Origin of the sequence: Chitinophaga sp. GbtcB8 (assembly GCF_019091455.1) — a bacterium.
Lineage (GTDB): Bacteria > Bacteroidota > Bacteroidia > Chitinophagales > Chitinophagaceae > Chitinophaga.
Genome location: NZ_JAGXJN010000003.1, coordinates 231900 through 289570, shown reverse-complemented (window position 1 = coordinate 289570; position 57671 = coordinate 231900). Strand labels below are relative to the sequence as shown.

The 57671-nt window shown below is 48.2% G+C and carries 48 protein-coding genes (2 of these 48 cut by a window edge); 21 read left to right on the top strand and 27 right to left on the bottom strand.

Features of this window, described 5'->3' with window-relative positions:
• On the top strand, positions 1–835 hold the 3' portion of the coding sequence (locus tag KVT36_RS06410; protein ID WP_254639866.1) for an NRAMP family divalent metal transporter. It extends 344 nt beyond the left edge of the window; the window shows 835 of its 1179 coding nt (coding positions 345–1179); its start codon lies off the left edge, out of view; it ends in the stop codon at positions 833–835.
• A gap of 134 nt (positions 836–969) precedes the next feature.
• The gene (locus tag KVT36_RS06405; protein WP_217602669.1) at positions 970–1848 is read left to right on the top strand and encodes a DMT family transporter; all 879 of its coding nucleotides are present in this window, start codon (positions 970–972) and stop codon (positions 1846–1848) included.
• Here the strand turns inward: KVT36_RS06405 and KVT36_RS06400 are convergent.
• Positions 1845–3974, bottom strand: coding sequence for a thiamine pyrophosphate-dependent enzyme (locus KVT36_RS06400; RefSeq protein ID WP_254639865.1), 2130 nt, complete (start codon positions 3972–3974; stop codon positions 1845–1847). The genes KVT36_RS06405 and KVT36_RS06400 overlap by 4 nt on opposite strands.
• A 79-nt stretch (positions 3975–4053) precedes the next feature.
• Between KVT36_RS06400 and KVT36_RS06395 the strand changes: the two genes are divergently transcribed.
• On the top strand, positions 4054–4488 hold the full coding sequence (locus tag KVT36_RS06395; RefSeq protein ID WP_217602668.1) for a MarR family winged helix-turn-helix transcriptional regulator: 435 nt from the start codon (positions 4054–4056) through the stop codon (positions 4486–4488).
• A gap of 100 nt (positions 4489–4588) precedes the next feature.
• Here KVT36_RS06395 and KVT36_RS06390 read toward each other — a convergent pair whose 3' ends face one another.
• The 4 genes from KVT36_RS06390 to KVT36_RS06375 form a co-directional block, all read right to left on the bottom strand.
• Entirely contained in the window at positions 4589–5200 is a 612-nt protein-coding gene (locus KVT36_RS06390; RefSeq protein ID WP_089918243.1) for a fumarylacetoacetate hydrolase family protein, read from the bottom strand.
• A gap of 46 nt (positions 5201–5246) precedes the next feature.
• Positions 5247–5828 (bottom strand): aminoacyl-tRNA hydrolase, encoded by a 582-nt coding sequence (gene pth, locus KVT36_RS06385; protein ID WP_217602667.1) that lies wholly within the window; start codon positions 5826–5828, stop codon positions 5247–5249.
• Positions 5829–5988: 160 nt separating this feature from the next.
• Positions 5989–6579, bottom strand: coding sequence for a 50S ribosomal protein L25 (locus tag KVT36_RS06380; protein WP_217602666.1), 591 nt, complete (start codon positions 6577–6579; stop codon positions 5989–5991).
• A gap of 32 nt (positions 6580–6611) precedes the next feature.
• Positions 6612–7574, bottom strand: a complete 963-nt coding sequence (locus KVT36_RS06375) for a ribose-phosphate pyrophosphokinase (RefSeq protein ID WP_217602665.1) — start codon at positions 7572–7574, stop codon at positions 6612–6614.
• Positions 7575–7779: 205 nt separating this feature from the next.
• Between KVT36_RS06375 and radC the strand changes: the two genes are divergently transcribed.
• Both radC and KVT36_RS06365 read left to right on the top strand, forming a co-directional pair.
• Entirely contained in the window at positions 7780–8487 is a 708-nt protein-coding gene (radC, locus tag KVT36_RS06370; protein ID WP_217602664.1) for a DNA repair protein RadC, read from the top strand.
• Between the two features lie 98 nt (positions 8488–8585).
• Positions 8586–9566 carry a Gfo/Idh/MocA family protein gene (locus tag KVT36_RS06365; RefSeq protein WP_217602663.1) on the top strand — a complete coding sequence of 327 codons (981 nt, stop codon included), beginning with the start codon at positions 8586–8588 and terminating at the stop codon, positions 9564–9566.
• Between the two features lie 41 nt (positions 9567–9607).
• Here KVT36_RS06365 and KVT36_RS06360 read toward each other — a convergent pair whose 3' ends face one another.
• The 4 genes from KVT36_RS06360 to KVT36_RS06345 form a co-directional block, all read right to left on the bottom strand.
• Positions 9608–10282: a 2-C-methyl-D-erythritol 4-phosphate cytidylyltransferase gene (locus KVT36_RS06360; RefSeq protein ID WP_217602662.1), complete on the bottom strand. Its 675-nt coding sequence runs from the start codon at positions 10280–10282 to the stop codon at positions 9608–9610.
• A gap of 100 nt (positions 10283–10382) precedes the next feature.
• Positions 10383–11432, bottom strand: coding sequence for a tRNA preQ1(34) S-adenosylmethionine ribosyltransferase-isomerase QueA (gene queA / locus KVT36_RS06355; protein WP_217602661.1), 1050 nt, complete (start codon positions 11430–11432; stop codon positions 10383–10385).
• A 90-nt stretch (positions 11433–11522) separates the two neighbouring features.
• On the bottom strand, positions 11523–13268 hold the full coding sequence (locus KVT36_RS06350; RefSeq protein ID WP_217602660.1) for an ABC transporter ATP-binding protein: 1746 nt from the start codon (positions 13266–13268) through the stop codon (positions 11523–11525).
• Positions 13269–13336: 68 nt separating this feature from the next.
• Positions 13337–14107 (bottom strand): AMP nucleosidase, encoded by a 771-nt coding sequence (locus KVT36_RS06345; RefSeq protein ID WP_217602659.1) that lies wholly within the window; start codon positions 14105–14107, stop codon positions 13337–13339.
• A 59-nt stretch (positions 14108–14166) separates the two neighbouring features.
• On the opposite strand from KVT36_RS06345, the gene KVT36_RS06340 reads away from it, so the two are divergent.
• Positions 14167–14613, top strand: a complete 447-nt coding sequence (locus KVT36_RS06340; RefSeq protein ID WP_217602658.1) for a type I restriction enzyme HsdR N-terminal domain-containing protein — start codon at positions 14167–14169, stop codon at positions 14611–14613.
• Positions 14614–14710: 97 nt separating this feature from the next.
• Here KVT36_RS06340 and KVT36_RS06335 read toward each other — a convergent pair whose 3' ends face one another.
• The 4 genes from KVT36_RS06335 to KVT36_RS06320 form a co-directional block, all read right to left on the bottom strand.
• Positions 14711–16129, bottom strand: a complete 1419-nt coding sequence (locus tag KVT36_RS06335; protein WP_089918225.1) for a Glu/Leu/Phe/Val dehydrogenase — start codon at positions 16127–16129, stop codon at positions 14711–14713.
• A gap of 30 nt (positions 16130–16159) precedes the next feature.
• Positions 16160–16402 carry a CcmD family protein gene (locus tag KVT36_RS06330; RefSeq protein WP_089918224.1) on the bottom strand — a complete coding sequence of 81 codons (243 nt, stop codon included), beginning with the start codon at positions 16400–16402 and terminating at the stop codon, positions 16160–16162.
• Positions 16399–17061: a cytochrome c biogenesis protein gene (gene ccsA / locus KVT36_RS06325; protein ID WP_217602657.1), complete on the bottom strand. Its 663-nt coding sequence runs from the start codon at positions 17059–17061 to the stop codon at positions 16399–16401. The genes KVT36_RS06330 and ccsA overlap by 4 nt, the downstream gene beginning before the upstream one ends.
• 85 nt (positions 17062–17146) lie before the next feature.
• Positions 17147–17806 carry a heme exporter protein CcmB gene (locus KVT36_RS06320; protein ID WP_217602656.1) on the bottom strand — a complete coding sequence of 220 codons (660 nt, stop codon included), beginning with the start codon at positions 17804–17806 and terminating at the stop codon, positions 17147–17149.
• Positions 17807–17899: 93 nt separating this feature from the next.
• Between KVT36_RS06320 and accC the strand changes: the two genes are divergently transcribed.
• Complete coding sequence (gene accC / locus KVT36_RS06315; protein ID WP_217602655.1) at positions 17900–19384, top strand: acetyl-CoA carboxylase biotin carboxylase subunit; 1485 nt, start codon at positions 17900–17902, stop codon at positions 19382–19384.
• A 59-nt stretch (positions 19385–19443) separates the two neighbouring features.
• Positions 19444–19935 (top strand): GtrA family protein, encoded by a 492-nt coding sequence (locus tag KVT36_RS06310; protein WP_217602654.1) that lies wholly within the window; start codon positions 19444–19446, stop codon positions 19933–19935.
• A gap of 58 nt (positions 19936–19993) precedes the next feature.
• On the opposite strand, the gene KVT36_RS06305 is transcribed toward KVT36_RS06310, so the two are convergent.
• Positions 19994–20575 (bottom strand): thymidine kinase, encoded by a 582-nt coding sequence (locus tag KVT36_RS06305; protein WP_217602653.1) that lies wholly within the window; start codon positions 20573–20575, stop codon positions 19994–19996.
• Between the two features lie 94 nt (positions 20576–20669).
• Here KVT36_RS06305 and KVT36_RS06300 point away from each other — a divergent pair, with 94 nt between their 5' ends.
• Positions 20670–21602, top strand: a complete 933-nt coding sequence (locus KVT36_RS06300; RefSeq protein WP_217602652.1) for a hypothetical protein — start codon at positions 20670–20672, stop codon at positions 21600–21602.
• Here KVT36_RS06300 and KVT36_RS06295 read toward each other — a convergent pair.
• Positions 21572–22876: a 3-deoxy-D-manno-octulosonic acid transferase gene (locus KVT36_RS06295; RefSeq protein ID WP_217602651.1), complete on the bottom strand. Its 1305-nt coding sequence runs from the start codon at positions 22874–22876 to the stop codon at positions 21572–21574. The genes KVT36_RS06300 and KVT36_RS06295 overlap by 31 nt on opposite strands.
• Positions 22877–23052: 176 nt before the next feature.
• On the opposite strand from KVT36_RS06295, the gene KVT36_RS06290 reads away from it, so the two are divergent.
• From KVT36_RS06290 to rfbD, 6 genes are all read left to right on the top strand, one after another.
• Complete coding sequence (locus tag KVT36_RS06290; RefSeq protein ID WP_217602650.1) at positions 23053–24180, top strand: DegT/DnrJ/EryC1/StrS aminotransferase family protein; 1128 nt, start codon at positions 23053–23055, stop codon at positions 24178–24180.
• A gap of 6 nt (positions 24181–24186) precedes the next feature.
• Complete coding sequence (locus KVT36_RS06285) at positions 24187–25500, top strand: UDP-glucose/GDP-mannose dehydrogenase family protein (RefSeq protein WP_217602649.1); 1314 nt, start codon at positions 24187–24189, stop codon at positions 25498–25500.
• A 22-nt stretch (positions 25501–25522) separates the two neighbouring features.
• Entirely contained in the window at positions 25523–26467 is a 945-nt protein-coding gene (locus tag KVT36_RS06280) for a UDP-glucuronic acid decarboxylase family protein (RefSeq protein WP_217602648.1), read from the top strand.
• A 113-nt stretch (positions 26468–26580) separates the two neighbouring features.
• On the top strand, positions 26581–27636 hold the full coding sequence (gene rfbB, locus KVT36_RS06275; RefSeq protein WP_217602647.1) for a dTDP-glucose 4,6-dehydratase: 1056 nt from the start codon (positions 26581–26583) through the stop codon (positions 27634–27636).
• Positions 27637–27647: 11 nt separating this feature from the next.
• Entirely contained in the window at positions 27648–28208 is a 561-nt protein-coding gene (gene rfbC / locus KVT36_RS06270; protein WP_217602646.1) for a dTDP-4-dehydrorhamnose 3,5-epimerase, read from the top strand.
• Between the two features lie 5 nt (positions 28209–28213).
• Positions 28214–29080, top strand: a complete 867-nt coding sequence (rfbD, locus tag KVT36_RS06265; RefSeq protein ID WP_217602645.1) for a dTDP-4-dehydrorhamnose reductase — start codon at positions 28214–28216, stop codon at positions 29078–29080.
• A gap of 68 nt (positions 29081–29148) precedes the next feature.
• Here the strand turns inward: rfbD and hscA are convergent, their stop codons facing one another.
• Entirely contained in the window at positions 29149–31011 is a 1863-nt protein-coding gene (gene hscA / locus KVT36_RS06260) for a Fe-S protein assembly chaperone HscA (RefSeq protein ID WP_217602644.1), read from the bottom strand.
• Positions 31012–31256: 245 nt separating this feature from the next.
• Here hscA and tyrS point away from each other — a divergent pair, with 245 nt between their 5' ends.
• A complete protein-coding gene (gene tyrS, locus KVT36_RS06255) occupies positions 31257–32540 on the top strand; it encodes a tyrosine--tRNA ligase (protein ID WP_217602643.1) in 1284 nt (427 codons plus the stop codon).
• Positions 32541–32597: 57 nt separating this feature from the next.
• Here tyrS and KVT36_RS06250 read toward each other — a convergent pair whose 3' ends face one another.
• Both KVT36_RS06250 and KVT36_RS06245 read right to left on the bottom strand, forming a co-directional pair.
• Positions 32598–33893 carry an amidohydrolase family protein gene (locus KVT36_RS06250; RefSeq protein ID WP_217602642.1) on the bottom strand — a complete coding sequence of 432 codons (1296 nt, stop codon included), beginning with the start codon at positions 33891–33893 and terminating at the stop codon, positions 32598–32600.
• A gap of 79 nt (positions 33894–33972) precedes the next feature.
• The gene (locus KVT36_RS06245; RefSeq protein ID WP_254639863.1) at positions 33973–37044 is read right to left on the bottom strand and encodes an amidohydrolase family protein; all 3072 of its coding nucleotides are present in this window, start codon (positions 37042–37044) and stop codon (positions 33973–33975) included.
• Positions 37045–37246: 202 nt separating this feature from the next.
• Here KVT36_RS06245 and KVT36_RS06240 point away from each other — a divergent pair, with 202 nt between their 5' ends.
• From KVT36_RS06240 to uxuA, 3 genes are all read left to right on the top strand, one after another.
• On the top strand, positions 37247–37684 hold the full coding sequence (locus tag KVT36_RS06240; protein WP_217602641.1) for a hypothetical protein: 438 nt from the start codon (positions 37247–37249) through the stop codon (positions 37682–37684).
• Positions 37681–38991 (top strand): glycerate kinase, encoded by a 1311-nt coding sequence (locus KVT36_RS06235; RefSeq protein ID WP_217602640.1) that lies wholly within the window; start codon positions 37681–37683, stop codon positions 38989–38991. The genes KVT36_RS06240 and KVT36_RS06235 overlap by 4 nt, the downstream gene beginning before the upstream one ends.
• A gap of 63 nt (positions 38992–39054) precedes the next feature.
• Positions 39055–40224, top strand: coding sequence for a mannonate dehydratase (gene uxuA / locus KVT36_RS06230; RefSeq protein WP_217602639.1), 1170 nt, complete (start codon positions 39055–39057; stop codon positions 40222–40224).
• Positions 40225–40517: 293 nt separating this feature from the next.
• Here the strand turns inward: uxuA and KVT36_RS06225 are convergent, their stop codons facing one another.
• The gene (locus KVT36_RS06225) at positions 40518–41219 is read right to left on the bottom strand and encodes an SDR family oxidoreductase (protein WP_254639862.1); all 702 of its coding nucleotides are present in this window, start codon (positions 41217–41219) and stop codon (positions 40518–40520) included.
• A gap of 100 nt (positions 41220–41319) precedes the next feature.
• Positions 41320–42147 (bottom strand): GyrI-like domain-containing protein, encoded by an 828-nt coding sequence (locus KVT36_RS06220; protein WP_217602637.1) that lies wholly within the window; start codon positions 42145–42147, stop codon positions 41320–41322.
• A 46-nt stretch (positions 42148–42193) separates the two neighbouring features.
• On the opposite strand from KVT36_RS06220, the gene KVT36_RS06215 reads away from it, so the two are divergent.
• Both KVT36_RS06215 and KVT36_RS06210 read left to right on the top strand, forming a co-directional pair.
• Positions 42194–42667, top strand: coding sequence for a MarR family winged helix-turn-helix transcriptional regulator (locus tag KVT36_RS06215; protein ID WP_217602636.1), 474 nt, complete (start codon positions 42194–42196; stop codon positions 42665–42667).
• A 127-nt stretch (positions 42668–42794) separates the two neighbouring features.
• Positions 42795–44108, top strand: a complete 1314-nt coding sequence (locus KVT36_RS06210) for a tol-pal system YbgF family protein (RefSeq protein WP_217602635.1) — start codon at positions 42795–42797, stop codon at positions 44106–44108.
• A 5-nt stretch (positions 44109–44113) separates the two neighbouring features.
• Here KVT36_RS06210 and KVT36_RS06205 read toward each other — a convergent pair whose 3' ends face one another.
• From KVT36_RS06205 to KVT36_RS06175, 7 genes are all read right to left on the bottom strand, one after another.
• Positions 44114–44353: a hypothetical protein gene (locus tag KVT36_RS06205; protein ID WP_217602634.1), complete on the bottom strand. Its 240-nt coding sequence runs from the start codon at positions 44351–44353 to the stop codon at positions 44114–44116.
• A gap of 127 nt (positions 44354–44480) precedes the next feature.
• Complete coding sequence (locus KVT36_RS06200) at positions 44481–45671, bottom strand: alginate lyase family protein (RefSeq protein WP_217602633.1); 1191 nt, start codon at positions 45669–45671, stop codon at positions 44481–44483.
• A 57-nt stretch (positions 45672–45728) separates the two neighbouring features.
• Positions 45729–48185, bottom strand: coding sequence for a glycoside hydrolase family 2 protein (locus KVT36_RS06195; RefSeq protein WP_217602632.1), 2457 nt, complete (start codon positions 48183–48185; stop codon positions 45729–45731).
• A 202-nt stretch (positions 48186–48387) separates the two neighbouring features.
• Positions 48388–54240 (bottom strand): glucoamylase family protein, encoded by a 5853-nt coding sequence (locus tag KVT36_RS06190; protein WP_217602631.1) that lies wholly within the window; start codon positions 54238–54240, stop codon positions 48388–48390.
• 28 nt (positions 54241–54268) lie between these two features.
• Entirely contained in the window at positions 54269–55033 is a 765-nt protein-coding gene (locus KVT36_RS06185; RefSeq protein ID WP_217602630.1) for a galactosyltransferase-related protein, read from the bottom strand.
• 17 nt (positions 55034–55050) lie between these two features.
• Positions 55051–57057 carry a carbamoyltransferase C-terminal domain-containing protein gene (locus KVT36_RS06180; protein WP_217602629.1) on the bottom strand — a complete coding sequence of 669 codons (2007 nt, stop codon included), beginning with the start codon at positions 57055–57057 and terminating at the stop codon, positions 55051–55053.
• A gap of 18 nt (positions 57058–57075) precedes the next feature.
• Positions 57076–57671: the 3' end of a hypothetical protein gene (locus tag KVT36_RS06175; RefSeq protein WP_217602628.1), read on the bottom strand. Its footprint extends 1504 nt past the window's final position; the window shows 596 of its 2100 coding nt (coding positions 1505–2100); the start codon falls outside the window, past its right edge — the gene reads right to left on this strand; its stop codon occupies positions 57076–57078.

Below are 57671 nucleotides of genomic sequence, written 5' to 3'. Positions count from 1 at the left end.
TACTTATGGCGCGCTGCTGAGCGGCGGCATAGCCCTGTTTATTTTCTGGTTAAAGGAAGCCGGCAAAGCCCTGGATCATTTTGCACGGTGGCTGGGCATTTTAATGGTACTGTTAACATTGTATGTGGCGGTAAGCTCCCACCCGCCCCTGGGTGCTGCTTTACAGCAAAGCATATGGCCATCTGTAATTGATACCAAAACTATTGTTACGCTGGTGGGTGGCACGGTTGGCGGTTACATCAGCTTTGCTGGCGCCCACCGCCTGCTGGATGCGGGTATTAGCGGACCATCACATGTACAGTATGTAAATAAAAGCGCAGTAAGTGGTATTATGATCACGGGCATTATGCGCACCTTGTTATTCCTGGCGGCTTTAGGTGTAGTAACACAAGGCGCTTTGCTGGACAGCAGCAACCCGCCGGCAGCTGTATTCCGGTTTGCAGCCGGTGAGACCGGGTACCGTTTTTTTGGTGTTGTAATGTGGAGCGCAGCTATTACTTCTGTGGTGGGCGCTGCCTATACTTCTGTTTCTTTCTTAAAAACATTCCATCCTTTCATTGCTTTAAATGAACGCTGGTTCATTTCCTTTTTTATTGTATTCTCTACGCTGGTATTTATACTGGTAGGGCAGCCGGTAAAACTATTGATCATGGCAGGCGCGCTCAACGGACTGATATTGCCGGTAGCCCTGGCCGTGGTATTGCTGGCCGCTACCCGCAAGCGCTTAATGAACGGTTACCGCCATCCCGTATGGATGCAGGCTGCGGGTTGGCTGGTGGTAGCGGTGATGGGGTGGCTGAGCGGGGTTACTATTTGGAAATGGCTGGGGTTTTAATAATTACGAATTGTCAATTACGAATTACGGATGGTTTGAAGCGGATGATTGACCCGGATTTTTTAATCGCTTGATTAAACCGTTGCATTTTAATTCGTAATTCGTAATTCACAATTCGTAATTTTCGCAATTTTATGCGTCAACTTTCTGCCGGTTTTCTTTTTGCTGTGTTATGGGCTTCCGCTGCAGTGGCTACTAAATTTGGTATCCGGGATGCAGATCCGTTAATATTGGCAAACGTACGTTTTCTGATAGCCGGCCTGCTTATGTTATGCTATGTGTATGTATTGCGCAGAGATAAACAATATGCCTTACCTAAAGGAGCAGAATGGGGGCATCTGATCATTTTTTCCCTCATGAACACCACTATTTACCTGGGTTGTTTTGTATTATCTATGAAAAAAGTATCGGCTGGCATTGGCAGCCTGTCTACCGCTACCAGCCCGCTTTTCATTATGCTCATTTCCGCTATCTGGGTAAAAAGAAAGATGCGCTGGTACGAGATCATAGGCGTTATTCTGGGATTGGCCGGCGTAGGGCTGGCCACCTATCCCCTGCTGCAGGACAGCCATGCCTCCCTTGACGGTTTAGCTATTTTGCTGTTTGGAATGGTATCGGTATCGGTTGCTACGGTGTATTATAGCCGGGTACAATGGAAGCTCCCCAACATTGTAATTAACGGGTGGCAGGTATTGCTGGGTGGTTTATTATTATTACCATTTACCGGGTTTGCGGCACATTTCAGCACTACCCGTTTAACGCTTACCTTCTGGGCAGCTGTATTCTGGCTGATTATACCGGTATCTATTACTGCCTTACAGCTATGGTTCTACCTGGTGAAACAGGATGCGGTAAAAGCTTCTTTCTGGTTATTCCTGTGTCCCATTTTCGGTTTCATATATTCTTCCCTGTTATTAAATGAACCTATTACTGCTTACACCTTTATAGGTACAGGATTTGTGATAGGCGGTTTGTACCTGGCACAAAGAGAAAAATTTACCCGTAAAGCTTAATAGACCAGCAGCTCCCGGATGGCGGCTTCCACTTTTTCAGGTGTGGGCAGCATAGCGCTTTCCAGCGTTGTATTAATGGGAATAGCCGGGAGGTTAAGTGCGCCCAGCGTAAACACCGGCGCATCCAGCTTACGAAAACAATTTTGCTGTATACGGGCGGCCAGCGCCTGCGCAAACGAGTTATTCAATTGCTCTTCCGTAAGCACCAGGCATTTCCCGTGTTTATTCACGGTGTCAAATACCAGGGCTTCATCCAGCGGGTATAAGGTGCGCAGGTCAATGATCTCAACGTTACCGGGAAATGCTTTGGCAGCGGCTTGTGCCCAATAAACACCCATGCCATAGGTAATGATGCAAAGGCTGTTGCCCTGCTGCACATCTTTAGGGTGGGCCTGTAGTGCTACCCTGCCTTTGCCCAGCGGTATCATATAATCCTTATCCGGCTCTATGGTCATAGCATCCTGGGTACCAGGCACTTTGCTCCAGTACAGCCCCTTATGTTCCAGCATTACCACGGGGTTAGTATCCAGGAAAGCCGCCTTCATGAGGCCTTTCATATCGGCGCCATTAGAGGGATACACCACTTTAATACCTTTAATGCTCAGCAAAGTGGTTTCTATGCTGCCGGAATGGTAAGGCCCGCCACCGCCATAGGCGCCAATGGGCACGCGGATCAGTGTTTGCACGGGAAACTTACCGGCGCTTAAATAACAGGATTTGGATATTTCCGTAACCAGCTGGTTAAAACCGGGATAGATGTAATCAGCAAACTGCACTTCCACAATAGGTTTTACCCCTACTGCTGAAAGCCCTGCAGTAGCGCCAATAATATAGGCTTCCTGTATGGCCGTGTTATATACGCGGTGATCTCCAAACTTTTCTGCCAGGGTAGCTGCTTCACGAAACACGCCTCCCAGGCGGCGGCCTACATCCTGTCCGTAAAAAATAGCTTCCGGGTATTGCTCTAATATTTCTTCTACTGCATGCAGGGCAGCATCTACCATCATCACCTTGCTGCCACTTGTTGGAGTACGTGTGCCCTTTTCCGTTGTTACGGCAGCAGGTGCAAACACATGCTCCTGCACCGTTTGCGGGTCCGGTGCTGCAGCTTCTACGGCTATTTCAAAAGCAGCGGCAATAGTATGTGCTGTTTCATCATCAATGGCGGCCAGCGTGGTTTCTTTAATACCTTTTTCCAGCAGCAGCTGCCGTAGTTGAGGCAAGGGATCACGGCGGTCATGGGCAGCCAGGTCCTCTGCGGATCTATACCATTCTTTGCGTACACCGGAGGTATGGTGGCCCAGCAAAGGCACGCTGGCCTGTACCAGTATGGGTTTTCTTTCTGTGCGTACATAATGAATGGCGGCTTCCATGCCCTGGTAACTTTTTTCAAAATCGCTGCCATCTATACGCATACGCTCCAGCCCTTTAAAACCGGCAGCATATTCATATGCATCCATTACGCGGGTTTCCGCTGCAGTGGCGGAAATACCCCATTCATTATCCTGTACCAGGTAAATAATGGGCAGCTGCCATAATACAGCGCATTGCCAGGCTTCGCTTACCTCTCCTTCTGTTACACTGCCATCGCCTAAAGAGCACAATACAACGGGCAGCTCCCCATCCGGGCCTCTGCGTAAAACATCGGAATTTGTTTTTTCCAGGTAGCTGATACCCTGGGCCATACCGGTGGCGGGTATTACCTGCATACCGGTGGCGCTGCTCTGGTGAGGTATCAGCGGCCGGTCATCCCGCCGGCTGCTGGGATGGCAGTAATAAGAGCGCCCGGCAGAAAAAGGATCATCTGCTTTTGCCAGTAATTGCATCATGAGCTCCTCAGGAGAAAAATCCATAGCCAGCAGCAGGCTATCGTCGCGGTAATAGGGACTGGCATAGTCCCATGGCTGCAATTGCAGGCCGGTGGCTATTTGTATGGCTTCGTGACCGCCGGAGGTGGAGTGTACATACTTGCAGGTGGAGCGGTTAGCTTCATAAGTGGCGGCCATGTGGCGGGCCAGGCGCATTAAGCGGTAGGCCTTCAATAATAAAGCTTCCTGGTTGCCGGAGCACTCCTGCCCATTGGCAGGGGTTTTTAAAGTTGGAACGCTTGTATTATCTTTAAACATGTAAAATTGTTTTGGTGTAAGCTATTCCCTGGAAAATAATAGTTGCTATACCAACTATTGCTATTGCAAATTACTGAATATGCCCGATACTTACGTCAGTAATCCATCTTTTTTTAAGCTGGATGCTACTTTGAAAAAGATCCGCAACTATTGGCAAAAGAGCTTTGATGCCCAGCAAAAAGATTTGACTGTGGACCAATGGTTATTGCTGGAGAACCTGTACAAGCATAAAAAGATCACCCATAATGAGCTGGCCCGTTTAACCTCAAAGGATATTACGACGGTATCGCGTATAATAGAGCTGATGGTAAAAAAGGACCTGGTGCAGCGGGAAGGCGCCACCAGTGACCGGCGCAAGGTGTTTTTACAGCTTACCACTGCCGGTATTGAAAAGTATAAGGATGTGCGTCCCCTGGTACTGGAAATGCGTAAAACGGGATGGAAGGATCTGACTGAAAAGGATTATATGGAATTAACCAGGATACTGGATGTTATTTACAGCAATATACCCTGACGATGTGCGAATGTGAAGATATGCAGATGTGCGAATGAGCGGCAGTTTTGCTGCATTCCATTTGCACATCTGCATATTTGCATATCTGCAAATTGACACATTATTTCACCATAAACTCCAGCAGGCTGTCGTTCTCAATAAAGGCTTCCAGGTTGTCCCCAATTTCTACGGGCCCTACTCCTACCGGTGTGCCGGTAAAGATGAGATCCCCGATGTTGAGGGTAAAGAATTTTGAAATGTAGGCTAACAGGAAATCAAATGTAAAGATCAGGTGCTTGGTGTTACCCTGCTGCACGATCTCTTTGTTTTTGTACAGGCAAAAGTTAATATCCTTTTTATCTGTTTCAGGAGTAAGAGGGATGAACTTACCTACTACAGCGGAGTTATCAAACGATTTGGCGATCTCCCAGGGCAGGCCTTTTGTTTTCTGCTTATCCTGCAGGTCGCGGGCGGTAAAGTCAATACCTACGGATATTTCATTATAATATTTATCGGCAAATTTTTCCTGTATGTGCTTACCGTTCTTGCATACACGCAGCACCAGCTCACATTCATAGTGGAGATTATCCGTAAAATCAGGATAATAAAAAGGGTGGTTATTCTGTAACAATGCGTTTTTGGGCTTCATAAACAACACCGGCTCTGTTGGCACCTCATTATTGAGTTCTTTGGCGTGTTCAGCATAGTTTCGTCCAACGCAAATAATCTTCATAATGCGTATTTTTAAAGGTTAAATAATATGGCCTCTGCTGCCGTTACTACCCGGCAGAAGGGAAAGTCAGATTATTACAAGTATTCATAGTTCTTTCAATGCCAATGGCAGCAAAGCTTTCAATGATCTCTACTGATTTTTCGATCTTCTGTTGCACCAGCGGCTCCTCTTTCTGCTCCCATTTGCCCAATACATAATCCACCTGCTGGCCTTTCGGAAAATTATTACCGATGCCAAAACGCAGGCGCGGATATTGATTGGTGCCTAACAGCTCCTGGATGCTCTTTAACCCGTTGTGCCCGGCATCACTACCACCGGGGCGCAGGCGTAATACTTCCAATGGCAAGGCCAGCTCATCCATTATAACCAATAAATTTTCTACCGGGATCTTTTCCTTATCGATCCAGTACTTCACAGCTTTACCACTCAGGTTCATAAAAGTGGTGGGTTTTATAACCACAAAGGTTTTTCCCTTCCACCGGCATTCTGCCACATCCGCCAAACGGCCATTGGCAAATACGCCGCCATGTTTAGCTACAAAAGCGTCTACAACGTCAAAGCCTATATTATGGCGGGTGTGATTGTATTTATCACCTATGTTACCTAAACCGGCTATTAAGTATTTCATTTAATATACCCGGATATTTCCGGCTGTTTAAATTACAATCAAAAATAGAAATTTAATCTGCATACATCCTATTAACATCCTATTCATCAGGAATGAAAAAAAAGCCCCGGTCTCCGTTGTACCGGGACCGGGGCTTTTGCGGAAATATCTGCAAAAGAAATTATTTCTTCTTAGCGTCTTTTTCAGCGCTGGCTTCGTCCTGACGTAACTGACGGGTCATTACTACAGAAGCGATGGGAATACGGGGAGAGTTCAGTATCTCCAGGTTTTCGTCCTTTACATCTTCTACGCGGATGTTAGCATTCAGATCCAGGTTGTCGATGTTCACTTCAATGTTCTCGCGCAGGTGCTTGGGCAATGCCTTTACTTTCAGCGCTTTCATTTTTACTACCAGTTTACCGCCGGCTTTTACACCTACAGACTGGCCTACCATTTTCAAAGGCAGGGTAGCTACTACTTTCTTGTCTTCTACCAGTTCCAGAAAATCTACGTGTGACAGCTCATCTGTTACTACATCAAACTGTTTGTCTTTCAGGATGCACCTGTAAGTTTTGCCATTCACGTTAATCTGGGCAAACTGGAAATCAGGTGTATATACCAGATCTTTAAAAGCCTTTGCCGGAGCGGAAAAGCTCACGGTATCAGCACCCCCATAAATAACGCAAGGCACTTGCTCCTCAGAACGAAGTTGGCGGGTGGCTTTTTTGCCTAAGTCGCTCCTGAGTTGTCCTTCGATGGTTATTGTTTTCATTTGTTAAACATTTATATAAATTAATAAAACACTTACATTCCTCTCCGCTGGCTATGTACAAACAGGCTGGTAATAGACTTGTTCTCGTACATATTGCGGATGGCCACTGCAAAAAGCTCTGCTACACTGATCACTTTGATCTTTGAACTTTCCTGTTTCAAAGGCATGGTATCACATACCACCAGCTCTTTTAATACAGAATTCTCAATGTTCTCGTATGCCTTGCCGCTTAATACCGGGTGTGTACAGAAAGCCCGCACACTTTTAGCACCTTTTTCTATCAACAGGTTAGCCGCTTTGGTAAGGGTGCCTGCTGTGTCAATAATATCATCTATGAGTACAATGTCCTTATCTGCCACATCTCCTATCACCACCATAGATGCTATTTCATTTGCCCGTTTACGGTGTTTGTCGCAAATCACCATTTCTGCATTGAAATATGACGCTACTTCCCTTACCCGGTTTGTGCTTCCCACATCAGGGGACGCAAAGGTAAGGTTTTCCAGCCTCAAATTCTCAATGTAGGGGATGAAAATTGCGGAGCTGTCCAGGTGATCCACGGGAATATCAAAGAAACCTTGGATCTGGGGTGCATGTAAGTCCATGGTTATCACCCTGTTAGCACCTGCTGAAGTAAGCAGGTTAGCCACCAGTTTGGAGGCAATGGCCACCCTGGGCTTGTCCTTCCTGTCCTGCCGTGCAAAGCCAAAGTAGGGAATTACAGCCGTAATATACCCTGCAGAGGCCCTTTTAGCGGCATCTATCATTAGCAGCAGCTCCATCAGGTTATCTGAGGGAGCATTGGTGCTTTGGATCAGGAAAACATAGTCACCGCGGATACTTTCCATGTACACCGGCTGGAACTCGCCATCGCTGAACTTCTGGATGTGCAACTTACCTATACCATTGCCATTACCCTTGCCATAACGTTTGGCAATTTTCTCGGCTAATGCGGGGTTGCTGTTACCTGTAAAGATTTTAACTGATGGTTGCATGATTGTGGTGGAAAAGAGGTTGCAAAACTATAACTTTTGAAGGGATCTGCCCATTTTTTTTGCCAGGGCCGGGCCATCCTGAGCACTTTTGCGCTTCCTGCCATGGATAGATCCAATGATATCAAGGCTCTCACGGGTTAATTCCGGAGGGCGGATTGTGGAATAAAAGATTTTTTTTACCGGAAGGGAAGAGATAAATTTGGGTATGTATGTGAATGTTAACCCGTTGTACGTCTCCATCAGAGATTGGGCCCCCGACGATCAACCCAGAGAAAAGTTAATGAAAAAAGGTACCAGTGCATTAAGCGATGCAGAGTTACTGGCTATTTTGCTCAATAACGGGCATAAACAAAAATCCGCGATAGCACTGGCGCAGGAAGTATTACAGGCAGCCCGTAATAACCTTAACGAGCTGGGCCGGTTAAATGTACGGCAGCTTAAGAAGCTGAAAGGTATTGGGAACGCCAAAGCCGTTACCATTATAGCAGCTATGGAGCTAAGCCGGCGCAGGCAGGCGGGTTCCATTTTAGAGAAAAAAGTAATATGCCGGGGCGCTGATGCGGCGCTGTTCTTTAAACCGCTTTTAAGCGATTATACCCATGAAGCTTTTTTTGTAGTATACCTGAACCATAACTGCCGGGTGTTACATTACCGCTGCATCAGCAATGGCGGCATGTGCAGCACCATTGTAGATCCTAAACTGATCTTTAAAGAGGCATTGGAGCTAAGCGCTTCCCGGTTGCTTTTATGCCACAACCATCCCTCCGGCAGCCTCTCTCCCAGCTTTGCAGATATAGGGCTTACCCGCAAGCTTAAAGAAGCCGGTAAGCTATTTGACATTGATGTTATGGACCACATCATTGTTTCGGAAGCTGGTTATTACAGTATGGTAGAAGAAGGCACTATGGTATAAAGCACTTTTTACATAGTTAAACTTTTGGATATAATAATTCCCTTTTTCCTTACATTCGCAGATATTTCATTCTAACCCGTATTTCATTCTTATCTGGTATGTTGAAAATTGGAATTTTTGGTGTTGGACATTTAGGGAAGATCCATCTTTCCCAGCTGGTAACTATGAAGGATGTGGAAGTAGTAGGGTTTTATGATCCCAGCAATGCCAACGCTGCCAGCATAGCAGAGCTATACCAGATCCCCCGGTTTACGATTGCTGAAGAACTGATACAGTTGGTAGATGCCATTGATATAGTAGCCCCCACTACCCTGCACTTTAAACTCTGCGAAATAGCCCTGCGCAATGGCAAGCACATTTTTGTAGAGAAACCCATGACCAATACAATGGATGAAGCCAAAACACTGGTGAAGCTGGTGGAAGAGGCTAATGTAAAATTCCAGGTGGGGCATGTGGAGCGTTTTAACCCGGCCTTTCTGGCGCTGAAGAGCTATAACCTGAAGCCCATGTTCATAGAGGTGCACCGCCTGGCTGAGTTTAACCCGCGGGGTACAGATGTAAGCGTGATACTGGATCTGATGATCCACGATATAGATATAGTGCTCAGTATTGTGCAATCCACCATCAGCCGCATTTCTGCCAGTGGTGTAGCAGTGATGAGCGATACGCCGGATATTGCCAATGTACGCATTGAGTTCCATAACGGCTGCGTAGCCAACCTTACCAGCAGCCGCATTTCCCTGAAAAAGATGCGCAAAATGCGCCTGTTCCAGAAGGATGCCTACATTGGTATAGATTTCCTGGATAAAAAAACAGAGATCATTAAGCTGAAAACCCCGGAAGATGAAGGGTTGTTTACACTGGACATTGAAACCAACTCCGGTAAAAAGACCATTGCCATTGATAACCCGGAAGTAAAACAGTCGAACGCTATTCGCATGGAGCTGGAACTATTCCGCGACAGCATTCTGCAAAACAAACCGGTAGCCGTGAATGTAATTGATGGCCTGCAGGCCCTGGATGTGGCTCACCAGATATTGCAGAAGATCAGTAAGAACCAGTCTACTCCTACAAATTGATCTTAGATTTTAGATTTGGGGAGGTTGTTTCCTAATTAAAATTATTGCCTTAACAGCGCCTCTGCAATCACCAGATCCAGCGGGCGGGTAATTTTTATATTGCGCTCTTCCCCGGGTACCAGATGTATAGGGTAGCCCAGCTTTTCCACCACCGTAGCTTCATCTGTAAACAATGGATCATAAGGCAGGGCAAAAGCCGGCAGCAGCTGTTCTGATAAAAAGGTTTGGGGTGTTTGTATGATCTTGAACTGCTCCCGGTTTACGGCCTTATTGCCGGCGGCATTTGTTTCCCGCACACTGTCTTTCATGTCTATTACCGGTATGGCATTGCCATGCAGCAAGGTTTGCTCATAACAGTGATGTACCAACGCAGTTGTTAATAAAGGGCGTACGCCATCATGCACAAATACTACTGCATTATCCGGCACCTGCTGTAATCCATTCTGCACAGAGTGGAAGCGCGTTTCCCCGCCTTTTACCAGCGTAACCGGTGGCGGCGCAGTAAAACTGTTCAATACCTGTTGGGCAGGTGTAAAATGCGCTTCCGGCACTACCAGCACCACCTGCATATCTGTATAGGCGTTAATAAAAGCAGCTATAGTATGGTATAACACCGGCTTGCCTGCCAGCTCCAGGAACTGTTTGGGAACAGCAGCACCCATGCGGGTACCGGAGCCGCCTGCTACTATAATGGCAATTTTTTTGCGCTGCTGCATAGTTCTAAAACAGGTATGAATGTAAAAAATTACACGAATCCGCGGAGGTAAAACCTGCACAAATTCGTGTAATCATCTTTAAAGCTAAATATTCAACTGCTTACAGGATCAGCATGGCATCGCCATACCTGAAGAAGCGGTATTTCTCTTTAATTGCCTGCTGGTAAGCTTCCATGATCAGATCGTACCCTGCAAAGGCACATACCATGATCAACAGGCTGGTTTTAGGCAGGTGAAAGTTGGTCACCAGCGCATTGGGAATAGAAAAATCGTAGGGCGGGTGAATGAAGGTATTGGTCCAGCCTTCAGCTGCCTTTAAGTGATTTTGCGCGGTTACGGAAGATTCTACAGCCCTTACGGTAGTGGTACCAATGGCGCAGATCTTACGGTTTTCGTCCTTGGCTTTGTTCACGATCTTTACGGCGTATTCTTCAATATGGAAATACTCTGCATCCATTTTATGTTTGCTGAGGTCTTCCACTTCAATAGGCCGGAAAGTACCTAAACCGGTGTGCAGCGTTACTTCTGCAAACTTCACCCCTTTAATTTCCAGGCGTTTGATCAGCTCACGGCTAAAGTGTAAACCTGCGGTAGGAGCAGCAACGGCACCTTCGTATTTTGCATATACGGTTTGGTAACGCTCTTTGTCCTCATCTTCAGGTTTACGTTTGATGTATTTAGGCAGGGGCGTTTCACCCAGGGTGTCCAGCACCGCCTTAAACTCATCATCATTACCTTCAAATAAAAAGCGGATGGTACGGCCCCTGGAAGTAGTGTTATCAATAACTTCTGCTACCAGTGATTCATCGTCTCCAAAATACAGCTTGTTACCTACACGTATTTTACGGGCAGGGTCTACGATCACATCCCACAAGCGGTTCTGCTTGTTCAGCTCACGTAATAGGAATACTTCTATTTTGGCGCCGGTTTTTTCTTTACGGCCATACAAACGTGCAGGGAATACCTTGGTGTTGTTCACCACCATCACATCCTTATCGTTGAAATAACCGATAATGTCCCTGAAAACTTTGTGCTCAATTTTCCCGGTGGCACGGTTGACCACCATTAAACGGGATTCATCTCTTGATTTGGAAGGGTGCTGCGCGATCAGATTTAAAGGAAGATCGAACTTGAATTGCGATAATTTCATATTACGGTATGAATGAATTTAAAGGTTGCAAAGGTATTAATAAGTGTCAAGGATACCAAAAAAACATTCTCAAAATTGTAAAACAACCATTTATGCATAAATGTTTTTAGGAATGGCGGCAATCAGCTGTTTTGTATAGGCACTTTCCGGATGATCATACACCTGCCCTGCCGGACCGCTTTCCACAATTTTACCTTTGTTCATCACCATCATCCGGTCACTCATAAACCGTACCACGGATAGGTCGTGGGAGATGAAGATATATGTAAAACCATATTCTTTCCGCAGGCTGATCAGCAAATTCAGCACCTGGGCCTGTATGCTTACATCCAGGGCGGCTACAGATTCATCGCAGATAATAAAGGATGGATGCAGGGCCAGTGCCCGGGCAATGACCACACGTTGACGCTGCCCGCCGGAGAACTCATGCGGGTAACGGTAAAAATGTTCGGGGTGCAGGTTCACCTTTTCCAGCAATTCCAGCACTTTTTGTTTACGGTCCCGCTCCTGCCCGTACAATCCATGCACCAGCATAGGCTCCATAATGGCCTGCCCAATGGTAAGGCGTGGGTTCAGGGAAGAGTATGGATCCTGGAAAATGATCTGCATATCCTTACGGAGATCGCGCATGTCTGCGGCAGATAAGGTGGTAAGCTCTTTCCCTTTGTAAATAATACTGCCGCCGGTTGGTTCTGCCAGGCGGAGCAAAGTTCTGCCCAGGGTAGTTTTACCACAGCCGGATTCCCCAACCAGTCCCATTGTTTCACCCTGCCGCACGGTAAAGCTTACATCGTCCACCGCCTTCACCCAGCCCTTTACCTTGCCCAAAAGGCTGCGTTGGGCAGGGAACCAGGTTTGCAGGTTAGTTACCTCTAAAAAAGGCGGGCTTTGCTGCAGCTGCTGTTCCCGTGCCATAAGCCGGGATTGCGGTATTTCCAGGTTATATACAAGTTCCTTTACGGCGTAGTTCTTTTCATGGATGTTCCCCGTTGCATCTACCTCCATAAAATCTGCTGTAACGGGCAGCCGGTACAGTTGTTTATCCAATGGCGGGCGGCATGCCAGCAATCCTTTGGTATAAGGGTGCTGCGGGTTACGGAAAATGTCCTGCACGGGGCCTTGCTCTACAATGCTGCCTTTATACATTACCACCACCTCATTGGCTATTTCGGCAATCACACCCAGGTCGTGGGTAATAAATACGATGCTCATACCCGTTTGCTGCTGCAATTCTTTCAACAGCTCCAGGATGGCTTTTTGCACGGTTACATCTAACGCGGTGGTAGGTTCAACTGCAATTAAGAGCCGGGGCTGACAGCTGATGGCCATTGCTATCATAGCCCGCTGCTTTTGCCCGCCGGACAATTCATGCGGGTAGCGGTGCAATAGCTGCTCCGGGTTAGGGAGCTTTACCTGGCGAAATAAAGCAATGGTTTGCTGTTTGGCCTCTTTATAAGATACTTTTTTATGCAGTCGGATGGCTTCTGAAACCTGGGCGCCGCAGGTGTGCAGCGGATTCAGGGAGGTCATAGGCTCCTGGAAGATCATGGCTATTTCATTACCGCGCCGGGTACGCATGTCTGCCGGGGAGAGTTGTAATAAGTTTACAGGGGCTTGTGCAGGTGCGTGGTAAAGAATATTACCCGCTGTTATTTTGCCGGGTGATTGTACCAGGCGCATCAGGGATAAAGCTGTTACCGATTTCCCGGAGCCAGATTCACCCACAATGCCTAAGATACCACCCCGGGGAATGTCCAGGGAGATGTTGTTCACTGCCTTTACGGCATCCTGTTCTACTGCAAATGTTACGGTGAGGTTCTGAATAGACACCAGCATGCAGTAATATACGATTTTAGATCTGATGGCGCACAATTATGCTGAGATCTAAATCGTCAATCTAAAATCTAAAATCGTAGGTGCTTCACCGTTTGGTGGCTGTTGATCAGGTTCTTCAGGGAGTCGATGCCTATTTTCAGGTGGCGCTCTACAAAGTTGGTAGTTACTTTCTTATCACTGTCCTCTGTTTTTACGCCTTCGGGCACCATGGGCTGATCGCTTACCAGCAGTAATGCACCGGTAGGTATTTTGTTGAAAAAGCCTACGGAGAAAATGGTGGCCGTTTCCATGTCCACTGCCATAGCGCGGATACGTTCCAGGTAGCGTTTAAACTCCAGATCATGCTCCCATACCCGGCGGTTAGTGCTGTAGCAGGTACCGGTCCAGTAGTCGCAGCCATATTCCCGGATACTGGTGGAGATAGCCTTTTGCAGCGCAAAAGCCGGCAGCGCCGGTACTTCGGGCGGAAAGTAATCGTTGGAGGTACCCTCGCCCCGTATTGCTGCAATGGGGAGGATAAGATCACCAATATTATTCTTCTTCTTTAACCCACCGCATTTACCCAGGAACAGTACTGCTTTGGGGCTGATGGCGCTTAACAGGTCCATAATGGTGGCGGCGCCGGGGCTGCCCATCCCAAAGTTGATGATAGTAATATCACCTGCAGTGGCGCATTGCATAGGACGGCCCTGACCAATAATGGTGGCATCATTCCATTCTGCAAAAAGCGTTACGTAATTACTGAAATTAGTGAGGAGGATGTGGGAGCCGAAATTTTCCAGCTTTTCTCCGGTGTAGCGGGGGAGCCAATTAGCTACAATGTCTTCTTTTGTCTTCATAGCCTTTTGACACGCAAATGTACACCTTTTTGGCCGTACTTTTATGTTAGTTTTGTGTTATGATTGCCATTGAGTTTCCTGCACCTGATTTCAAGCTGGTACGTGAAGGCAACAAAGAGCTGATATTTGACACGTACCGTAAAAAATATGTAACCCTTACACCGGAAGAATGGGTGAGGCAAAACTTCCTGAATTACCTGGTAAAAAGCTTGCAATACCCGGGTAAACTCATTGGTATTGAAAAAGAGATCTACTTAGGTGAGCTGAGAAAACGCTGTGACATTGTAGTGTATAACCGTGCCATGCAACCCTGGATGATCGTGGAGTGTAAGGAAATGAACGTGCCTTTAAGCCTGGCAACAGTAGAGCAAATTGCCCGTTACCATATGGTGTTACAAGCGGTTTACCTGGTGATCACCAACGGGGTGCATACCTATTGTTGCTTATACCAGCCGGACCAGGGGAAGTGGGAGTTTTTGGGGGAAATACCGGCGTATGGGATTTGAGCTAAATGCTGAACGCCGAAAGCATAAAGTATAATGCCTAAGACAAAACACAATCAGCGTTTAGCCTTAGGCATTGAGCATTTAGCATTCGTATTGATTACGGGAATATGCCCAGCTGCTCGTATGCTGCACCTACTTTATCAATAGCGCAAACATAAGCGGCGGTACGCATATCATGGATCTTACTGTTAGTGACCATTATTTCGCGCACTTCATGTAAAGCGGCGTGCATGGTTTCTTCCAGGCCGGAATATACCAGATCTACCTCATCAGCTCCATGGGCAATGAACTTCCTTTCCTGTTCAGAAACTTTTTTACCGGTCAGGTCTTCAATGGTGCTCAGGATGTGAATGTTCATATTCTCATCAAAGCGTTTGCCCAAACGGCCATAACGTACATGGCTCAGGTTCTTTAACCATTCAAAGTAAGAAACCGTTACCCCGCCGGCGTTCAGGAACATATCCGGTACTACGATGGCACCCTTTTTATTCAGGATAACATCTGCTTCCGGTGTTAACGGACCATTTGCCGCTTCCCCAATGATCTTAGCTTTAATGTTGGGCGCATTGTCTTTATGGATCACGCTTTCCAGCGCAGCCGGTATCAGGATATCACAATCCATTTCCAGGCCATCGGTATTCTTCTTTAAGTTGGTAGCGCCGGGGAAGTTCACAATAGAACCGGTTTCGTTGCGGTGTTTCAGCACTGCATCCGGGTCCATACCCTTTTCATTATAAATGGCGCCATCCCACTCGATCAGGCATACTACAATAGCGCCTGCTTCGTGGAAATATTTGGCGGCGTGGTAGCCCACGTTACCCATACCCTGTACAATTACCCGCTTACCTTCCAGGCCGGGTTCCAGGCCCAGCTTCTTCATATCTTCCTTAATATTACACAGCTCACGCAAGCCATAGAATACGCCCATGCCGGTAGCTTCCTTACGGCCGCGTACCCCGCCCTGTGACACCGGTTTACCGGTTACACAACCGTAACCGTCAATTTCACCGGGACGTAAACTCATGTAAGTATCCAGGATCCAGCTCATTTCACGTTCGCCGGTACCGTAGTCAGGCGCCGGTACATCCACACCAGGGCCAATGAAATTCTTCTTCACCAGCTCCGCGGTGTAACGGCGGGTAATATTTTCCAGCTGAAAAGGGCTGTAGTTGCGGGGATTGATCTTAATACCCCCTTTGGCGCCGCCGAAAGGCACGTTCACAATAGCGCATTTGTAGGTCATCAGCGCGGCCAGGGCCATCACTTCATCCTGGTTCACTTCCTCACTGAAACGGATACCACCTTTACAGGGCAGCTTGTGATGTGAGTGCTGTACGCGGTAGGCTTCTATTACTTCAATGGTATCTCCCACCCTTACCGGGAATTTAATACGGTACACTGCGTTGCAGGCTTTGATCTGCTCCAGGATCCCTTTTTCCCATTTGGTGAATTGCGCAGCCTTATCGAAGCTTCGCTCTACGCTTTCAAAGAAATTATAATGCTGATCTTGCGACATAAAAAATTGTTTTGGAAAGTATTGCTTTGGTTATGATTTAGACTGTTGTTGGTGTTCCAGCTTAGTGATCTTCCGATCCAGCCGTATGAGGTATAAAATAATCCCGATAAAAATAATCACCAGCACTACTACCACTACGTAAATTTTGCCATTGCTGCGCAGCATTTCATTCACAGGGCCGGTTTCTGTATTCTGCTGTTGTGCCTGTGCTAACAGGGAGGTAAACAGTAAGACCAGGGTAGAAAAAAAGTAAGATGCTCTTCTATTGATCATTTAAAAATATTTTTTAGCTCTAGTCTTTTATAACGTGCCAGCAGGGTGTAGATCCATACGCTTAGCAGGGTCCAGCCAACAAAGGCAGGGTAAAATACCATCATTAGTGTGCCATCTGTATCCTTTGACTTAAACCCGGGGCTGCTGGCGCTGCCGGGATGCAGGGAATCCACCATGCGGGGAATAATATAGGTCAAGGGTATTAAGAGCGCAAAGGCAAAAATATTATAAATGGCAGATACCCTCGCCCGCTTGTCAATATCTGTAAAGGACATGCGCAGCACCAGATAAGCCAGGTAAATGAGCAATGCCACCGCGGTTGCAATCTGCTTGGGATCATTGGTGAGGGTGCTGCCCCAGGTATAGGTGGCCCATAATGAGCCGGTTACAAACCCCATGAGCCCAAATAATACGCCTACATTGGCTGCACAACTGGCCAGTATATCTTTTTTCAGATCGTATTTGGTGAGATAAAGGATTGAGTTGGCTACGGAGATGGTGAACAAGGTATACATGCACACCCACATAGGTACGTGAAAGAAGAGATTGCGCGTGGATTGCTGGTTATTTTCTATGGCCGGCACCTTTATCAGGAACCCGGCTATGATCGTATACAGCAGCAATAGTACCGCCAGCGCTTTCCACCAATGTTTTGCCATTTTTTCGTCAGCTATATTGGGGGCAAACCTACAGGTTTTATCACTAATCACAAAATTGGAGAGGTAGTTGGTATGAAAGGGGTTGTTAATCTTTCCATAAAAAAGGGAACAGGATCATGGCCAGGCCAATGATCAGCACATCCATACCTATGAGCAGCAGGAACATATTGAGCAACCCGGGCTGGTATACCGGTACAAAGGCAGAACGGGCAATGTTGGCCAGCATCATCAGTAAAGGCATCATGATGGGAAAGCCCATAATGGCCATGAGCGCTGCATTCTGGTTAGCCTGGGCTGCAATGGCCGCCAGCATAGTGAATAACAGCGACAGGCTAATGCCACCCAGCATAACCACCCCTATGAAATACCATACATTAATAATGGGATTGCCTAAAAATACAATGCAGCTTACCAGGGCTATAATGCTCATAATGGCCATCAGCAACATATTATACAGCAGCTTGGCGGCTATAAAGTAACGCGGATGCACTACAGAATAAAAGTACAGCAGCCTGCCGCGGCTTTCCTGCATAAAACTTTTGGCGATAGCATTTACAGATACAAACAGCTGCACCACCCAGAACTGTGCATTCCAGATCTGCTCTTCGGGTTTGCCCATCATCATATTGATCACAAACACGGTGGAAATAATATATAACAGTATGCCATAGAATGCATACTTCTGGCGCAGTTCCAGCACCAGGTCTTTTTTAACCAGGGTAAGTGTTTGATGAAGGGCGGCCATATGGGGCGTAAAGATAAGCGATTAGCTGTTAGCTATTAGCTTTTAGCTAACAGCTAATAAGTATTATATTCGCTCCCTAACAATCACAACTGCATGCAAAAGATACTGGTAGCTAACCGTGGAGAAATAGCTTTACGGGTAATGCGTTCTGCAAGGGAAATGGGCATTCAAACCGTGGCGGTATATTCAGAAGCAGATCGTACCATGCCATTTGTACAATATGCTGATGAAGCCGTGTGTATTGGCCCGGCGCCCTCCAACCAGTCTTATTTACTGGGTGATAAGATCATAGCGGCGGCAAAGCAAACCGGTGCTGATGCCATCCATCCCGGTTACGGCTTTTTGAGTGAGAATGCCCGTTTTGCCCAGCTGGTGGCGGATGCGGGTCTTACCTTTATTGGTCCCAGCGCGCAGTCCATTGAAATAATGGGTAGCAAGCTGGCCGCAAAACAAGCGGCACAGAAATTTGGCGTGCCCATGGTACCGGGCACGGAAACGCCGCTACGCAGCCTGGAAGAAGCACAGGAAGTGGTTAAAAAAACCGGGTTCCCCATCCTCATCAAAGCCTCTGCAGGCGGCGGTGGTAAAGGAATGCGGGTTGTAAATAATGAAAGTGAGCTGGCAGAGCAGATCCGGCTGGCTAAAAGTGAAGCGCTGAATGCTTTTGGGGATGATGCTGTGTTCATTGAAAAATACGTAGGCGCACCCCGGCATATTGAAATACAGATCCTGGGCGACCAGCACGGCAATTATGCATACCTGTTTGAGCGGGAGTGCAGCATACAGCGCCGGCACCAAAAGCTGATAGAAGAGGCCCCCTCTTCCTGCCTTACACCTGCTATACGCGCGGCTATGGGCACATGCGCCCTGGATGTGGCCCGCGCCTGCCAGTATTATGGCGCCGGCACGGTGGAATTCCTGGTGGATGAAAACCTGCAATTTTACTTCCTGGAAATGAATACCCGCCTGCAGGTGGAGCACCCCGTGACTGAAATGATCACCGGCCTGGACCTGGTAAAAGAGCAAATTCGTATAGCCAGGGGCGAAACCCTTTCCTTTACACAGGAAAGCCTGCAAATAAACGGGCATGCCATAGAGCTGCGCATTTGTGCAGAAGACCCGGCCAATAATTTTTTACCGGATACCGGTACCCTTACTACCTACATTCGCCCGCAGGGCTACGGGGTACGGGTAGATGATGGATATGAGCAGGGTATGGATATTCCTATTTATTATGATCCCATGATCGCAAAGCTGATAGCCTGGGGCAGTGACCGGGAAGAGGCGCGGCTGCGGCTGATCCGCGCTATTGAAGAGTATCATGTAAAAGGCATCCGCACTACGCTGCCTTTTGGCCACTGGGCCTTGCAGCAGCCTGCTTTTATTGAGGGGCAGTTTGACACGGGCTTTATTGGCAAGTATTTTGCACCAGAGGTGCTGCGCAAAACGGATGATGCAGCCACACGTGCAGCGGCCATCCTGGCGGCGCAGATATGGGAGGAAAGCCGGATCGGACAAGTTCCTTTGCCTGTTACTGCGGCAAATAGCAGCTGGAAAAAAAGAAAAACCTTAAGATAATGGCCAGGCATTGGCTGATAGATAAAATGGGCTAACTTTGTATTAAGTTATAATTTTAAATGAGGAACCTAATACTACAGGTCATAGACTTCTTTCATCGTCCTTTTGCAAAGCTGATACCTTTGCAAACCTTTCGCTACCTGGCCTGTGGCGGCGGCAATACCGCGCTGGATATTGTTCTTTACTTTATTATGTACAACTTTGTGTTACACCAGCAAATGGTGCATTTGCCGTTTGTAACCATTACCCCGCACATTGCAGCGCTGTTCATGTCGCTGGCCATTACTTTTCCCACCGGCTTTTTACTTAGTAAGTATGTTGTGTTCTCAGAATCTAACCTGCGCGGGCGTACGCAATTGTTCCGCTATTTTATGCTGGTAGCTGCCTGTATACTGCTGAACTATGTATTTATGAAATTATTTGTGGAGCATCTGCATATCTACCCTACCATTTCCAAGATATTCACCACCTTCTTTGTAGTGTGCTTCAGCTACCTTACACAGAAGAAATTCACCTTTAAGGTGAAGCCTGAAAAGTTAAAGTTATTCTAAAATTTAAGTGATATTACAACGCCCTGACAGGTTATAACTCGTCAGGGCGTTTTTGTTTTCAGGCGTTTTTGTTCTCACCTTCATAATAACAATGGCGGCAGCGGGGTTCATATACATCCTGCTCACCCAATACCACAGTGGCTTTGCTGGCTGTTTTACGGTAAGAGTAGCTGGCGATGTTACCGCACTTTACACAAATGGCGTGCAGCTTGGTAATATAGTCGGCCTTGGCCAGCAGCGCCGGCATGGTACCAAAGGGGCGGCCCCGGTAATCCATATCCAAACCGGCCACAATTACGCGTACGCCGCGCAGGGCCAGCTGGTCGCAAACGTAAGGCAGTTCTGCATCAAAGAACTGTGCTTCATCAATTCCCACCACATCTGCCTCCTGTGCTAACAGCAATATTTGCTGCGAGTTATCTATAGGTGTTGACAGTACTTTATTCTCATCGTGCGATACAATGTTCTGCTCATCATAACGCACATCTATACCGGGCTTAAATATTTCTATCCGCAAATTGGCTATCCTGGCCCGTTTCAGCCGTCTTATGAGTTCTTCCGTTTTACCGGAGAACATAGAACCGCATATCACTTCAATCCATCCTCTTCTTTCCCCTGCAAGGGAAGGTTCAATAAACATATTATACCTGTTTAGATTAGCAAAATGTCTGAAAAACGCTAACTTTATGCAAATAAAATAAATTCTCTCACAACGCGTTTAAAACAATTAAGGCATGGAAAAGATCAATGCATTAATTGACAAATTACAGGAATTAAAAAATTCCAACGCAGACCTGCAGTCCATTTCATATTATGTGCAAATGCTTCAGGCTGAGGTGTTACATGTCCGTACACAACAGAAAACACAGGAACAACAGCAACAGGTAAAAAGCCATATTGCTGTAATAATGCCTGCACCGGCACATACGATCACCCTAACGGAACCTTTGCCGGCCACTTACGCTAACGGATATACGAACTCAAATAATACCACCTACCATACCACTACCGCTGTACCGGAAAAAAGACCGGAACCGCCGGCAGCAAAGCCACAACCTGTTGAAACAGAAGTGATAAAACCAGCTGCTGTAATTGTGGAGGCACCAGCCTTTGAGCCTGAACCGGTAGTGGCCGTACAACCGGCTGTTATTCCTGAAACCAGGCCGGCTGAGCCCAAACCCGCTATGGTTCAGGTATCCCAACCTGCTCCTGAAACCAGGAGCTACGAGCCTAAGCCCGCTCCCCTGCCGGAAAAGCAACCAGTGAGCGCTACGCTGTTTGAGGTGGAAACAACTGTGCCCGCTAAAAAAGCAAAGGATAACAGCAACCTGCGTAAAGAGATCAATGAGCTGGCAGCGCAAACCATGCCTTCCCTGAACGAGAAGCTGAAACAGTCCAAATCGGAAATAGGCGAACGGCTGGGTGAAATGCCTGTAAAGGACCTGCGGCAGGCCATTGGTATCAACGACAAGTTCCAGTTCATACAGGAATTATTCCGCGGAGATGTGGACATGTACGAGCGCTCCATTAAAACCATCAACGAGTTCCATACCCTGCAGGAAGCAGAGTACTGGATTGAAAGGGAGCTGAAGATCCGCCAGGGATGGCTGGATGATACCCGTGCAGTACAGCACTTTTACACGCTGGTCAAAAAACGTTTTTCCTGAATATAAGCCAGGATCTTACCGGTAGCCCCCCTGCTTTCCGACACATATTTGCCGGCAATGTAACCGGCCTGTGTGCATAATTCATCGTTCATTAATAATTCCTCCATTTGTTGGGAGAGCGCGGGCTCATGCGGCACGGTAAAAGCGCCGCCAAGGGCTACCAGCTCCACCGCCTCTGCATACTCTTCATACACAGGGCCAAATACTACCGGCTTGCCATAAGTGGCAGGTTCCAACACGTTGTGGATCCCATCTTTATCAAACCCGCCGCCTACATAAGCTACACAGGCGTAACGGTACAGGGAAGAGAGCATACCGATATTATCAATGATCAGCACCTTGCCGGGGTGCTCAATATCCACATGGGGCGCATCTTCCGGGTGGCTTATGTGCGTGCCTGCCAGGTCGGAGTAACGTAAGGCGCCGGGGAACAGCTCCAGCAGGCGTATAATATGACTTTCGTTTATCTCGTGCGGGGCTATTACCAGGCGGCGGTCCGGCTCATAATGTCCGGCCCACCAGGCAAACAATGCTGCTTCATCGCTTTCCCAGGTGCTGCCGGCTACCACGGTTTTCCGGTTGCGGGCAAACTGTTTTACCAGCGGCCGCTCTACTGCCTCCTGCTGCAGGGCCCATACCCGGTCGAACCGGGTATCTCCGGCTACAGTAACATGCTTAATATCAATTTGTTGCAGCATATTACGGGAGGCTTCATTCTGCACAAAAATATGTGTAAGCTGCTGCAGCAACCTGCGGAACAGGCCTCCGTACCATTTAAAAAAGGGCTGGTCATCTCGGAAAATACCGGAGATCAGGATGGCCGGGATCTGGCGCTGGTGCAGCGTATTCATGAAATGATACCAGAACTCATATTTAATAAAAATGGCGAGCTTGGGCTGTACAATGTCCAGGAAAAGGCGCGCATTTTTGCGCGTATCTAACGGTAAATAGCACACGTAATCCACCCCTTCATAGTTCTTCCGCACTTCGTAACCGGAGGGGGAAAAAAAGGTAAGCAGCAGGCGGCATTCCGGGTGCTGCTTTCTGAAAGCCTCCAGCACGGGCCGGCCCTGCTCAAACTCGCCCAGGGAGGCTGCATGCACCCATACCAGGGGGCCGCCGGTACCGGCTGCAAGAGCTTTCTGCATTTGGGCAGCCCAATCTTTCCGGCCGTTCAGCCAAAGTGCTGCCTTGGTATTTCCGGTGGCAGCTGCTATTTTTAGACCTGCGCTGTACAGGGCTATGCCCAGGTTATAGAAAATGGTTGAAAACATGCTCGTAATAATGGTTGAATGAATTTATTGTCAGCCGCTTAGCTGGTGTTCCGGCAATAATAGTGCAACCTGCAAACATCCTGACAAATTTTAAGGGTAGCACAAAGATAATCGCCTTCCAATGGCAATTTTTGTAAATTTGCCCACTTTAAAACAAAATAAAATACCTATTCCGCATGGTTCCTATTCAGATGGTAGATTTGAAACGCCAGTATTTAAAAATTAAACCGCAGGTGGATGCTGCCATCCAGGAAGTGCTGGAAAGTGCCGCTTTCATAAACGGCGCGCCGGTACAGCAGTTTAGCCAGGAATTACAGCAATACCTGGATATTAAACATGTGATCCCCTGCGCCAATGGTACTGACGCGTTGCAAATAGCCATGATGGCCTTAGGGCTGCAACCCGGCGATGAGGTGATCACTCCTTCTTTTACCTTTATAGCCACTGCAGAAGTAATTGCCCTGCTGAACCTGAAACCGGTGTTTGTGGATGTGGATCCGAAAACCTTTTGCCTGGACCCTGTAGCGGTTGAAAAGGCCATTACCTCTAAAACCAAGGCCATTGTGCCGGTACACCTGTACGGCCAAAGCGCGGATATGGAACCGCTGATGGCCATTGCCGAAAAACATAATATTCCTGTAATTGAAGATAATGCCCAGGCCATTGGCGGCCATTACACCTTTAAAAATGGTACCGTTAAAAAGCTGGGCGCCATCGGGCATATTGGCTGCACCTCCTTTTTCCCTTCCAAGAACCTGGGTTGTTACGGAGATGGCGGCGCACTGTTCACCAATGATGATGCCTTAGCCGCCAAGATCAGGATGGTGGCCAATCACGGCCAATCCGCCCGTTATTATCATGATGTGGTGGGCGTTAACTCCCGCCTGGATACCTTGCAGGCCGTAGTGCTGCGCATTAAGCTGCAGCTGCTGGATGAATATGTTACCGCCCGCAGAGCCGTGGCAGACGCTTATGATGCAGGTTTTACAGGCATTCCGCAAATTACCACGCCTTACCGCGCCCCTTACAGCTACCATGTATACCACCAATACACCTTACAGCTGAACGGCGTTAGCCGGGATGAGCTGCAAAAGTACCTGCAGGAGCGTAATGTACCGGCTATGATCTATTATCCCGTACCGGCCCACCAGCAAAAAATGTTTGCCGGCTTTGGCGGCGCTGCCTTTAAGCTGCCGGTTACAGATGATCTTACCACCAAAGTAATTTCCTTACCCATACATACCGAAATGGATCCGGATCAGCTGGAGCATATTATTCACTCAGTTAAATCATTCTTAAACTAACCCCCAATGAGAATTACTGTAGTTGGCACCGGTTACGTAGGATTAGTTACCGGTACCTGTTTTGCCGAAACAGGGAATAATGTTACATGTGTAGATATTGATGAGAACAAAGTAAAAAAGTTATCATCGGGACAGATCACCATTTATGAACCCGGCCTGGAAAAGCTGTTTGAGCGCAACCTGAAAGAAGGCCGCCTGCACTTTACCACCAACCTGGCAGAGGGCATTCAGGATGCGCAGGTTATTTTCCTGGCGCTGCCTACCCCGCCCGGCGCTGACGGTGCGGCTGATCTTTCCTTTGTACTGAAAGTGGCGGAACAGCTGGGTAACCTGATGACCGACTATAAAGTGATCGTAGATAAAAGCACCGTGCCGGTGGGTACTGCCGAAAAAGTGCATGCCGCCATACTAAAGAACAGCAAGGTTGAATTTGACGTAGTATCTAACCCGGAATTTTTACGGGAAGGCGTAGCAGTAGATGATTTCATGAAGCCGGACCGTGTGGTGATAGGTACTAATTCCGAAAGGGCACGCAAAGTAATGGGCGACCTGTATGCGCCTTTTGTACGCCAGGGTAACCCCATCCTGTATATGGATGAAAGATCTGCGGAGCTGACCAAATATGCCGCTAACTCTTTCCTGGCCACCAAAATATCTTTTATGAACGAGGTAGCGGTGTTATGCGAAAAGCTGGGCGCCGATGTGGATATGGTGCGCAGGGGCATTGGCAGCGATGACCGTATAGGCAAGCGTTTCCTGTTTCCCGGTATTGGTTATGGCGGCAGCTGTTTTCCCAAAGATGTGCAGGCGCTGGTAAGATCATCTGAAGAAGTGAAGTATGATTTTAAGATCCTGAACGCTGTGATGGATGTGAACGAAAAACAAAAAGTATTTCTCATCCCCAAAATAAAAGCTTACTTCAAAGATGGTTTAAAAGGCAAACGTTTTGCCTTATGGGGCCTTGCCTTTAAGCCTAATACAGATGATATCCGTGAAGCGCCGGCCTTATATATTATTGAGGCGCTGGTAAACGAAGGGGCAACGGTGTGTGTATTTGACCCCGAAGCCATGCCTAATGTAAAACAGGTGGTGGGCGATAAGATACAATATGCAAAACACCAGTACGATTGCCTGGAAGGCGCCGATGCACTGATCATAGCTACAGAATGGAGCGTGTTCCGTACACCGGACTTTGACCAGATCAACGCCATTTTAAAGAATAAGGTGATCTTTGACGGGCGCAACCTGTTTGACGTACAGCGGATGCAGGAATTAGGTTTTTATTATGAAAGCGTAGGCCGTGCGGTATCAAAACCGTAAGTCTTAAAATCTAATATAGAATATGAGCAAGAAAAGAGTTTTAATAACCGGCGCCGCTGGTTTCCTGGGATCGCACCTGTGCGACCGGTTTATTAAAGAAGGCTACCATGTAATAGGCATGGATAACCTGCTTACAGGTAATATCAAAAATATTGAGCACCTGTTTCCCCTGGAGGATTTTGAGTACTACCATCATGATGTAACCAAGTTTGTGCATGTACCCGGCAACCTGGATTACATTCTGCACTTTGCTTCCCCCGCCAGCCCTATTGACTACCTGAAAAAGCCCATTCAAACGCTGAAGGTAGGCTCCCTTGGCACTCATAACTTACTGGGTTTGGCCAAAGAAAAAAAGGCACGCATACTGGTGGCTTCCACCTCTGAAGTATATGGCGATCCGGCCGTGCACCCGCAAACGGAAGAATACTGGGGTAATGTAAACCCTGTAGGCCCGCGCGGTGTGTATGATGAAGCCAAACGTTTTATGGAATCCATTACCATGGCTTACCATAATTTTCATGGTGTGGAAACGCGCATCATCCGTATTTTCAATACCTACGGCCCGCGTATGCGGCTGGATGACGGCCGTGCATTACCGGCTTTTATGAGCCAGGCGCTTACCGGCCAGGACCTGACCCTGTTTGGCGATGGTTCACAAACCCGCTCTTTCTGTTATGTGGATGACCTGGTGGATGGCATTTACCGCTTACTGCTCAGCGATTACCACCTGCCGGTAAATATTGGCAACCCGGTGGAAATTACCCTGAAACAGTTTGCAGAAGAGATCATTGCGCTTACCGGCACCAAACAAAAAATTGTATATATGCCATTGCCGAAAGATGATCCTAAACAGCGCAAGCCGGATATTACCAAGGCGCAGCAGCTATTGGGCTGGTCGCCGAAGGTAGACCGCCAGGAAGGGCTGAAGATCACGTACGAATACTTTAAAGAAGCGTTAAATAAATAATTAGGAATTATGCTGAATGCTTAACGCTGAACGCTTAAGGCACAATGCCTAAAGCAAAACACGGTCAGCGTTAGGCGTTCCGCATTCAGCGTTAAGCATCAAATCTTGCCATTATGCAACGTACTTTATTGATCACCGGTGGCGCTGGTTTCATTGGATCACATGTAGTGCGGTTATTTGTTGAAAAATACCCGGAATACAAGATCGTGAACCTGGATGCACTGACCTACGCAGGCAACCTCGAAAATCTGGAGGATGTAAAGGATAAACCGAACTACGTCTTTGAAAAGGGCGACATTACAGATGAAGCTTATATAGACAAGCTGTTTGTTACCCACCAGTTTGACGGGGTTATACACCTGGCCGCTGAAAGTCATGTGGACCGTTCTATTATGGACCCGCTGGCCTTTATTAAGACCAATGTGCTGGGTACTGCGGTACTCCTGAATGCCAGCCGCAAATACTGGCAGGATAATATGGAGGGCAAGCTGTTCTACCATGTATCTACCGATGAAGTATATGGCACCCTGGGTGCAGAAGGCTTTTTCACTGAGGAAACAGCTTACGATCCCCGCTCGCCGTACTCTGCTTCCAAAGCCAGCTCTGACCATTTTGTGATGGCTTATCACCATACCTATCACTTACCGGTTATTATCAGCAACTGTTCCAATAACTATGGCTCCCACCATTTCCCGGAAAAGCTGATCCCGCTTGCTATTCATAATATTAAGAACAGCAAGCCGGTGCCCGTATACGGTAAAGGGGAAAATGTGCGCGACTGGCTGTGGGTAGATGATCATGCCCGTGCTATAGACACTATTTTCCATAAGGGGCGCAACGGCGAAACCTATAACATAGGCGGGTTTAATGAGTGGAAGAACATTGACCTCATTAACCTGCTTTGCATGGTGATGGATAAAAAACTGAGCCGTGCTCCCGGCACTTCTGCTCAGCTGATCACGTTTGTAAAGGACCGTGCCGGCCATGATATGCGTTATGCCATTGATGCCTCCAAGCTAAATAAAGAGCTGGGCTGGCAGCCATCCCTGCAATTTGAAGAAGGGCTGGAAAAAACGGTGGACTGGTACCTGCGCAATGAAACCTGGCTGGAACATGTGACCAGCGGGGCTTACAAGGAATATTACGAGGATCAATATCAAAAAAGATAAGCAACCATAAGATGCCATTTACGGAAACAGGAATACCGGATCTACTGGTATATGAGCCCAGAGTATTTGCCGACAGCAGGGGATATTTTTTTGAGAGCTACAACGCAGGCACTTTTGAGCAGGAAGGGCTGCGTTTTCCTTTTGTACAGGATAACCAGGCCCGCTCTACCTACGGGGTATTACGCGGCCTCCATTTTCAGCAGGAGCCTTATGCACAAACCAAGCTGGTAAGGGCTTTGGAAGGGCGCATAATGGATGTGGTAGTGGATATCCGCAAGGGATCGCCTACCTATGGCAAAGTATTTACCATAGAGCTAAGCGCCGAAAATAAAAAGCAGCTGCTGGTGCCCAAAGGTTTTGCACATGGCTATTCTGTGCTGAGTGAAACAGCAGAGGTGATGTATAAGTGCGATAACTTTTACCATAAAGCCAGCGAAGGCGGTCTTATTTACAATGATCCTGCCCTGAACATTGACTGGGGTTTTGATCTGAAAGATGCCGTTGTTTCTGATAAAGACCAGGTATTACCTACGCTGGAAAACTGTACACATAACTTTGTTTATAATTCTTAGTGTTTATGCAAAACATTCTGGTAACCGGCGCACATGGTCAACTGGGACAGGCTATTCAGCTGATAGCCGGCAGCTTCCCGGATCTTAATTTTATTTATACTGACTACCAGGAGCTGGATATTACCAACCCTGAAGCCGTAGCCGGCCTTTTCTCCCAGCAGGAGATCCATGCCTGTATTAACTGTGCCGCCTATACGGCGGTTGATAAAGCAGAAGCAGATGAAGAAAGGGCTTTTCAGCTGAATTTTGAAGCGGTGCTGAACCTGGCGGAAGCCTGCCTGCAGCACAACGCGCAGCTGGTGCATATTTCTACGGATTATGTATTTGATGGCAAATATTACCGGCCCTATACTGAAGAGGATGAGGCTAACCCGCAAAGCATTTACGGCGCATCCAAACTACGTGGGGAAGCTGCTGCTATAGGCGCCAACCCCAATACCATTGTAATACGTACGGCCTGGTTATACTCCCAGTTCGGCGTAAACTTTGTAAAACGCATGAAGGAGCTGATGCAGGAACGCCCCAGCCTGAACGTGGTATTTGACCAGGCAGGCACGCCTACCTATGCGGTAGACCTTGCAAAAGCCGTACTGCACATCTTACAATACCGGAAACTAAACCCGGATACTAACGTGAGCGGCGTATACCACTACAGCAATGAAGGCGTTACCAGCTGGTATGATTTTGCCGTTACGGTGAAAGAGCTTACCGGCGCAGCCTGCGAGATATCTCCCATTACTACGGACCTGTACCCTACCCCGGCGCAACGCCCGGCCTACAGCGTGTTAAACAAACAAAAGATCAAAACAACATTTGGCATCCAGGTGCCTTACTGGAAAGATAGTTTAAAGGTGTGCTTACAGCACCTGTAAATAATACATTCTTATTATAAGCAACTATCGCCGTTCTCTTAACAGGAACGGCGATTGTTTTTTGGGTATTATTCTTCTATATGCTGTTTCATATCAGCTCTCGCTGCTTTATCTGTAAGCCGCTCTGCATAGGGCTTTGACAGCTCATTCAGCGCGGCCATCTTTTCTTCTATTACGATTTTATCATTGGTGGCTATTACATCCTGCAAATCGTTCATAGCCTGCCGGGTATTTTGGATCTCTTCACCGGAGAGCAGCTCCGTATTCTTATCCAGGAAAGCGGCGGTTACATCCAGCAGCTGCTGGGCAGTGGTTTGTATTTCCAGCATGTTACGGGTTTGCAGATCTTCCTGGGCATAGCGGATAGATGATTGTAACATGGTGTCTAGCTCCTGCCCGGTTAACCCATATTGCGGCTGCACCTGGATGCTTTGTTCCACACCGCTGCGCAGCTCCCTGGCTTTTACCAGCAGTATGCCATCCTCGTTCAGGGAAAAAGAAAGCTGGATCTGCGCTAAGCCGGCATTCATTTCCGGGATGCCGGTCAGCTCAAATTCCGCCAGCTTGCGGTTATCTTTTACCTGGTCGCGCTCTCCCTGGTAAATGGCTACTTTCATACTGGTTTGCCCATCCTGCTGCGTGGTATAATTACGGAAAGCGCTGGCCGGTATTTTTGTATTACGCGGTATCAGCACATCCATTAGGCCACCCATGGTTTCAATACCCAGGGATAGCGGGGTTACATCCTGCAGCTGCATAACGTGGCGGTTACCGGCCAGCATATCCGCCTGTATGGCGGCGCCCAGGGCCACCACTTCATCGGGGTGCAGTGAATCATTTACCGGCTGCTCAAAAAATCCGCTCACCGCTTCTTTCACCAGGGGCATGCGGGGGGCGCCGCCCACCATCAGCACGGCATTTATATCTTTTATGGTTAGCTGCGCATCTGTGAGCGCTTTGCGGCAGCAGTCAATTGTTTTGGCTATAAGCGGTTGTACCAGCTCTTCCAGCTGCGCCTGGGTTAGCTGCAATTCGTAATTATCCATCCGGGTATGAAAGTAATCTGTGCCGGACAGCTGCTGTTTGGCTTCTGCGGCTTTTAGCCGCAAAGCCTGTCCCAGTCCTTTATTGCTGCCTAATGCTTCCGGCTCTATTTCATGTAACCAGGCCCAGTGTTCAACAATGGCCTGGTCCATATCATCGCCGCCCAGGGCGGTATCCCCACTGGTGGCCAGCACTTCAAATACGCCATTGGCTATTTTCAGGATGGACAGGTCAAAAATACCACCACCCAGGTCGTACACTGCTACGGTCTTTTCCTCATTAGGCTGTAATCCCATGCCATAGGCCAGCGCGGCAGCCGTAGGTTCATTAATAATACGCAATACATCCAGCCCGGCCAGCTTACCGGCGTCGCGGGTAGCCTGGCGCTGTGCGTCATTAAAACTGGCCGGTACGGTGATCACGGCTTTATTGATGGATGTTTGTAAAATATATTCTGCCCGCCGCTTTAAGGCGCTCAGCAGGTAGGCGGATAATTCTACCGGGGTATAATGTTTATCGGCCACCTGTACTTTTAACAAGCTATCGGTTTCATCATTCACCAGGCGGTAGGAGAAAAATGCTTCCTGTTCCTTTACATCATTATAAGACCGGCCCATCAGGCGCTTGGCGCTGTACACTGTTTGGCGGGGATGCGTGATCAGCGCCGCTTTTGCCTTATTGCCCACCACCACGCTTTCCTCTTCCGTAAAATACAGTATGGAGGGCACCAGGGCGCTGTTATTATATTCCCGCAGGGCTACCGGCTGTCCGAATGATGGATGTATAATGGCCACCAGGCTGTTGGTAGTACCCAGGTCAATGCCTGCAATTACTTCGGGCTGCTGTTGGATATGTACAAATGCCGGCTGCTTGCTTGTGTTTGCCATGGTTTTGGGTTTAAGCGGGTGAATAGTTCTATTAGCCTGAGCAGCAAACAACAGGCCAACCGCCCGGTGCAAATCATTAGAATAAGCGTGCATGTCTGCATACGGCCTGCCTCCTCATCCATGATCTTTCCTTCATTTCCTGCTACACCTATTCCAATCCCATGGCTGAACCGGCCCAGACTGCAAACTGAGGGCTGCAAACTGCCAACTATTTATTAGGTTTGCACAAATTTTCAACTTTACCGATGAACCTGATAGACGAATTGCGCTGGAGAGGCATGTTACAGGATATAATGCCTGGCACGGAAGAGCAATTACAAAAAGAAATGACCACGGCCTACGTGGGTTTTGACCCTACAGCAGATTCCCTGCACATTGGCAGCCTGGTTCCCATACTGCTGCTGGTGCACCTGCAAAAGGCCGGGCATAAGCCGCTGGCGCTGGTAGGTGGCGCTACCGGCATGGTGGGCGATCCTTCCTTTAAAGCGGAGGAACGCAAAATGCTGGACCTGGAAACCCTGCAGCACAACCAAAGCTGTATTAAGGCGCAGCTGGAAAGGTTCCTGAACTTTGACACCGCCCTGCCCAATGCAGCGGAAATGGTGAATAACTACGATTGGTTTAAGGATATTTCCTTCCTGGATTTTATACGCGAGGTAGGCAAGCATATATCCGTTAACTATATGATGGCCAAGGATTCTGTGAAGAAAAGACTGGAAGGCGACAGCGGTATGTCTTTCACAGAATTCAGCTACCAGCTCATACAGGGATATGATTTTTACCATTTATATACTGCCAAGAACTGCAAGCTGCAAATGGGCGGCTCTGACCAGTGGGGTAATATTGTAACCGGCACTGAGCTGGTACGCCGTAAAGCCGGCGGGGAAGCATTTGCCTTTACCTGCCCGCTGATCAAAAAGGCGGATGGTACCAAGTTTGGCAAAACAGAGCAGGGCAATGTGTGGTTAGATCCGGCAAAGACCTCCCCTTATTTGTTTTACCAGTTCTGGATCAATACTTCTGATGAAGATGCGGAAAGTTACATCCGCACGTTCACTTTCCTGGAGCCGCCCGTGGTAGAAGCATTAATAGCAGAACACCGCCAGGACCCCGGACGACGCCAGCTGCAGAAAAGGCTGGCGCAGGAAGTAACCACTTTTATTCATGGTGAAAAGGAATATGAATTTGCTGTAAAAGCATCTGAAATGTTATTTCGCAATGATACGGCTGAAATGCTGCTATCGCTTACAGAAGCGCAGCTGCTGGAAGTAATGGGCGGCGTACCGCAGGTAGAAGTACCGCTGGCAGAGCTGGAAAACGGGAAAGATATCATTAGCTTTATTTCCGATGCCAAGATACTGGCCAGCAAGGGCGAAGCACGTAAAATGCTGCAGAATGGCGGTATCAGCATCAATAAAAGCAAAGTAACTGCACAGGATTTTGTGGTAAATAAATCTTCGTTATTGCGTGACCGTTATATTCTTGTACAACGGGGAAAAACAAACTATTACCTCGTAAAAGCGGTTTAAAAAAACAATGCATTATAAAAAAGGCGCGGATGGTTCCGCGCCTTTTTGCTTTTCTACTTACTTCAACCCATATTTATACTTATATCTTTCATACAGCTGCTTGTGTTTGTTATCCAGGCTCACTTCCCTGCCCTGGATAAAAGCATGGGTAATATTGTTGGATCGCATATCCAGTATATCGCCGGTGCTTACAGCAATATTAGCGTCCTTACCGGGTTCCAGGGAACCGGTGGTTTTATCAATACCCAATATTTTAGCAGTGTTCAGCGTAATGGCGCTTAGAGCTTCTTCTTTGCTCATACCATAAGCGCTGGCAGTGCCGGCTTCAAACATCAGGTTGCGCTGTTGCCAGAAACCTTCATTGCTGATGCAGAATAATACCCCTGCTTTTTGCAGCTGGGCAGCTGTTTTATAAGGCTGGTCCACATCATCGTCCTGCATGGTGGGCAGGCTATGCGGCTGTGCCAGTATTACGGCTATGTTGTTCTGTTTCAGGATATCGGGCATCATCCAGGCATCGGAACCACCTACAATTACCACCTCAAAACCAAACTCTTTGACAAAATCCACGGCCAGCAGCATTTCCTTCACTATGTTACAGTGTATGTACAGCTTTTGCTCTTTACTGAACAGTTTGCGCAGGGCTTCAAATTTCAGGTTGGTTTCCGTGTGTTTACCTTCCTGTATATAGGCTCTGGCTTCGCGGAAAAAAGCGCGTACACGTTCTATTTTTTCATAGGCTTCTTTCTCCCGGTCGTTGGCAGGCGGCTGCGGTCCGCGGAAAGGGTTCGAGGGCGGCAGCAGCTGCGGCATAAAAAAGTGTTGCCCGTCATCTGTTTTGTAAGCGGCATCTTCCCAGTTCCAGGCGTCCAGCTGCACTACGGAGGAGGAGCCGGATAACAGGTCGCCTGCCGGTGTTACCTGCGCCAGCAGTATACCATTCACCCGCAGGGTATTGATCACTTTTGAATCTGTGTTATAAGCTATCAGCGCGCGCACAGAAGGGTTCAGCTCTCCTACTTCTTCGTAATCATTGGTGGCCCGCACGCTTTCCACTTCCGTAAGGCCCACATCAGAAGCAGGTGCAATAATGCCGGGGTAAATGTGCTGCCCCTGTACGTCTATTACCTGCGCATCTGCACTGCTGGGCACATCAGCGCCTACAGCCGTTATTTTTCCATTGGCAAATGTAATGCTGCCGTTCTCTATTACCTGCCCGTTGCCTACATGAATAGTGGCATGGGTAAGCACGATTGTTTTTTGCTGCGCGGCAGCCGGGTAAATGGTTTCCTGCGCCAGCACCCGGCCGGTGAAAGCCAGGCATGTGATATATAATGTGAGATACTTCTTCATAAGGCTTGTGATTTGGGATTTTAGATTTGAATACAGCGGAGAGGTTCCGGGTAAATCTAAAATCGTACATCTAAAATTTTTACTGGTTATCTGTAGTTCCGTGTTGATGTCCGCTTTCCATATCCTCGCAATTCCATAGCTCATCGCGGGTAGGCTTAATTTTATCAACCGGGCTGCCTTTTTTCTTTTCTGCCAGCATTTTCTGTATCAGGCGGTTGCGTTCCGTTGCTATGCGCTGGTGCAGCTCTGCATCGTGCTGGCGGTCAAAGTACACCACACCGTCTACAATCGTTTTTTCTGCTTTGGCATAAATGCTCAGCGGGTCATCAGACCATAACACCACGTCGCCATCTTTCCCGGGTTTAATGCTGCCTACCTTATCAGATATATGCAGCAGCTTAGCCGGGTTCAGGGTTACCATTTTCAGCGCATCTTCTTCGGTCATGCCGCCATATTTGATGCTTTTGGCAGCTTCCTGGTTCAGGCGGCGGGCCATTTCTGCATCATCTGAGTTAATGGCTACGGTAAGCCCTACACGCTGCATAATGGTGGCGTTGTAGGGGATAGCGTCCTGTACCTCCATTTTATACGCCCACCAGTCAGCAAAGGTGGAGGCGCCGGCCCCATGTTTTTTCATTTTATCAGCCACCTTATACCCTTCCAGGATATGCGTGAACGTATTTACGGTAAACCCGAATTTATCTGCCTCATGGATCAGCATATTGATCTCACTTTGCACATAGGAGTGGCAGGTAATAAAACGTTTGTGATTCAGTATTTCTACCAAGGCGTCCAGCTCCAGGTCACGGCGTTTGCCGGGGCCTTGTTTTTCGTAATCACGGGCACGGGTAAACGCATCGTCCAGCACCTGGTCTACTCCCATACGCGTTTGCGGGAAGCGGGTACGCTGGCTCTCACCCCAGTTGGACTGTTTTACGTTCTCACCCAATGCAAATTTGATGAAAGGATCCCAGCCGGCAAACTTCAGGTCTTCTGCATTAGCACCCCAGCGCAGCTTTATCAGCTGTGTTTGTCCGCCAATGGTGTTGGCAGAACCGTGCAGCAGGTGGCTGGAGGTAACGCCGCCGCTCAGCTGCCGGTAAATATTAATATCATCCGGGTTCAGCACATCGGCTATACGTACTTCTGATGTAACGGACTGGGTACCTTCATTTACACCCCTGGTAATGGCAATGTGGGAGTGCTCGTCTATAATACCCGGTGTCAGGTGTTTGCCGGTACCATCTATTACCAGGGCATTACCTGCCGGCAGGCTTTTGCCTACCTGGGCTATTTTCCCTGCGCGGATCAGCACATCGGTATTTTCCAGCTTGCCCTGCTGTTCGTTGGTCCATACCGTAGCGTTTTTAATGAGAATGTCCTGTTGCTGGAGCTTAGTGGTTTCCCAGCCATAACCATTAAACGGATAATATATTTTGGTAAGGTCCAGGTCTGCTTTCTTTTTAGCAGAATCTGCGGGTGGCACAAATGCTTTGGAAAAAGCTGCGTTCCATTTCACTGTGTTACCGCTGGTATCCAGCCCGTTGCCATTCCAGGCATCACCGGATATTACACCACTCAGGCGCAGGGTGCGGGTGCCTTTTTTAGTTAAGGGAAATGCCAGTCTTACCAGCTTATCTTCCAATACAATAGTACCGCTAATGGTATCTGCCTGCTGTAACAGTGCCAGGGAAGGCGCTACCGGCGTACCTTTTACCAGTATATTATAGGTGGCGCCCGGGCTTAGTGTAAGCGTATACGTGCCCCGGACATCCATCCAGCCATCTTCATTAATAATATAGCGTTTGCCCTGTACCCAGTTCTGGTACAGCACTGTATTTTCTTTAAACAAGGGGCCTGAGGTGATCAGGAAGTTAGCCAGCTTACCGGCATCCAGCGTGCCTACCTGGTCGCTGGCCTTTATAAGGGCAGCCGGTACTTTGGTAAGCGCATCCAGCGCTTTTTGTTCACTTAAGCCATAATCAATGGCTTTACGCACATTGCTAAGGAATTGTTTGTTATCCTTTAAACCTGCTGCTGTTAAGCAAAAGGGGATACCGGCTTTTTCAAATGCTCCTGGTTCAGTAGGCGCCAGCTCCCAGTGTTTCAGATCGCTTAAGGCTACAAAACGGGCGTCGTTAATATCTTCCACATCCATTGCAGCCGGGAAGTTCAGCGGCAGTATAAACGCCGCTTTGGTAGCTGCCATTTCAGCTACCCGCTGATATTCATTACCAGCTGCCTTAATGATGTACTGCACCCCAAATTCATCCCCTATTTTTTTTGCCCGCAGCACATCCCATTTATCATTTACTTCAAATACCTGGGGCAGTGTTTGCTCATCGTTCCAGGATTGCAGGCTCAGGTTAATGCCTTCTTTGGAAGGATGGTTTTTATACCATTGTGCATCCAGGTAGGTTTGCCGCAATAGTGCAATGCTGCCCATTAATGAGCCGGGATAATTTTGTGTGGAGCTGCCTTTGTCAAAAGAATATTGAGCGGATGCTTTTTCGCGCACCATTACTTTATTTTCACGGTCTGCCGCTAAGGTTACCAGTGCGCCGGTGCCACGGGCAATACCATCCTGCTGATGGGTTAACACAGCGCCAAAACCAGCCTGCCGCAGGGTTTTAGCTTTAGGCTCATCTGTTTTAAAAATAGCAGCAGCATTTATTTCACTTTTAATGGCTTCATTCCAGCCAAAGGCGCCTTTGGTGTTTGACAGGAACTGGGGCGGGGAGCGGAATCCCTGGGAGCTTTTTTTCACGGGCTGGGTACCGTAATCGCTGTATATATCTACAAAAGAAGGATAGATGTATTTCCCTTTACAATCCACCACCACGGCGTCTTTGGGAATGACTACGCCAGGGCCTGCGCTGATAATGCGGCCATCGCGGATCACCAGGGTAGCATCCTGCAGGGTGCTGCCTGCTTCTTTTACAATAGTAGCGTGGGTAAATGCGTAACAGCCTTCGCGGGGGTCTGCCACTCCATTTATGGGAAAGGTTTCCTGCGCTTTGGCATAACTGCCGGCCAGCAGGACTACCAGTAAAAGGTAAAAGACTTTTGTTCGTTTACGGCGTGTAAGCCCGGGTGGCACCAAATGGCTCATTCGGCCGGTACCGGGTACATAAGCTAAGGGTTGCTCCATACGATCGATTTTGTTTTTGCGGTTTAGATGATGGTTTGGTTTTCAGGCAGTGGCAGGGTTCCTGTTCAGCTGAATACGCGCAAATTGCCTGTGAAACCTTAAATTTAATACAGGTATATTTATTTTGTGGGATTTTTTATGAGTGGTAGTTTCAGTACCTTAGTCCAAGCCAAATTTGATTGTAAGACACAATCCTTTTACTATGAATAAACATATGATGTTGACCACCTTTCTGTTATGCCTGATGTTTGCCGTTACAGCACATAGCCAGGCGCCGGTTAAGGACAGCAGCCATACCACTAAAAAAGGCCGGTGGACCGCAGAGAAGAGGGCCGATAAGATGAGTGATAAGCTGTATCGCGAGCTAGGCCTTACCCATGCCCAGGATAAACAGATCTATGCTATTAATGAAGATATCATCCGCCGCCGTGATGCCATCAAAGCAAACAAAACCCTGGCTGATAAAGACCGCATGCAGCAGCTGAAAGCACTGAATGAAGAACGCAGCCAGCGTTTTAAGACCGTATTAAATCCTACCCAATATAAAAAGTGGAACGACTGGGAAATGAAGAAGCGGGAACACCTGGAGGCCAAAATGGATAAGAAGCAGGAACGGAAACTGGCCAGGCAGGAGAAATGAGTGATGCAACATCCATAGCCATATCTATTTTTAAACAGGCCGTAGCGGCTGTACAACCGGAACACCTTATTCCCCGGCAGGTGCATGCACAGGACAACGGACTATGGATATCCGGCAAATTTTTCCCCTTACAAAAGAACAGCCGCATATTTGTTACCGGCGCAGGCAAAGCCGCTGCCGCCATGGCACAGGCCCTGGAAGCCCTGGACCTGCCCTATGAGCTACAGGGGCTGGTGATCACTAAATACGAACATACTTTACCCTTACAGCATATTAAGGTAATAGAAGCGGGGCACCCCGTACCGGATGAAAACGGCGTACAGGCTACCCTGCAAATGATGGAATTGCTGACAAAGGTTACCCGGCAGGACCTGGTGCTGTTCCTCTTATCCGGCGGCGCATCGGCATTATTAATAGATTATCCCCCCGGCTCCAGCCTGCAGGATGTACAAGCTTTATTTGATCTTTTGCTGAAAAGCGGCGCCACCATTCATGAAATGAATACAGTGCGCAAACATATTTCCGCAGTAAAAGGCGGGCAGCTGGCATTAAAAGTATATCCGGCTACGTTATGCACGCTTATTCTGAGCGATGTGGTAGGCGATGACCTGGATGTAATAGGCTCAGGCCCTACGGTGCCCGACCGTTCTACCTTTGCAGATACGTGGGCCATATTGGAAAAGTATGAGCTGCTGCAAAAAATACCCGCCTCCCTGCAAAGTCATTTACAGCAGGGATCTAATCATACTATTCCGGACACGCCCAAACCCGGCGATGCCGGTTTTAAAACTACACGTAACTACTTAATTGGCAGTAACCGCATTGCACTGGAAGCAGCCGCACAATACGCCACCGCCCAGGGTTATCATACCACGCTGTTAAGCAGCGAGGTTACCGGTAACGCGCATACACTGGCACAGGCCCTGGCGCAGCAGGCCATTCGCTGGACAGGCCCACGTCCGGCCTGTTTGTTAATGGGCGGGGAAAGTACCGTGGTAGTAACCGGGCAGGGCTTAGGCGGCCGCAACCAGCAATTTGCGCTGGCCGCCGGTGTTACCTTACAGGCATACCCGCATATTACACTGCTCAGCGCAGGTACCGATGGTACCGATGGCCCAACAGATGCTGCCGGGGCCGTGGTAAATGCCGCCATCATGGAAAAGGCTGCCAGCCTTGGTTTACAGGCTGAAAGCTACCTGGAAAATAATGATGCCTACCATTTTTTTGCTCCTGTTGACGGCTTAATAAAAACCGGTCCTACCCAAACCAATGTAATGGATATAATGATGGCCCTTATTCATGCTTAATTACTAATTTTTAATTATTAATTCTTCTATTTTTGAGCCTTGATACAAAAACCTATATGAGTTATGCCGAGAATGGAACAGACCTGGCGATGGTTCGGCCCAAAGGATCCTGTTAGCCTGCAGGACATTAAACAAGCGGGTGCTACAGGCATTGTAACAGCGTTACACCATATTCCTAACGGGGCCGTATGGACCCGGGAAGACATTTTACAACGTAAAGCTGAAATTGAAGCAGCAGGCCTCAGCTGGTCTGTTGTAGAAAGTGTGCCCGTGCATGAGGACATTAAAACCCAGAGCGGCCGCTTTAAAGAATACATCCGTAACTACCAGCAAAGCCTGCGTAACCTGGCCTCCTGCGGTATTTATATTGTTACGTATAATTTTATGCCGGTGCTGGACTGGCCCCGTACCGACCTGGCTTATACCGTGGCAGACGGTTCCAAAGCGCTGCGTTTTGAAAAAGCAGCCTTTATAGCGTTTGACCTGTTCATACTGCAAAGGCCCGGTGCAGAAAATGACTATGACGAAACAGACATTTCCCGCGCCAAAGAACACTTTGACAGCATGACGGATGCAGAGAAAACCACCCTGCAACGCAACATCATTGCCGGCCTGCCCGGATCAGAGGAAAGCTTTACTATTCAGCAGTTCCAGGAAGCATTGGACAAGTATAAAAATGTTGATGCTACCCAGCTGAAGCTGCACCTGTTCTACTTCCTGCAGCAAATAACACCGGTGGCAGAAGAAGTAGGGATAAAGCTGGCCATTCACCCGGACGATCCTCCATTTCCTATACTGGGCCTGCCCCGCGTGGTAAGCACCGAACAGGATGCCCGCGAGCTGCTGGCAGCTGCGCCTTATGCGGCCAACGGCCTTTGTTTTTGTACCGGCTCTTACGGCGTACGTGCAGACAATGATCTACCAGGTATGGTAGAACGTTTAGGGGAGCATATCCATTTCATTCACCTGCGCAGCACCCTGCGCGATGTTATGGGCAACTTTCACGAAGCCAACCACCTGGAAGGTGATGTAGATATGTATGCTGTGGTGAAGAGCATATTAACGGTGATGAACAAACGTAATATTTCTATTCCCATGCGCCCTGATCACGGGCACCAGCTGCTGGACGATCTGCATAAAAAAACTAACCCAGGTTACAGCGCCATCGGGCGTTTACGCGGCCTGGCAGAGCTGCGCGGGTTAGAGCTGGGGATTGCGAGAGGAATGAAGTAATTGTAAATATGCAGATATGCAAATGTGCAAATGATTAGCCGGCAGGTTGTCATTTGCACTTTTTGCTTTTAATACGTTATTGTTATTAGCGCCTCAATACTATTGCATTAATACACTACTTATTTAAGGCATTTATTTTTATCTGCATATTGGCTAATGCTCCTGGCTTTTTGCATTAATACATTAATATCCCCGAAGGCATTCAATTTGCATACCTGCCCATTACATTATTACATTGCCATCATTCAAGGCATTCCATTTGCACATCTGCACATTTTCATATCTGCACATCATTACAACCCCAAGCCTCCATCTACCGTAATCACCTGCCCGGTCATAAATGTATTATGGATCAGCTGTGCTATCACTGCGGCAATATCTTCCGGTTTGCCAACACGGCCTACCGGTGCGGCTTGCGCATATTGCTGAAAAGTGACGTTACGGGCTTCTTCCGGTAAAAAGCTCCACCAGGGCGTATCAATCACCCCGGGAGATACAGCATTGATCCGTAAGGGTTGTAATTCTTTTGCCAGTATAGGCACCATTATTTCCAGGCCGCCGTTAATGGCGCCCAGGCCGGATGTGCCGGGCGCTTTAGCATGCCCGCTTACCGCCGTTATTAAGGTTACGCTGCCATTTGCGGAGAGCCAGGGCAACGCTGCCTGCAAGGTCTGCAATTGCGGAAAGAATTTTTCTGCAAACCCTGCCTGCAATTGCGCAAGGTCCAGCTCTTTAAATAAGCCGCCGCCTTTGGCGCCGCTTAATGCTATTACCAGGTGATCTATAGCACCGTGGGCAGCCATAAATATTTTGATGTGGTCTGTATTAACGGCATCCACACACTGGCCTTTTACATTGGCGGGCAGCGTGGCCAGGGCTTCTTCCATTTTTTGCGGGTTACGGCCGGTAATGGTAACCGCCGCATTTTCTTTTGCTAACAAGGCAGCAGCAGCCAGCCCTATACCGGAAGTACCGCCTGCAATAACAACTTTCATCTGTGACATCTTTAAACTTTTTGTTTATTGGATGTTCCAAAGGTAGCTGCGCCATTAGCGGGGCTTTTCCCCCTTCTTGCGATCCGTTTTGCATTTCTTGCTATTCCGGCTGCAGGCCCATACAAATAATGCGGGTATGCCGGGAGTAAGGTTTGGAGAGGTCCATGTTGGTAATATGCTCATAACCGGGATTGCCCTGTATAAGCCGGTAGCCGCTTTCAGGCAGCCAGCGGTGTTTTACATACAGGGTATAATCCATGGCAATTTCCAGCTCTCCCATTACTGGTATCTGCGCTATGGTCATAGGGCCGGTGGTATAACTTTCGCGGCCGGTAAAGGGGCGGTGCAGGCGAATGCCTGCCAGGTAGCGGCATTGGGCCAGGGCGGTGGTGAACGGCGTATCCAGGAATACGCCATAAAATTCAGGGTGCTGGTCCAGCAGCTCATGTGCAGCGGCCCAGCGCTGCAGTTTTTTAAAGGCCTGCATAATATGCTCCTCCTGCAGGAACGTTAATTCACAGGCCAGGTGCAGGCTTTCGGAGCGGCTAATGCTGATGGGATATTGCTGTACTTCCGGGGAAACAGCCGCTGTTTTTTCCCGGATGGCGCTAAGCGCCTGTTCCCGGTATTGTTCTGCTGTAAGCTGGTACTTATTTTTGAAGGCCCGCGCAAAAACAGACTGGGAGCTGAAACCACAATCTATGGCAATGGCGTACACGGATTTGTAGGGGTAAAAGATCAGCTCTTTGCAGGACTTCTCCAGGCGTAACCGCAATAGGTACTGTTTGGGGGCCTCTCCTACCCGCTGCCGGAACAGGCGGTGGAAATGGTAGGGCGAGTAATGCGCTTGTGCCGCCAGGTTATGAAGGGACAGATCCTGGTCGAAATGTTGTTGTATATAATGCAGTATATTGTCGATCACTTCCATGGCCATAACAAGATAATAAATATATATTTGACTAAAATAGCCTATCATGAACAGTCCGTTGGATGAGCGTTTACAACAATGCATCGCGCTAAGACCGCAGATGTTGATCCGTATGGTGAACCTGATCAAAAAGGATATGGACAACCGGCTTACAGAACAGCTGCAACAGCGGGGGTATGCGGATTTTAAGATGGGGGATATGGTATTGATCGCCAACATTGCCCCGGAAGGCATTATTAATAATGAGCTGGCTAAAAAAGCGCTCATTACCAAGCAGGCCATGAGCAAAGTGGTCAAAAACCTGGAAGCAGCAGGCTATATTGAAACCCGCAAACATGAAAGCGATAACCGCGCCATTATGATATTCCTGAGCGACAAGGGTAAACAGCTGTTGATTGACGCTACAGAAGGCGTGCAGAAAATGGAACAGCACTATGCTTATTTAATTGGGGAAGAAGATAACAAACACCTTAAAGAACTATTAATGAAACTGGTACATAAGGTATACCCCGACATGTAACCCCTCTTCACAATTCTGGCACGTAAAGTGTATAAAAGAACCGGCTGTTTCAAAATTTTTTGTGTGTTGGACAAGGTTTTATACTTTTATACCGGCAGCTAAATAATAAGAAACAACCGGCGAACATATGACCTCTACCCGGCTTTTATATAACGACGACGAATACATAGACGGCTTGCTGGATAGCTCCCCTGCCATTATAGATGCCATTTACCGGCAATTTGCCAAAAAGGTTAGCTCCTTCATCCTGCAACATGGCGGCAATAAAAAAGATGCAGCACATATTTTTGAAATAGGGCTTACAGATATTTATGTGTATGCCAAGAAGCATTCCATAGAGCTGACCACCCGTTTTGAGCCTTTTTTTATGCTGGTATGTAAAATAACCTGGCGTAAAGAGCTGCATAAAAGGGGCCTGAACGTAGCAGAAGCACCGGAGCCGGAAGTAGCTACCCTGGATAATACCCACCTGAAATATGTACAGGAGATCACCAACAATGGTGAAAAAAAGCGGCACTGGCTGCAATGCTTTATGGAATTAACGCCTGCCTGCCAAACGGCTATACAGCAGGCCATCATCATTCCCCAGGCAGATGGGGCAGGCACTAACCTGCATCCCACCTCAGGGCTGGTACCGGAGAACTTCCCATCCTGCATGGCTAAGCTGCTTGAGCACGGCCATCAGCTCCAAACCGATAAGCCATTATCCAATAAAAGTTATGAACAAACCGCCCTGTATGTAATGCAATCCCTGCCGGAAACGGAAAAGCAAAATTTTGAAATTGAGCTGAAAGAAAACGGCGGTATACAGGAAATTGTAAAATCAGGGAAGGAAGCAATAGAATGGCTGCGCAGGGCTTTAACACCGGATAATACCCGCCGGGAGCTGGCCCAGATACTGGTAGATATGCGGCAACGCTGGTTTTATGGCAAAGACCGGGATATGAACCGCATGGGATTATATGTGATGGGCATTACTGTGCTGGCTATCATCATAGCCGGCCTGTTATTCATCAGCCCCTGGCGAAAGGATGTGTACCGGCAATTTGCCCCTACGGAAATGGTGCACCACCATACAGCAGATACCAATAATGCCGCTAAGCTGCTGCATGAAGCAGCCCGCAATTTCAATAAACGCCGTTTCAGCGAATCAGTAGAGCAGCTGAACCAGGTTTTACAAATGGACAGCACCAACACCTACGCCCGCTATTACCGGGGGGTATCCCTGTTAGATATGAATCTTTTGCCGCAGTCCCGTACTGATCTGCAAACAGTGTATAAAGATGATAAATCGCCATACCGGTACGACGCCGCTTTTTACCTGGCGCTCAGCTATCTTAAAGAAGGAGATAAACAGCAGAGCGTTGGATGGCTGCTAAAAATACCGGAGCAGGCGTCCATTTACTGGAAAGCCAAAAAGTTAATTGACGAAATAAGATAACCGGTTTAGTTCAGGTATATCATGCTTTTGCTGTGGTGAATAATGCTCTCCACTTCCCCCTTGATCACTTCATAGATCTGTACCTTGTCTTTTTTGATCATTACCAGCTGCTGTAATACCAGGTAGTATACTTCTCCTGCATTACAACCGTACACTTGTGCCTTTAAGATCTCTTTTTTTACCTCCTCGAAACCAGTAGCGTCCAGCTTCTGGTAAATACTGTATAGGTCTTTCATCCAGTTCATAGGAATAGTTAGTTTACATATATATAAAACTATTCATAATATTATTAAAAAGCAAGTTTTGGGCGGAAAATTTTTCGTTAAATAGTTGTGATTCACCCGTTAACACATTTGTGTGATACGGCATAAATTATGATCTAACATCCCATAACCAGATCACCGGGTTGCGGATGGGAACATTCCGCAGCACTTCCTCTACCTGCGGGTCATGTTCCAGCTGTAACCATAAGCGGTAATAATCCATGTTATTATAAGCTACAGCGCCAAACAGCAAAAAGGGCTGTGCTACGGGCCAGTTATCCCAGTACATTACATCCTTTGCAAAGGGCCACTGTTTTTTATCTTTTACATAGGGATACATGTAGGCTATGCCTTTGCCAATGTTCTTTCCATCTGCAGTGGTATACTGCCAGAGGTTATGCCCCGGGTTGCTTAACAGCTGGCAAACCATGGTCATGGCATCCAGGTTAAACAGCGAGTAGCCGTAAGGTTTAGTACGTTTTAATTCCAGCGGAAAGCTGCCATCAGCAGCCATTTGTTTGGGCAGCAATGTTTCTTCATAACGTTTTGTGCAGAAGTCCATCCATTTTTGATCCTTTACCCAGCCGGCAAAAGCAGCTGCCTGCATTACCCAGCAGGTACCGTGGTTATTGGCGGCATTCATTTCATCATGCCCGTATTGATGGGTGGTCATCCATTGCAAATAGTCTGTGAACCAGGTTTTAATGGCTTTCAGATCTTCCGGCGGCAGGGCGCCTGCTTTTTCCATAATGCGCAATGCCTGCACTACTTCCAGGAAATGAATAGTATCTATAATACCAATGCCCCGGCCTGTGACCCGGCCTTTAATGGCCTGTGCATATTGCAGGTTGGGATGCATATAGGTGGCAGTATCTACAAACCAGGCGTGTGCATGCGCCAGCGCTTTGCGCAGGTAAGTTTTATCTTTTGTAACCATGTAACCCGCTGCCAGTGCGCCCATAATACGGCTAAAGCGTACCATTACCCTGCGGTGCTCCAGGAAATTATCCGGGTTGGTTTGCCCGTCGTGCTGAATATAGGGGCTATCCGCGCTGGCGGGATTTGGCCACCAGTAATCGGCTTCTGAATAAAAATCATGTTTACCGCCCGCACTACGGGGACAGCTATACGCTGTAATAGTAAGCGGCGTTTGCTGCATAGCATCGGCAGCTCTTTTCAGAATAAATGTACGCTGGTCTTTTATAACGCGTTGTAGCCAGGCCTGCTGCGTAGCCGGTGTTTGGGCTGCCAGCACGCAGGTACAGCAGAGTAAAATAAACAGCAAGCCATATTTTTTCATAACGCAAAAGTTAGAGTAAAGAAAAACTGTTCTCTCAAAAATTGCTATAACGGAAATCTATAAGCTAATAAATGCATTGGGCACGCCCTGCACCGTAGCTCCTACCACGCTCTGTCCTTTATTCAAACGGATGCTTATCTGCGCCTGCCCGTTCACCAGCTGTACCCTGCGCGATCCGCCGGCAGTGCCCTGATCATCTATCAGCGTGCCGCTACCGGCAACTGAAAAGCTGATGTAATCCTTTGCATCCAGGCAGATGATCTTTTGCGCATCTGCCAGTTTTACTTTTACCGTTACTGTATCATTATTGACCGCTGTTTTTTCCAGCAGCAGCTGGGCCGGTTTGCTCCAGGTGCCGGTCTGGTAGTTAAAAGCAATTTCATCAGTTATTGTTTGTTTACCGTTGCGGGCCACTACTTTTACCTGGTAGCTGCCTTTGTGTAAAGGTAATTGCCAGCGCAGGCCAGCAGCCGGAAAGTCCTGGCTGTTGCGCCTTTTAACGCCATAGCTTTTACCATTCACAAACAGCTCTGCCTCCGGGCAGTTGGAGTATACCCAGATCATTTTTTCTTCTCCTTCCTTACCCCAGCGTATCGGCCAGCCATGCCCGTAAATATGCGCCATGGGCTGCGTAGCCCAGTACGACTGAAATACATAATAAGCCTCCTTAGGTCTAAGATCCCGGCCTACCACGCCTTTTTGGTTCACATAAGGCACGGGGTTCTCCGGCCGCAGCGGGGTAGAAAAATCTTTGAAGATCCAGTAAGCGCTGCCGGTAAGCTGCGGTATGGTTTCCTGTTCTTTCAGGTGCCAGTCAATGAGGTTACAGGCATAGGTTTCAGACCAGTCCCCATCTTTAGAGGCGCGTGCGCTGCCGCCGGTAAGCGCAAAATCGCCGGTGCGTTCATCAGCGCCTTTACCGGTAGCTACTTTTTTAAGGGCTTCTTCGGGGTACTCTGCATGCCGGCCCTGGTGGCTGTCTGCGCCCCATTCTGCATGAAAGAAATGCGGCACGCTGGCAATAGCTTTCAGCGTTTCCTCCTTATACTCCGTGTAACGGCCGCGGTACCAGCCGGCCCAGATGGAGGGTGAATACACATCTACAATATCCTTGCAGAAATCGCAACGGCGAATAGTGGTTTTACGTGTATTGTCCAGCGTATGTGCCAGCGTGTTTAGCTCGCTCATAAAAGCATGGATCTTTTGCTTATCAAACTCCGGGAAATCGCCGGGCCAGACGTTTTCATTACCCAGGCCCCAAAGGATCACTGCGGGGTGGTTATAATGTTGCTGGATCATATTGGTGAGCATACGGCGGGCCTGTGCTTTATACACCTCTCCCCCCAGGCCACCACGGCACCAGGGGATTTCTTCCCATACCAGTATACCCAGGCTATCGCACAGCTGTAATACCAGGGGTGATTGCTGGTAATGCCCCAGGCGAATGAAGTTGGCGCCCATATCTTTGATCAGCTGCATTTCGCGCCGTATCATATCTTCGGTAAGCGCAGCAGCCACGCCAGCGCCATCCTCATGCCGGTGTGTGCCCTGTAACAACAAGCGTTTGCCATTCAGCATAAAAGGGCCATGCGTTACAAATTCAAAATTGCGGAAGCCGAAATGCCCGCTCCACACAGCTTCGCCGGCACTGCTTTTCAAACGCGCCTGCACAGTGTACAGCTGCGGTTGCGCAGGCGACCATAACAAAGGTTTTTTAATAGTAAAAGGTTGCAGCACCTGTACACTATCCTGCAGGGTAAGCGGCTGCGTCCAGTGTTGTACTATTTTTTGCTGCGGGTCCAGGACGTTAATATCCAGGGTGGCCTGCGTGGTATGTAAAGGGTTGCGGAAAGCAGCCTGCAGCTGCACGGTGCCAGTTTTGCCCTGCGCATCTACCTGCGCCTGTAGGTGCAATTGCTCAAAAGATAACGCAGGTGTATATACGAGATCCAGGTAGCGGTATAATCCTCCGTATACGTTAAAGTCCGACATATCAGAGGGGATCATTTCCACATCTCTTGCATTGCTGCAACGGATCTCCAGCGGCACTTTACCATTATAACGTTTAGCGTCTGCGCTTTGCAGGAACTGTTGTACAGCGCCTGTAATATCTACTGTCCATTCATCATAACCACCGGTGTGGTGCCCTACTTTGGTGGTGAAAATATAAACATCTGTTTTTTGACCGGCGCCTTCAAAGTGCAGCAGGGTGCGGCCCTGCGCGTAAGGATTCTTTACCTCTAATACGGTTCTGTACCAACCCGGCCCTTCGTAATAATTTACATCCGGGTCTACCGCATCCCTTGCATTAAAACAATGCGGCAGGTTTACCTTTTCCCACAAAGGCACTGATTCCGGACTGCCTTCTGCTATGGGGCGTACGGCTTCCCAAATGCTGCCTAAATCTTCCCGTAAGAATTCCCAGGATTGGGTAAGGCGCAGGCTTTGCTGGGCATGGGTTGTGGGTGATAATAAACAAAATAAAAGTCCGGTTAAAAACAGGTAGCGGATCATTTCAATCAGTTATTAACGTGAAATCTGTGCAACAAATCAAATATATACAATCGATTGCATAAAATCGGAAGTGTTTGTCAGAAGGAGAAAAATAAGGAAGGAAAGGGGAAGAAAATGGAGATGGTCGCGAGGGGGAAGGGGGAAGTGGAAGAGAGAGCTGTGGGGGAAGATGATGGGGGAATGGGGGGAATCATAATCGTACTTACACTTCCGCATGTACTGCTTCCGTTCTTACACTGTTATGTCCTATAGACAGCTCTCCGTTATGGTTTAATATCAAACAGGCAGCTTCGTATAACCCCAGGCGTTCCTCATGAGGCAGGCCATCTGCCTGTATAATAAAGATCCCGCCAGGATGGCCGGTTATATCTGTACCGGTACAGCTGGTAATAATTTCCATGATATGCGCTTTCAGAAAATGCCGGTAACAGGTATTATCCTCAATGTATAATACCAGGTTGGTTTTTAGCCCCTGGGCCTGCCAGTAAGTGTGCGCCTGTATTAGCTGCCGTACCTGGTTAATGTGATCTGCATTTTCCACTTGCAGCAATACGGTGGGTATTTCCTTACTGATACCATACCTGTGCAGGATGGTTTGTGCAAACGGACTTTCGGGTGAAGCACTATTCATATGCAGGTTAAACACACGACCGGCCAGGTTACGGCAAAACTCAGCTTCTGCAGCTATCATGCCCAGCTGTTTTATTAACGAATATTGCCGGGCCTGTGCCTGCGCAAATACATTATCTGCGAAATGTTGCACCTGGCATTTATTAACCATCAAAATACAGGCTTCCCGTGTTTCAGCAGCTCCCAGGTATATATGCAGGGTTACTGTTTCCTGCGGCTCCAGCATTATCCGGTGCTGCAGGGCTACAATGGCATTGAGCATTATACCCTGGTTATTAGACAGCACTGTATTCTTACGTATTGCATGCGGATCAGCGCGGTCATATCCGGGGCCGGTGAATTTCAAACCATCTGTTTCATAGTTTACTGCCTCTACCCTTCCCCCATAAGCTTTTGCCACATGAAACATAGCGGCTGCGGGAATATGCGGATCATCAAGATACTGGGTGCATATTATTGCATGCTCCCCCGGATGAATTGCCGTGTGTACAAAAGATCTATCTGGAAATGATGAAGTTTCATCCACGGGCGACAACATTACCTCTGCATAGCTGGTTACTTCAATAGTGCGTTGCCGCTTTGAGCGGTTATGTATCACCAGCTTTCTTATTTCCAGGTCATCCTGCGGCGATACTGCTATGGTGGTATCCGTAACAAGCTCCTGGTGTATATGCTGAAAAAAAGCCTTCCCTGGCGCAAATGCCATCCTGAAGTGTTTACTCATTTTATCGGGCGGCTGGCTGGTAACGCACCAGGCAGTATCTTTTTCCACATCCCGTATATAACAACCTATGCCATGGTTATTATATACATCGGGCTGCCAGGGTGTAACAGCTATGTGTTTCCAGCGGCTGGCATTCGTACCTGTACTGGTGATCATTACCTGGTAACGGCCATTGGACAGCCATTGCATTTCCGGGCCTAAGGCAGCTGACATATTCAAAGCTGTTGGACCGGCGCTTGCAAGCGCTGTTGCAACAGCGGATGATGTACTGTCCGGCTCGACAGACGGTAAATGAAATGCAGTTTCCTTTGCTGTTTTTTCCTGCAGTAATAACAATGCAGCTTTCATTACCGGGTCGGCCTCAAAATGTTTTTGCATGGGTTTATCATGCAGCAGGTAAGCCAGCGATAAAAAACCCATTCCCTGGTGGTGGATCATAAAGGAGCGCACAATAGCATGGGATCCCCCTTCCGGCAAACGGGAGGGCAGATAATCCACTGCTTCATAGAAACCATATTCCCGCTGAAAGCCTTGCTGCGTTAATACTTCCAGGTTGCGGCAGGCAGCTTCCGGCGCTACCATCAGCGCCATAACAGTTGCATAAGGGGCTATTACCAGCTCTTTTTCCAGTCCGCGCTTTACGCCTAAGCCGGGCGCCCCGGTTGGCCTGTACCGGTAGCTCAAGCTGGCTTCTATTACATGCTGTGCGCACTCCGACATACCCCATGGGATACCATTTTCCTCACCGTATTCTATTTGCCGCATTACCATTGCCTGCATGGTTTGATGCAGTAATGTTTGCTCATAGTCCGGCATTACCAGCAATGGCATCAGGTATTCAAACATAGTACCGTTCCAGGATAACAGGGAGAACGAGCCTGCTGTGCTGATCACAGGCCTTCCCAATGCAAACCAGCTACGCTGCGGCAACTTACCCTGTGCTATTGCCACATAAATGCCCAGCCTTGCTTCTGATGCCAGCAGATCATAACAGCCTGTATCCCGCTGATCCGTTTCCGGTTTATAACCAATAGTCAGTAAATGACGTTGCTCATCATACAGGAAACCATATTCCATTTCTGCAAAGTCAGCACATGCAATACCTAATTGCTCAATGGTATTTATACGCGATGCTGCAATACCGGCGGTCTTTTCCAGTATGTTCAACCAGTTTTTTTCTTCTATGATAGTTGTTGCCTGCGCCAGCTGGGAACGGCAAACTGTTATATATTCTGCAGCTTCATTCAGCGAGGGTATATGTTCAGGTAACAATGCAGCTGAATTTGTTGCAGGCAGGTACAGCCAGGGCGCCCATAACTGCAGCTCCTCCCGGATCTGCTGCAAATGATCGCAGATGGCCTGTAACCAGCGGGATGTTACCTGCAGCCGGTCACCTGCTTCACCTATATAAACAGCCAGCTGCGTAATGCAGCTGTGCAGCTGCTGAAAAGTAAGTACCGGTGCACTGATGGTTTGCTCCAGCAGCTGAAAGGCAGGCCGAAGCAATTCAGCAGCGTTGCATTCTTCTTCCAGCAGGTACAGCTCATCCTGCAAACCGGTTAGCAGGGCGGGCCCCAGCACGGGCTGCTGCAGCATATGCAACAGGCCCTGGCGCAACACCAGCACATGTCCGGCCAGGTTACCACTGTCTACTGTAGATACATAACGCGGCTGCGCCGGCTGAAAGGTGATGGTATCATACCAGTTATAAAAGTGGCCCTGGTACCGCTCCAGCTTTTTCATAGCATTAACGGTACCGGCTGTACGCTCTATAAAAACAGCTGGGGTTATATAACCAAAATCTACGGCGCTCAGATTGGCCAGTAGCGCCAGCCCCAGGTTGGTAGGAGAAGTATAGTGCGCTACCCTGTTTTCTGGGAACTCCTGGTAATGGTCTGGTGGCAGCCAGTTCTCCCAGGGGCCTACAAAAGTTTCAAAGAAATGCCAGGTTTTGCGCGCCAGCTTGCGTAAGAACAGCTGTTGGGCGGACGTAAAACGGGGAAGCGGTTGTTGCAGGGGCTTGCCTGTTTGCCAGGTTATTACAGGAGATAATATCCAGGCTGCCAGTAGAGGCCCGGCTATGAACAGCTGCAGGGGGTGGAACAGCGAAAGGTAAATACCGGCAGCTATGCCGGTAAAAGGGCCTGCCCATAAAAGCCGGTACAAGCCCGGCAATGTTTTCATACTTCCGTGCAGGTTAGCAGACTGGTTCCATTCCAGCAGCTTACGGCGGCTCACCCACAGGCGCCAGTGCACCCGTATAATGGCGTCCGTTGCACAAAAAGCTTCAGCCGGCAGCCACACCAGTGTAAGCAACATTTGGATACAGGGGCCTTTTGCTGCTGCCAGGGCATCTGCCAGGCATTTATTAACGGTTCTGTTATTGCGTTTTTTCAACAGGGCGCCGGTAAAGGAAAGCAGGCAAGGAAGCAGCAGTATGCCTGATACAGCGCCGGTCCAGAAAACGCCGCTTTTTAATACGGTCCAGCCCATTACCAGTAACAGTAACAGCGCTACTGCATGCAGGCTACGGCAAAGGTTGTCAAATATTTTCCAGCGGGATAAAAGGCTGACAGGGTTGCGCTGCAGCCGGCCGCCTGCAGCGGGTACCCATGGCAGCAGCCAGGCTGCAATCTGCCAGTCGCCGCGGATCCAGCGGTGCCTGCGTTGCAGATCAATATGGTAGCTATAGGACTGCTCTTCGTACAAACATACATCACTCAACAAGCCCGAACGCAAATAACAACCTTCCAGCAGATCGTGGCTAAGAATGCGGTTTTCGGGCAAACGTTCCTGCAGCACCTGCAGGCAAACATCCACATCATAAATGCCTTTGCCAATAAAAGAGCCTTCGCCAAAGATATCCTGGTAAATATCCGGCAACGCGCGGGTATAGGGGTCTATCCCCGCGTTGTGCCCGTGCAGGCGCGCATACCACGACCTGTTGGCGGCGGGCATATCAACAGACACACGGGGCTGCAATATGCCATACCCCGCGGTTACCTGCCGTGCGCCTGCATCACAAACAGCGCTGTTCAGCGGATGCGCCATGGCTGCTGCCATTTTCCAGGCAGCATCACGGGGCAGCTGTGTATCAGCATCCAGCGTAATTACATATTTGATGGCAGGAAAAAGATCCTGCTGTCCTACTATTAATGAAAAACTGTCTTTAGCGCCTCCGCGCAGCAAGGCATTCAATTCTTCCAGCTTGCCGCGTTTACGCTCATAGCCCATCCAGGTACGTTCTGCCGCATTCCAGCACCTTTTACGGTGAAACAGGAAAAACAGCTCCTGCCCCGGGCTGCCGTATTTTATATTCAGGGCGGTGATGGCTTCCCTGGCCGCCTGCAGCAGCGGCGCATCTTCCGGTAATGTTTCCCGGTCAGCATCCTTATAATCCGTTAACAGGCCAAAATGCAGATGCTTACTTTTATTACCCAGAAAACGCAGCTCCAGCGCGGCTGTAAGCGTTTTCACATCCTTGTGGCTGCCCAGCAGGGCAGGCACCACTACCAGTGTGCGCGCATAAGCCGGAACGCCCTTTGAAAAATCCATGCGGGGTAACAGGGCCGGACGCACCAGTAAAGACAGCAGCCAGTTAACTGCTGTGCCGGCGGGCTGCAGCATAGCTACAAATAAGAGTACAGCTGTAAATGACAGCAGCCATGCATTTGAAAGCTGGCTATGCGCCTTTATAAATAAACCGGCGCCGGTTATTACTGTTAACAATATAATGGCGCTCACGTAAGTGCCGGCCGGCTGCTGCCTGCGTAATTTTTCCAGGCCTGTTACCCGGCAACCGGCTTCTTTTTCCAGCCAGGTACGGCCCGGGCCTAACAGGTAATAACCCACATGCGCCATGCGGATATTTACAGTGATATTTTCTTTTGCCAGCGATATAGCTGTTTGCGCTATGGTATGTTCCGGCTTTCCGCTTCCTGCTGCAATTTCTTCTATTGCCTTACGGTATTGCTCCCGGGTATAAATATCCATTTGCGTATAGGCGGCACCGGGGTCTTTAGCCAGCACCTGCTCTACTACGCTGGTGGATTCCACGAACTTGCGCCAGTCCACCGCTGCCAGCTGGTGCAGGCTATGCACGCTGTTCCATAATGATAGATAGTTGTGGGTATCACCTGTTCTGATATGGCTCATACCCGCGGATATGCGCCGGATATTTTCGATCAATGCTGCACGGATGGCTACATGCAGCAACTTTAATTCCGCCAGCTTCAGAAAAGATACTTCCTGGTAAGCAGCCACAAAATCCTTTACAGCTTTTTGATCTACCTGTGCATTGCTATGGGCAATGAGCTCCACCGCTATGTCATAGATCCTGGAAAAGGTATCTGCAGGATAGGCTGATCTTTTCAGCCGTTCTTTATCCTTCAGCAGCTGGCTTTCTATCAGATGAAGATTATTGAGCAAACAATCTGCAGCTGGTGTAACCGGCAGATCCTTTTCAATTGTTTTTGCCAATGCCGCACAGATCTCCTGCAATTCCCTTTCATTCTCCTCCAGATACCTAAGTATATTTAACGGGGCAGGGGCCATAAATAAGTGCTTCCTGGCCAGCCTGCCGGCATGCTCCTTCTTTTCCGCAACTGTGGTAAGCAGTGAAGAGCGAAAGGGAGGTATAATACTGGCAGGTTGAGCATTCACATGGGTACGGCGCTCCGCAACAGGGTTTTTCAATATCATAACTGGGTTTTCATGTTATTCTGAGGTGCTATTCACTGTAGTTAGCCATCTTACGCAGCTCTCTTTTTGCAAAATAAAGGGAGTCATTTCTTTGTGTAAGCGCCGGATCGTTCCAGCCCTGGGCCGCACCGTGATTCAAATGCATGTATAACAGGTCCGGGGCTCTGACCTGGAATATGTTGCGGCCCAGGTACCGGTCTAAAAAATCCATGTCTTCTGATCCCCAGCCTTCAAACCGCTCATCCCAGGCGCCTATTTGTTCTATCCGTTCCCGGCTGAAGAGTGGTATAACGGCAAACCGGTGCCCATCTATCAGCTGCCGCCGTAAAAAACTTTCCGTACAGTCGCCGATATCAATAGCAGCACTATATTTTGCATTGTCAATTTCCTCAATGTGCATGTATTCTTTTTTATAGTTCAGCCGGTAGCCTGATATCAGCAGGTCCGGGGATTTGCCTGCCATAGCCAGGTGCTGTCTGAAAGAAAGATCCGCCGGCACCAGGTCCACATCATAAGAGGAGATCAATTTTCCACTGCTGTTATTAAAACCAATGTTCAGCAATCTTGCCTTATTAAAATTCTCACCACCGTCTATATGGAAATATTTGATATTTTTCCCGGGATCCGTTGTGATAGACGGTTCCGGGCTATCCTCCATGATCACCAGCTCGATTCCGGGATTGATAGAGCAGGTTACGTTAAACCATTCCATCAGGCATTTTAAATGCAACGGACGGCCACGATAAGCTACCAGCAATGATAACACAACATTTTCTTTCAGAGTATGGGTCATTATCTTACATTTTTGATTTATCCAATTGCTAAATTCATTGCGGCACCGGCTGTTAATTCAATTGTTCTCAATGCCCAGAGTGTTTGCACTTCTTCAATAATAGCGGCAGCATCTTCCGGGGCTGCATCGGGTAAACCGGCTATCAGCTTTCCCAGCTGGAGGCTGCCATCGCTGTTCTTCAATAAAGCATACAGGTTGCGGGAAAGGGGATGTTTTCTTTCATTAAATGTATTACCGATCTCATAACGGATCTTTCCATTCTCATGCAAAACATGTAACCGGGTGTAGGCGGGCACCAGCGGGTATAATGAAAGAAAAAAGGCTGCGGGTTGCTGTTCCCGTTTCCGGATAATAAAATTGTCAATAACAAGATAGTCGAGATGAGTGGTAAGGAAACAGTTAATGGCCTGCTGCGGCGTATCTACAATGGGCTCACAGTTATTGTTAAAGGAAGTATTTAACAACACCGGCATCCCGGTTAACTCACCAAAGCTGTTTATCAGCTCATAATACCGGGCATTTGTTTCCCGGGTCACTGTTTGCAAACGGGCGGTTCCATCTACATGTGTAATGGCGCCTAAACGGCTGCGGTACTCCTCCTTTACTTTTAGTATAAAGGTCATAAATCCATAACGGTCCTGCCTGTGATCCGGCAGCTCAAAAAACCGTGCTACAGATTCCTCTGTTAAAGAGGGTGCAAAGGGCCGGAACCCTTCCCGGTTCTTTATTTTTCTGTTGATCAGGTCTTTATTGCCTGCCGGCCGGGGATCGGCCAGTATGCTACGGTTGCCCAGGGCGCGCGGACCAAATTCGGAGCTGCCCTGAAACCAGCCTATTACATTACCGGCCGCAATCAGGCGCGCTGTTTCATGGGTTATTTCATCTGCTTCATAATATGCCAACACATCCTTCCATTTTCCCAGCGTACTTACCAGCGCAGTGGTTTCCGGCGCTTTACTTCCCAGGTAGGCATGTTTAAATGTATAACGTTCCGCATGGGGCTGCGCCTGGTAGTAAGTATACAAGGCAGCTCCCAAAGGCAGCCCGGTATCATTGGATGCGGGTTGTACAAAAACATCCCGGAAAATATTTTCATACAGCAATCTCCCGGTCATGGTACAGTTCAGGGATACCCCGCCTGACAGGCACAGGTGATCATGCCCGGTAACGGACTGGTAATGTTTTACCAAATGCAATACAATTTCCTCAAGCGCTGCCTGTAATGCTGCTGCAATATCCTTATGCACCTGGGTTACGGGCTCACCTTTCCTGCGTGGCGGCAGCTTTTCACCTATGACCCTGAGCCGGTCGCGGTGCAGGTGATAAGCTCCCTGGGGCTGCAGCTCATACAGGCCGTCAAAAATATGTTTATAGGTATCCTTATCTCCATAAGGCGCCAGGCCCATTACCTTATATTCATCAAAGAACTCGAATCCCAGCAGGCGGGTTATTTCCACGTAAAAATTGCCCAGTGAATTGTTATGAGACATTTTCTGGATGGTTCTGATCTCATTGCCTTCCCCTTCATAAATGCCTCCTGAAAAGTTATCGCCCCAACCATCCAATGCCAGGATCAGGCTTTTGTTAAACCCGGATACGTAGTAAGTGCTGGCAGCATGGGCCAGGTGATGGTTCACAAAAAAAATACGTGCAGGGTCGATCTGCCGGTTAAAATATTGCTGAAAGTAAGCAACAAGATAGGCTCTTGCCGATCCATAATTAAATGACGGATCTATAGTGCCACAGCGTGTTATCTCCAGGTCATAAACAGCTTCTTCATTTGGAAAGGCAAATGCATCTATTTCGTCCAGGTCAATATTATGCTCTTCCAGGCAGGCTTCTATTGCACGTACCGGGAATTTGTTGGTATGTTTGATCCTGTTTAAGCGTTCCTCTTCAAAGGTGCATATAATGCGGCCGTCTTCTATTAAGGTAGCGCCGGCATCATGCATGGTGTCAACATTTAAGTTGAACCTGTTCTCGCTTATGCCGGCAACACTGCCATTAAAGCCAAGTATGATCATATAATATAATTTTTCAGTTTAGGGGACACTATTGTTACATACTTTAACGAAGAAGGAGCTTATTTCTCCCATCACAGGGTACATGGCATTGAGCAAAGCATTCCGCGAAACCCCGCTTACTTCCGGCAGCGGCGCTGCGGTATAAGGCCATTTAATAACCAGGCGGTTAACCCCTGCTTTCAATAAGCGCTCAGTGATCATGAAATGATGGGTATTCCAGTTATTACACATTGGTAAAGCGGTTATACATTCCCCTTCATCATTCAGGTAAATTTTAATGTACTGATCCTTTTCTTCCCTTTCCGGCGTGCGGCAGGTGATGCTGAATGACAGGGTTTCATGGTCTTTCCCTGCAACGAAATGAAAGGGAGCTGTTAAAGTGCGGTACTGCAAAAAAGCGCTTTTAGGTACTGACAGGAACTCATTGTAATCACTGGCACTGTAAAAAGAATCGAGCAGGTTCACTCCTTCAGGGCCTACCCCATGCTCCTTTATCCTTAAGCGGTCAATAATATCTGCCTGTTGTATGTGAACGGTATCCAGCGCTTTTACAATAGCATCCACCAGCTCAACATCCATTAATTTACGGCCTCTTGGATGCACCAATGACAACA

Coding starts and splice junctions, on each gene's coding strand:
- KVT36_RS06405 (WP_217602669.1), top strand. CDS start 970: ATGCGTCAACTTTCTGCCGGTTTTCTTTTTGCTGTGTTATGGGCTTCC.
- KVT36_RS06400 (WP_254639865.1), bottom strand. CDS start 3,974: ATGTTTAAAGATAATACAAGCGTTCCAACTTTAAAAACCCCTGCCAAT.
- KVT36_RS06395 (WP_217602668.1), top strand. CDS start 4,054: ATGCCCGATACTTACGTCAGTAATCCATCTTTTTTTAAGCTGGATGCT.
- KVT36_RS06390 (WP_089918243.1), bottom strand. CDS start 5,200: ATGAAGATTATTTGCGTTGGACGAAACTATGCTGAACACGCCAAAGAA.
- pth (WP_217602667.1), bottom strand. CDS start 5,828: ATGAAATACTTAATAGCCGGTTTAGGTAACATAGGTGATAAATACAAT.
- KVT36_RS06380 (WP_217602666.1), bottom strand. CDS start 6,579: ATGAAAACAATAACCATCGAAGGACAACTCAGGAGCGACTTAGGCAAA.
- KVT36_RS06375 (WP_217602665.1), bottom strand. CDS start 7,574: ATGCAACCATCAGTTAAAATCTTTACAGGTAACAGCAACCCCGCATTA.
- radC (WP_217602664.1), top strand. CDS start 7,780: ATGTATGTGAATGTTAACCCGTTGTACGTCTCCATCAGAGATTGGGCC.
- KVT36_RS06365 (WP_217602663.1), top strand. CDS start 8,586: ATGTTGAAAATTGGAATTTTTGGTGTTGGACATTTAGGGAAGATCCAT.
- KVT36_RS06360 (WP_217602662.1), bottom strand. CDS start 10,282: ATGCAGCAGCGCAAAAAAATTGCCATTATAGTAGCAGGCGGCTCCGGT.
- queA (WP_217602661.1), bottom strand. CDS start 11,432: ATGAAATTATCGCAATTCAAGTTCGATCTTCCTTTAAATCTGATCGCG.
- KVT36_RS06350 (WP_217602660.1), bottom strand. CDS start 13,268: ATGCTGGTGTCTATTCAGAACCTCACCGTAACATTTGCAGTAGAACAG.
- KVT36_RS06345 (WP_217602659.1), bottom strand. CDS start 14,107: ATGAAGACAAAAGAAGACATTGTAGCTAATTGGCTCCCCCGCTACACC.
- KVT36_RS06340 (WP_217602658.1), top strand. CDS start 14,167: ATGATTGCCATTGAGTTTCCTGCACCTGATTTCAAGCTGGTACGTGAA.
- KVT36_RS06335 (WP_089918225.1), bottom strand. CDS start 16,129: ATGTCGCAAGATCAGCATTATAATTTCTTTGAAAGCGTAGAGCGAAGC.
- KVT36_RS06330 (WP_089918224.1), bottom strand. CDS start 16,402: ATGATCAATAGAAGAGCATCTTACTTTTTTTCTACCCTGGTCTTACTG.
- ccsA (WP_217602657.1), bottom strand. CDS start 17,061: ATGGCAAAACATTGGTGGAAAGCGCTGGCGGTACTATTGCTGCTGTAT.
- KVT36_RS06320 (WP_217602656.1), bottom strand. CDS start 17,806: ATGGCCGCCCTTCATCAAACACTTACCCTGGTTAAAAAAGACCTGGTG.
- accC (WP_217602655.1), top strand. CDS start 17,900: ATGCAAAAGATACTGGTAGCTAACCGTGGAGAAATAGCTTTACGGGTA.
- KVT36_RS06310 (WP_217602654.1), top strand. CDS start 19,444: ATGAGGAACCTAATACTACAGGTCATAGACTTCTTTCATCGTCCTTTT.
- KVT36_RS06305 (WP_217602653.1), bottom strand. CDS start 20,575: ATGTTTATTGAACCTTCCCTTGCAGGGGAAAGAAGAGGATGGATTGAA.
- KVT36_RS06300 (WP_217602652.1), top strand. CDS start 20,670: ATGGAAAAGATCAATGCATTAATTGACAAATTACAGGAATTAAAAAAT.
- KVT36_RS06295 (WP_217602651.1), bottom strand. CDS start 22,876: ATGTTTTCAACCATTTTCTATAACCTGGGCATAGCCCTGTACAGCGCA.
- KVT36_RS06290 (WP_217602650.1), top strand. CDS start 23,053: ATGGTTCCTATTCAGATGGTAGATTTGAAACGCCAGTATTTAAAAATT.
- KVT36_RS06285 (WP_217602649.1), top strand. CDS start 24,187: ATGAGAATTACTGTAGTTGGCACCGGTTACGTAGGATTAGTTACCGGT.
- KVT36_RS06280 (WP_217602648.1), top strand. CDS start 25,523: ATGAGCAAGAAAAGAGTTTTAATAACCGGCGCCGCTGGTTTCCTGGGA.
- rfbB (WP_217602647.1), top strand. CDS start 26,581: ATGCAACGTACTTTATTGATCACCGGTGGCGCTGGTTTCATTGGATCA.
- rfbC (WP_217602646.1), top strand. CDS start 27,648: ATGCCATTTACGGAAACAGGAATACCGGATCTACTGGTATATGAGCCC.
- rfbD (WP_217602645.1), top strand. CDS start 28,214: ATGCAAAACATTCTGGTAACCGGCGCACATGGTCAACTGGGACAGGCT.
- hscA (WP_217602644.1), bottom strand. CDS start 31,011: ATGGCAAACACAAGCAAGCAGCCGGCATTTGTACATATCCAACAGCAG.
- tyrS (WP_217602643.1), top strand. CDS start 31,257: ATGAACCTGATAGACGAATTGCGCTGGAGAGGCATGTTACAGGATATA.
- KVT36_RS06250 (WP_217602642.1), bottom strand. CDS start 33,893: ATGAAGAAGTATCTCACATTATATATCACATGCCTGGCTTTCACCGGC.
- KVT36_RS06245 (WP_254639863.1), bottom strand. CDS start 37,044: ATGGAGCAACCCTTAGCTTATGTACCCGGTACCGGCCGAATGAGCCAT.
- KVT36_RS06240 (WP_217602641.1), top strand. CDS start 37,247: ATGAATAAACATATGATGTTGACCACCTTTCTGTTATGCCTGATGTTT.
- KVT36_RS06235 (WP_217602640.1), top strand. CDS start 37,681: ATGAGTGATGCAACATCCATAGCCATATCTATTTTTAAACAGGCCGTA.
- uxuA (WP_217602639.1), top strand. CDS start 39,055: ATGCCGAGAATGGAACAGACCTGGCGATGGTTCGGCCCAAAGGATCCT.
- KVT36_RS06225 (WP_254639862.1), bottom strand. CDS start 41,219: ATGAAAGTTGTTATTGCAGGCGGTACTTCCGGTATAGGGCTGGCTGCT.
- KVT36_RS06220 (WP_217602637.1), bottom strand. CDS start 42,147: ATGGAAGTGATCGACAATATACTGCATTATATACAACAACATTTCGAC.
- KVT36_RS06215 (WP_217602636.1), top strand. CDS start 42,194: ATGAACAGTCCGTTGGATGAGCGTTTACAACAATGCATCGCGCTAAGA.
- KVT36_RS06210 (WP_217602635.1), top strand. CDS start 42,795: ATGACCTCTACCCGGCTTTTATATAACGACGACGAATACATAGACGGC.
- KVT36_RS06205 (WP_217602634.1), bottom strand. CDS start 44,353: ATGAACTGGATGAAAGACCTATACAGTATTTACCAGAAGCTGGACGCT.
- KVT36_RS06200 (WP_217602633.1), bottom strand. CDS start 45,671: ATGAAAAAATATGGCTTGCTGTTTATTTTACTCTGCTGTACCTGCGTG.
- KVT36_RS06195 (WP_217602632.1), bottom strand. CDS start 48,185: ATGATCCGCTACCTGTTTTTAACCGGACTTTTATTTTGTTTATTATCA.
- KVT36_RS06190 (WP_217602631.1), bottom strand. CDS start 54,240: ATGATATTGAAAAACCCTGTTGCGGAGCGCCGTACCCATGTGAATGCT.
- KVT36_RS06185 (WP_217602630.1), bottom strand. CDS start 55,033: ATGACCCATACTCTGAAAGAAAATGTTGTGTTATCATTGCTGGTAGCT.
- KVT36_RS06180 (WP_217602629.1), bottom strand. CDS start 57,057: ATGATCATACTTGGCTTTAATGGCAGTGTTGCCGGCATAAGCGAGAAC.